49 protein-coding genes and 3 tRNA genes (1 of these 52 only partly in view) are annotated in these 56,805 nt (G+C 71.6%); 29 read left to right on the top strand and 23 right to left on the bottom strand.

Annotated elements, in window-relative coordinates; genetic code table 11:
* On the top strand, nucleotides 1-913 hold a 913-nt coding region (locus ACOJV7_RS16305; RefSeq protein WP_420191282.1), incomplete at its 5' end, for a chaplin family protein.
* Nucleotides 914-1,100: 187 nt separating this feature from the next.
* Here ACOJV7_RS16305 and cobA read toward each other — a convergent pair.
* The 5 genes from cobA to ACOJV7_RS16330 are packed head-to-tail and all read right to left on the bottom strand — an operon-like array spanning nucleotide 1,101 to nucleotide 7,024.
* Nucleotides 1,101-2,315 carry a uroporphyrinogen-III C-methyltransferase gene (cobA, locus tag ACOJV7_RS16310; protein ID WP_420191283.1) on the bottom strand — a complete coding sequence of 405 codons (1,215 nt, stop codon included), beginning with the start codon at nucleotides 2,313-2,315 and terminating at the stop codon, nucleotides 1,101-1,103.
* A complete protein-coding gene (locus ACOJV7_RS16315; protein WP_420191284.1) occupies nucleotides 2,303-3,655 on the bottom strand; it encodes a sulfate adenylyltransferase subunit 1 in 1,353 nt (450 codons plus the stop codon). The genes cobA and ACOJV7_RS16315 overlap by 13 nt, the downstream gene beginning before the upstream one ends.
* Nucleotides 3,655-4,614 carry a sulfate adenylyltransferase subunit CysD gene (gene cysD, locus ACOJV7_RS16320; RefSeq protein ID WP_420191285.1) on the bottom strand — a complete coding sequence of 320 codons (960 nt, stop codon included), beginning with the start codon at nucleotides 4,612-4,614 and terminating at the stop codon, nucleotides 3,655-3,657. The genes ACOJV7_RS16315 and cysD overlap by 1 nt, the downstream gene beginning before the upstream one ends.
* Entirely contained in the window at nucleotides 4,611-5,327 is a 717-nt protein-coding gene (locus tag ACOJV7_RS16325; RefSeq protein ID WP_420191286.1) for a phosphoadenylyl-sulfate reductase, read from the bottom strand. The genes cysD and ACOJV7_RS16325 overlap by 4 nt, the downstream gene beginning before the upstream one ends.
* Nucleotides 5,324-7,024 (bottom strand): nitrite/sulfite reductase, encoded by a 1,701-nt coding sequence (locus tag ACOJV7_RS16330; RefSeq protein ID WP_420191287.1) that lies wholly within the window; start codon nucleotides 7,022-7,024, stop codon nucleotides 5,324-5,326. Before ACOJV7_RS16330 ends, ACOJV7_RS16325 begins: the two co-directional genes overlap by 4 nt.
* A 139-nt stretch (nucleotides 7,025-7,163) precedes the next feature.
* Between ACOJV7_RS16330 and ACOJV7_RS16335 the strand changes: the two genes are divergently transcribed.
* From ACOJV7_RS16335 to dxs, 3 genes are all read left to right on the top strand, one after another.
* A complete protein-coding gene (locus ACOJV7_RS16335) occupies nucleotides 7,164-7,595 on the top strand; it encodes a hypothetical protein (RefSeq protein ID WP_420191288.1) in 432 nt (143 codons plus the stop codon).
* A gap of 129 nt (nucleotides 7,596-7,724) precedes the next feature.
* Complete coding sequence (locus ACOJV7_RS16340; protein ID WP_420191289.1) at nucleotides 7,725-9,338, top strand: M4 family metallopeptidase; 1,614 nt, start codon at nucleotides 7,725-7,727, stop codon at nucleotides 9,336-9,338.
* Nucleotides 9,339-9,507: 169 nt separating this feature from the next.
* Nucleotides 9,508-11,376, top strand: a complete 1,869-nt coding sequence (gene dxs, locus ACOJV7_RS16345) for a 1-deoxy-D-xylulose-5-phosphate synthase (RefSeq protein ID WP_420191290.1) — start codon at nucleotides 9,508-9,510, stop codon at nucleotides 11,374-11,376.
* Between the two features lie 42 nt (nucleotides 11,377-11,418).
* Here the strand turns inward: dxs and ACOJV7_RS16350 are convergent, their stop codons facing one another.
* Nucleotides 11,419-11,781, bottom strand: a complete 363-nt coding sequence (locus ACOJV7_RS16350; protein ID WP_420191291.1) for a hypothetical protein — start codon at nucleotides 11,779-11,781, stop codon at nucleotides 11,419-11,421.
* 170 nt (nucleotides 11,782-11,951) lie between these two features.
* Nucleotides 11,952-13,001, bottom strand: a complete 1,050-nt coding sequence (locus tag ACOJV7_RS16355) for a hypothetical protein (RefSeq protein WP_420191292.1) — start codon at nucleotides 12,999-13,001, stop codon at nucleotides 11,952-11,954.
* Between the two features lie 65 nt (nucleotides 13,002-13,066).
* Here ACOJV7_RS16355 and ACOJV7_RS16360 point away from each other — a divergent pair, with 65 nt between their 5' ends.
* A complete protein-coding gene (locus ACOJV7_RS16360) occupies nucleotides 13,067-13,894 on the top strand; it encodes a phytanoyl-CoA dioxygenase family protein (protein ID WP_420191293.1) in 828 nt (275 codons plus the stop codon).
* A gap of 154 nt (nucleotides 13,895-14,048) precedes the next feature.
* Nucleotides 14,049-14,975 carry an alpha/beta hydrolase gene (locus ACOJV7_RS16365; protein WP_420191294.1) on the top strand — a complete coding sequence of 309 codons (927 nt, stop codon included), beginning with the start codon at nucleotides 14,049-14,051 and terminating at the stop codon, nucleotides 14,973-14,975.
* Here the strand turns inward: ACOJV7_RS16365 and ACOJV7_RS16370 are convergent.
* Nucleotides 14,957-16,816 (bottom strand): helix-turn-helix domain-containing protein, encoded by a 1,860-nt coding sequence (locus ACOJV7_RS16370; protein ID WP_420191295.1) that lies wholly within the window; start codon nucleotides 16,814-16,816, stop codon nucleotides 14,957-14,959. The genes ACOJV7_RS16365 and ACOJV7_RS16370 overlap by 19 nt on opposite strands.
* Before the next feature lie 163 nt (nucleotides 16,817-16,979).
* On the opposite strand from ACOJV7_RS16370, the gene ACOJV7_RS16375 reads away from it, so the two are divergent.
* From ACOJV7_RS16375 to ACOJV7_RS16400, 6 genes are all read left to right on the top strand, one after another.
* Nucleotides 16,980-17,795, top strand: a complete 816-nt coding sequence (locus ACOJV7_RS16375; protein WP_474543131.1) for an ABC transporter ATP-binding protein — start codon at nucleotides 16,980-16,982, stop codon at nucleotides 17,793-17,795.
* Nucleotides 17,788-18,537, top strand: coding sequence for an ABC transporter ATP-binding protein (locus ACOJV7_RS16380; RefSeq protein ID WP_420191296.1), 750 nt, complete (start codon nucleotides 17,788-17,790; stop codon nucleotides 18,535-18,537). Before ACOJV7_RS16375 ends, ACOJV7_RS16380 begins: the two co-directional genes overlap by 8 nt.
* 125 nt (nucleotides 18,538-18,662) lie before the next feature.
* Nucleotides 18,663-19,913 (top strand): ABC transporter substrate-binding protein, encoded by a 1,251-nt coding sequence (locus ACOJV7_RS16385; protein ID WP_420191297.1) that lies wholly within the window; start codon nucleotides 18,663-18,665, stop codon nucleotides 19,911-19,913.
* 50 nt (nucleotides 19,914-19,963) lie between these two features.
* On the top strand, nucleotides 19,964-20,833 hold the full coding sequence (locus ACOJV7_RS16390; protein WP_420191298.1) for a branched-chain amino acid ABC transporter permease: 870 nt from the start codon (nucleotides 19,964-19,966) through the stop codon (nucleotides 20,831-20,833).
* Nucleotides 20,830-21,864: a branched-chain amino acid ABC transporter permease gene (locus tag ACOJV7_RS16395; protein ID WP_420191299.1), complete on the top strand. Its 1,035-nt coding sequence runs from the start codon at nucleotides 20,830-20,832 to the stop codon at nucleotides 21,862-21,864. Before ACOJV7_RS16390 ends, ACOJV7_RS16395 begins: the two co-directional genes overlap by 4 nt.
* Nucleotides 21,857-22,606 (top strand): 3-hydroxybutyrate dehydrogenase, encoded by a 750-nt coding sequence (locus ACOJV7_RS16400; RefSeq protein ID WP_420191300.1) that lies wholly within the window; start codon nucleotides 21,857-21,859, stop codon nucleotides 22,604-22,606. Before ACOJV7_RS16395 ends, ACOJV7_RS16400 begins: the two co-directional genes overlap by 8 nt.
* Before the next feature lie 162 nt (nucleotides 22,607-22,768).
* Here ACOJV7_RS16400 and ACOJV7_RS16405 read toward each other — a convergent pair whose 3' ends face one another.
* From ACOJV7_RS16405 to ACOJV7_RS16430, 6 genes are all read right to left on the bottom strand, one after another.
* Entirely contained in the window at nucleotides 22,769-23,941 is a 1,173-nt protein-coding gene (locus tag ACOJV7_RS16405; protein WP_420191301.1) for a class I SAM-dependent methyltransferase, read from the bottom strand.
* Nucleotides 23,942-23,948: 7 nt separating this feature from the next.
* The gene (locus ACOJV7_RS16410; protein ID WP_420191302.1) at nucleotides 23,949-25,484 is read right to left on the bottom strand and encodes a helix-turn-helix domain-containing protein; all 1,536 of its coding nucleotides are present in this window, start codon (nucleotides 25,482-25,484) and stop codon (nucleotides 23,949-23,951) included.
* Between the two features lie 108 nt (nucleotides 25,485-25,592).
* On the bottom strand, nucleotides 25,593-27,752 hold the full coding sequence (locus ACOJV7_RS16415; RefSeq protein WP_420191303.1) for a 3-hydroxyacyl-CoA dehydrogenase NAD-binding domain-containing protein: 2,160 nt from the start codon (nucleotides 27,750-27,752) through the stop codon (nucleotides 25,593-25,595).
* A 1-nt stretch (nucleotide 27,753) separates the two neighbouring features.
* Complete coding sequence (locus ACOJV7_RS16420) at nucleotides 27,754-28,965, bottom strand: thiolase family protein (RefSeq protein WP_420191304.1); 1,212 nt, start codon at nucleotides 28,963-28,965, stop codon at nucleotides 27,754-27,756.
* Nucleotides 28,966-29,058: 93 nt separating this feature from the next.
* Nucleotides 29,059-30,294 (bottom strand): HRDC domain-containing protein, encoded by a 1,236-nt coding sequence (locus ACOJV7_RS16425; protein ID WP_420191305.1) that lies wholly within the window; start codon nucleotides 30,292-30,294, stop codon nucleotides 29,059-29,061.
* Between the two features lies 1 nt (nucleotide 30,295).
* Nucleotides 30,296-30,880, bottom strand: a complete 585-nt coding sequence (locus ACOJV7_RS16430; RefSeq protein WP_035946679.1) for a DUF3000 domain-containing protein — start codon at nucleotides 30,878-30,880, stop codon at nucleotides 30,296-30,298.
* 69 nt (nucleotides 30,881-30,949) lie between these two features.
* Here ACOJV7_RS16430 and ACOJV7_RS16435 point away from each other — a divergent pair, with 69 nt between their 5' ends.
* On the top strand, nucleotides 30,950-31,783 hold the full coding sequence (locus ACOJV7_RS16435; RefSeq protein ID WP_420191306.1) for a DMT family transporter: 834 nt from the start codon (nucleotides 30,950-30,952) through the stop codon (nucleotides 31,781-31,783).
* 41 nt (nucleotides 31,784-31,824) lie between these two features.
* Nucleotides 31,825-32,853, top strand: a complete 1,029-nt coding sequence (gene hemE / locus ACOJV7_RS16440) for a uroporphyrinogen decarboxylase (protein ID WP_420191307.1) — start codon at nucleotides 31,825-31,827, stop codon at nucleotides 32,851-32,853.
* Here the strand turns inward: hemE and ACOJV7_RS16445 are convergent.
* Nucleotides 32,842-33,834 (bottom strand): DUF4349 domain-containing protein, encoded by a 993-nt coding sequence (locus ACOJV7_RS16445; RefSeq protein ID WP_420191308.1) that lies wholly within the window; start codon nucleotides 33,832-33,834, stop codon nucleotides 32,842-32,844. The two genes, hemE and ACOJV7_RS16445, sit on opposite strands and share 12 nt — an antisense overlap.
* Nucleotides 33,835-33,965: 131 nt before the next feature.
* Here ACOJV7_RS16445 and hemG point away from each other — a divergent pair, with 131 nt between their 5' ends.
* On the top strand, nucleotides 33,966-35,390 hold the full coding sequence (hemG, locus tag ACOJV7_RS16450; RefSeq protein WP_420191309.1) for a protoporphyrinogen oxidase: 1,425 nt from the start codon (nucleotides 33,966-33,968) through the stop codon (nucleotides 35,388-35,390).
* 4 nt (nucleotides 35,391-35,394) lie between these two features.
* Nucleotides 35,395-36,123: a hydrogen peroxide-dependent heme synthase gene (gene hemQ, locus ACOJV7_RS16455; RefSeq protein WP_420191310.1), complete on the top strand. Its 729-nt coding sequence runs from the start codon at nucleotides 35,395-35,397 to the stop codon at nucleotides 36,121-36,123.
* Between the two features lie 120 nt (nucleotides 36,124-36,243).
* On the opposite strand, the gene msrB is transcribed toward hemQ, so the two are convergent.
* Nucleotides 36,244-36,684 carry a peptide-methionine (R)-S-oxide reductase MsrB gene (gene msrB / locus ACOJV7_RS16460; protein WP_420191311.1) on the bottom strand — a complete coding sequence of 147 codons (441 nt, stop codon included), beginning with the start codon at nucleotides 36,682-36,684 and terminating at the stop codon, nucleotides 36,244-36,246.
* A gap of 237 nt (nucleotides 36,685-36,921) precedes the next feature.
* Between msrB and ACOJV7_RS16465 the strand changes: the two genes are divergently transcribed.
* The 4 genes from ACOJV7_RS16465 (at nucleotide 36,922) to ACOJV7_RS16480 (ending at nucleotide 42,863) form a co-directional block, all read left to right on the top strand.
* Nucleotides 36,922-39,063, top strand: a complete 2,142-nt coding sequence (locus ACOJV7_RS16465) for an ATP-dependent DNA ligase (protein ID WP_420191312.1) — start codon at nucleotides 36,922-36,924, stop codon at nucleotides 39,061-39,063.
* Nucleotides 39,056-40,222: an alpha/beta hydrolase family protein gene (locus ACOJV7_RS16470; RefSeq protein WP_420191313.1), complete on the top strand. Its 1,167-nt coding sequence runs from the start codon at nucleotides 39,056-39,058 to the stop codon at nucleotides 40,220-40,222. Before ACOJV7_RS16465 ends, ACOJV7_RS16470 begins: the two co-directional genes overlap by 8 nt.
* A gap of 209 nt (nucleotides 40,223-40,431) precedes the next feature.
* Complete coding sequence (locus ACOJV7_RS16475) at nucleotides 40,432-41,871, top strand: dicarboxylate/amino acid:cation symporter (RefSeq protein ID WP_420191314.1); 1,440 nt, start codon at nucleotides 40,432-40,434, stop codon at nucleotides 41,869-41,871.
* Nucleotides 41,868-42,863: an LLM class flavin-dependent oxidoreductase gene (locus ACOJV7_RS16480; RefSeq protein ID WP_420191315.1), complete on the top strand. Its 996-nt coding sequence runs from the start codon at nucleotides 41,868-41,870 to the stop codon at nucleotides 42,861-42,863. The genes ACOJV7_RS16475 and ACOJV7_RS16480 overlap by 4 nt, the downstream gene beginning before the upstream one ends.
* Before the next feature lie 136 nt (nucleotides 42,864-42,999).
* Here the strand turns inward: ACOJV7_RS16480 and ACOJV7_RS16485 are convergent, their stop codons facing one another.
* Nucleotides 43,000-43,683, bottom strand: coding sequence for a dihydrofolate reductase family protein (locus ACOJV7_RS16485; RefSeq protein WP_420191316.1), 684 nt, complete (start codon nucleotides 43,681-43,683; stop codon nucleotides 43,000-43,002).
* A gap of 59 nt (nucleotides 43,684-43,742) precedes the next feature.
* Between ACOJV7_RS16485 and ACOJV7_RS16490 the strand changes: the two genes are divergently transcribed.
* On the top strand, nucleotides 43,743-44,600 hold the full coding sequence (locus tag ACOJV7_RS16490) for a polyphosphate kinase 2 family protein (RefSeq protein WP_420191317.1): 858 nt from the start codon (nucleotides 43,743-43,745) through the stop codon (nucleotides 44,598-44,600).
* 22 nt (nucleotides 44,601-44,622) lie between these two features.
* Here the strand turns inward: ACOJV7_RS16490 and ACOJV7_RS16495 are convergent, their stop codons facing one another.
* On the bottom strand, nucleotides 44,623-46,266 hold the full coding sequence (locus tag ACOJV7_RS16495; protein ID WP_420191318.1) for an acyl-CoA dehydrogenase family protein: 1,644 nt from the start codon (nucleotides 46,264-46,266) through the stop codon (nucleotides 44,623-44,625).
* 120 nt (nucleotides 46,267-46,386) lie between these two features.
* On the opposite strand from ACOJV7_RS16495, the gene ACOJV7_RS16500 reads away from it, so the two are divergent.
* From ACOJV7_RS16500 to katG, 7 genes are all read left to right on the top strand, one after another.
* On the top strand, nucleotides 46,387-47,517 hold the full coding sequence (locus ACOJV7_RS16500; protein WP_420191319.1) for a YihY/virulence factor BrkB family protein: 1,131 nt from the start codon (nucleotides 46,387-46,389) through the stop codon (nucleotides 47,515-47,517).
* A 76-nt stretch (nucleotides 47,518-47,593) separates the two neighbouring features.
* Nucleotides 47,594-47,666: transfer RNA gene (locus ACOJV7_RS16505), tRNA-Gly, on the top strand.
* 23 nt (nucleotides 47,667-47,689) lie between these two features.
* Nucleotides 47,690-47,760: transfer RNA gene (locus tag ACOJV7_RS16510), tRNA-Cys, on the top strand.
* Between the two features lie 17 nt (nucleotides 47,761-47,777).
* Nucleotides 47,778-47,852, top strand: a tRNA-Val gene (locus tag ACOJV7_RS16515).
* Between the two features lie 176 nt (nucleotides 47,853-48,028).
* A complete protein-coding gene (locus tag ACOJV7_RS16520) occupies nucleotides 48,029-48,490 on the top strand; it encodes an SRPBCC family protein (RefSeq protein ID WP_420191320.1) in 462 nt (153 codons plus the stop codon).
* Between the two features lie 73 nt (nucleotides 48,491-48,563).
* Complete coding sequence (locus ACOJV7_RS16525; RefSeq protein WP_420191321.1) at nucleotides 48,564-48,986, top strand: Fur family transcriptional regulator; 423 nt, start codon at nucleotides 48,564-48,566, stop codon at nucleotides 48,984-48,986.
* A gap of 90 nt (nucleotides 48,987-49,076) precedes the next feature.
* Nucleotides 49,077-51,353, top strand: coding sequence for a catalase/peroxidase HPI (gene katG, locus ACOJV7_RS16530; RefSeq protein ID WP_420191322.1), 2,277 nt, complete (start codon nucleotides 49,077-49,079; stop codon nucleotides 51,351-51,353).
* A gap of 172 nt (nucleotides 51,354-51,525) precedes the next feature.
* Here the strand turns inward: katG and ACOJV7_RS16535 are convergent, their stop codons facing one another.
* Nucleotides 51,526-51,975 carry an Lrp/AsnC family transcriptional regulator gene (locus ACOJV7_RS16535; protein WP_420191323.1) on the bottom strand — a complete coding sequence of 150 codons (450 nt, stop codon included), beginning with the start codon at nucleotides 51,973-51,975 and terminating at the stop codon, nucleotides 51,526-51,528.
* Between the two features lie 122 nt (nucleotides 51,976-52,097).
* On the opposite strand from ACOJV7_RS16535, the gene ACOJV7_RS16540 reads away from it, so the two are divergent.
* Entirely contained in the window at nucleotides 52,098-52,880 is a 783-nt protein-coding gene (locus ACOJV7_RS16540; RefSeq protein WP_420191324.1) for a hypothetical protein, read from the top strand.
* A gap of 85 nt (nucleotides 52,881-52,965) precedes the next feature.
* On the opposite strand, the gene ACOJV7_RS16545 is transcribed toward ACOJV7_RS16540, so the two are convergent.
* From ACOJV7_RS16545 to ACOJV7_RS16560, 4 genes are all read right to left on the bottom strand, one after another.
* Nucleotides 52,966-54,618, bottom strand: a complete 1,653-nt coding sequence (locus ACOJV7_RS16545; protein WP_420191325.1) for a M20/M25/M40 family metallo-hydrolase — start codon at nucleotides 54,616-54,618, stop codon at nucleotides 52,966-52,968.
* A gap of 121 nt (nucleotides 54,619-54,739) precedes the next feature.
* Nucleotides 54,740-55,225: a hypothetical protein gene (locus ACOJV7_RS16550; protein ID WP_420191326.1), complete on the bottom strand. Its 486-nt coding sequence runs from the start codon at nucleotides 55,223-55,225 to the stop codon at nucleotides 54,740-54,742.
* A gap of 104 nt (nucleotides 55,226-55,329) precedes the next feature.
* On the bottom strand, nucleotides 55,330-55,899 hold the full coding sequence (locus tag ACOJV7_RS16555) for a hypothetical protein (protein WP_420191327.1): 570 nt from the start codon (nucleotides 55,897-55,899) through the stop codon (nucleotides 55,330-55,332).
* Between the two features lie 11 nt (nucleotides 55,900-55,910).
* Nucleotides 55,911-56,805, bottom strand: partial view of a zinc-dependent alcohol dehydrogenase gene (locus ACOJV7_RS16560; RefSeq protein WP_420191328.1) — the 3' portion only. The gene runs 251 nt beyond the window's last position; the window shows 895 of its 1,146 coding nt (coding positions 252-1,146); the start codon falls outside the window, past its right edge — the gene reads right to left on this strand; its stop codon occupies nucleotides 55,911-55,913.

Below are 56,805 nucleotides of genomic sequence, written 5' to 3' on the forward strand. Positions count from 1 at the left end.
GGCCGTGGGTGGCAACCAGGTCGGTCTGCCGGTCACTGCTCCGGTGACGGCTGGCGGCAACGCGGTCTCTGTCGTCGGTGACTCGTCGACGTCCGGCAGTGACGCGACCTCCGGCATCGGTGGCACGTCGGGTGGTTCGACCGCTCCGGGTGAGACCTCGGGTGAGGACTCGGCCGCGGGTGGCAACCAGGTCGGTCTGCCGGTCACTGCTCCGGTGACGGCTGGCGGCAACGCCGTCTCGGTCATCGGTGACGCGTCGAGCTCGGACTCGGACACGTCCGCACCGGCAGCCGGTGGCGGGAACTCGGGAGAGCCGGGTACCTCCGGTGACGACTCGCTCGGCGGCGGCAACCAGGTCGTCGTGCCGGTCACGGTCCCGGTCGTCGTGGGTGGCAACGCGGTGAGCGTCGTCGGTGACGCCACGACCGAGGGGTCCAGCACCCCGAACACCCCGACCGAGCCGACCACTCCGACCGACCCGGGCAACCCGACCGTGCCCGGCGAGCCGACGGACCCGTCCGACCCGACCGAGCCCACGGACCCGTCCAACCCGACCGAGCCCACGGACCCGTCCAACCCGACCGAGCCCACGGACCCGTCGAACCCGACCGAGCCCACGGACCCGTCGAACCCGACAGAACCCGCGAACCCGACGGACCCCGCGAACCCGGCGAACCCGACGGACCCGAGCAGCGATGCGAACGATCGTGACGACGTCCAGGCCGCGAGCCGGAGCAACATCCCGGCCCGAAGCTCGGTCACGGCGATGTCGGCCGACGCGGCCATGGGCGAACTCGCCCAGACCGGGACCGACGTCTCCGTCCTCGTGGGGTGTGCCCTCGCACTGCTCCTGCTCGGCGGTCTCCTCACCAGCACGTCGCGTCGTCGGCTCGCGGCGGTGGTGCAGGCCTGACCTGAGCGGTGGCTCGGCCGGGGTCGCGTCCGCACGACGCGTACCCCGGCCCAGCCGCGCCCTGCGCCCGGGTCGGACGCGAGTGTCAGACCGCCACCCAACCGGGGAGGGCAGGGGGTCCCGCATCCTCCTCCTCGAGATCGAGGCCGACGTGCGCGGACAACGCCGACGTCGCGAGCGGTGGATCTCAGCCCTTCGCGAGGTCCACGACGTCGCCAACGACGACGACCGCCGGCGACTCGACCCGTCGGAAGAGCGCCGTGTCCGCGATGTCCGCGAGGGTCCCGAAGGTCACGCGCTGGTCGGGGAGGAAGCCGCGCTCGATGATCGCCACCGGGCAGTCGGCCCGCCGACCGGCCGCCACCAGCCGCCTGGCACTGTCCCTCAGCGTCGAGACGCCCATGAGCAGCACGAGGGTGTGGTCGCTCCCCGGCGGGAGCGCCGGGATCTGCTCGTGTCCGGAGACGACCGTGAAGGCCTTGGCCACGCCCCGGTGGGTCAGGGGGATGCCCGCGGCCGCGGGCACGGCGACCGCGCTCGTCACCCCGGGAACCACCTCGACCGGTATGCCGTGTGCCTCGCACGCGAGGCGCTCCTCGCCTCCGCGTCCGAGGACGTAGGGGTCGCCACCCTTGAGCCGCACGACGCCGTGGCCACGGCTCGCCTCCTCGACGAGGATCTCGTTGATCCGGTGCTGGGGCACGGGGTGGTGGCCAGGCGTCTTGCCGACGTCGATGACGCGCACCGACTCGGGCAGCCGGGAGACGACGGTGCGTGGGGCGAGGCGGTCCACGACGACGACATCAGCGGTGGCGAGCAGCTCGTGGCCCCGGTTCGTGAGCAGGCCGTCCGAGCCGGGCCCGCCGCCGACGAGGGCGACCCAGCCGTGCTCGCGACGACGCGCGGTGCGCAGGTCCAGGGTCCCGGTGTGCAGCGCGAGGTCGATCGAGTCCCGCACCCGTGCCGAGCGGTCGTCGTCGCCCTCGGCGTGGACGGCGACGGTGACCGCACCGTCCGGCGTCGTGACCCGCGTGGCGGCCGGGAGGCTCGCCGTGCTCGCGCCGATGTCGGTCGCGTCGACGCACCACACCCGCAGCGCGTCGGCCGCAGCGCGCACCTGTGCGTCGACCTCGAGGTCGCCGGTCGCGGTGTGCACGAGCCACGCGCCGTCGAGGTCGGCCGGTCCGGCCCAGTCTCGACGCACCCAGGTGGTGCGGTCGGGATGAGCTTCGAGCAGTTCCGAGACCTCCTCGCAGACCCAAGGGGAGACGACGCGGACGAGGGCTCCCTGGTCGAGGAAGGACCGCACCCGCTCGCCGGTGACGGGACCGCCACCGAGGGCGACGACGAGCCGACCGCCGAGGTCGAGGACGACGGGGAGGGCGCCGCTCAGATGTCCCACGGCTCGTCCCCCTCCGGTCGGCTCGGGGCGTCGGCCGCGGTGGGCAGCGTGGCGCCGACCATGCCTGCGGCGACCGTCCGGCCGTCGTGGGCGTCGATGAGGAGGAAGGAGCCGCCGCGCCGTGACGTCGAGTAGTTCTCGACCGGGACCGGGCTGGCGAGGCGAAGCCGGACGAGCCCGATGTCGTTGAGCGACAACGTCTCTGCTGCGACGGAGTGCAGCCCGTCGAGGTCGAGCGCGCCTTCGATGGCGCGCACGGCGGTCTGTACGGTGCGCGACCCGTGCTTGAGCAGCAGCCGCTGACCCGAACGGAGCGGTGCGTCGCCGAGCCAGCAGACGACCGCCTCGATGTCCTGGGTGGGATCGGGGGCGTCTGCTGACGCGATGACGTCGCCGCGGGAGATGTCGATGTCGTCGGCGAGCCGCAGGGTCACCGACTGCGGGGCGAACGCCTCCGCGAGCGAGCGCTCGGCGAGGTCGATGCCGACGACCCTCGACCGCGTCCCGGACGGCAGCGCGACGACCTCGTCGCCGACCCGGACGACACCGGAGGCAACATGACCGGCATACCCCCGGTAGTCGCGGTGGGCGGCCTCGCGCGCCGCGCCCTGCGGACGGATGACGAGCTGGACGGGCAGGCGGAACGCCTCGTGCTCGGGGTCGTCAGCAGGCGGCAGGTCCTCGAGGAGCTCGAGGAGGCTGGGGCCGGCATACCAAGGGGTTCGCGTCGAGCGCTCGGCGATGTTGTCGCCGTCGAGGGCGCTCACCGGGATGGCCGTGGCGTCCTCGACGCCGAGCTCGCGCGCGACGGCCTGGACCTCGGCGTTGACGCGTTTGAAGACCTCCTGCGAGAAGTCGACGAGGTCGATCTTGTTGACCGCCACGATCACGTGCGGCACGCGCAGCAGAGCGGTGACGGCGAGGTGCCGGCGGGTCTGCTCGAGGACGCCGCGGCGGGCGTCGACGAGGAGGACGACGACGTCGGCGGTGGAGCTGCCGGTGACCGTGTTGCGCGTGTACTGGACGTGGCCGGGGCAGTCGGCGAGGACGAAGCTGCGCCGGGCGGTCGCGAAGTAGCGGTAGGCGACGTCGATGGTGATCCCCTGCTCGCGCTCGGCACGCAGGCCGTCGGTGAGCAGCGCGAGGTCGGCGGCGGTGAGCCCGCGGTCGCGCGAGACCCGCTCGACGGCGGCGAGCTGGTCGGAGAGCACCGACTTCGTGTCGTGGAGGAGGCGGCCGACGAGCGTCGACTTGCCGTCGTCGACGGAGCCCGCGGTCGCGAGGCGGAGCAGGGTGCCGGTCCGGGGAAGGACGTCGTGCTGGCTCGTCGTGGCGCTCATCAGAAATAGCCTTCCTTCTTGCGGTCCTCCATGGCGGCCTCGGAGATCCGGTCGTCCGCCCGGGTGGCGCCGCGCTCGGTGAGGGTCGAGGCGGCGACCTCGACGACGATGTCGGCGTTGGTGCGCGCAGGCGACTCGACGGCGCCGGTGCACGACATGTCGCCGACGGTGCGGTAGCGCACGACGCGGGTCTCCACCTGCTCGCCCTCCCGCGGCTGCGAGTGCGGGCCGACGGCGAGCCACATGCCGTCGCGGGCGAAGACCTCGCGCTCGTGGGCGTAGTAGAGGGAGGCGAGCGGGATGTCCTCGCGCTCGATGTAGCGCCAGACGTCGAGCTCGGTCCAGTTGCTGATGGGGAAGACGCGCACGTGCTCGCCGGGCCGGTGGCGGGGGTTGTAGAGGTTCCACAGCTCGGGCCGTTGGTTCTTCGGGTCCCACTGGCCGAACTCGTCGCGCAACGAGACGATCCGCTCCTTGGCGCGGGCCTTCTCCTCGTCGCGGCGGCCGCCGCCGAAGACGCCGTCGAAGCGGTGCTCGTTGATGGCGTCGAGGAGCGGCACGGTCTGGAGGGCGTTGCGGAGCCCGTCGGCGCGCTCGCGCAGACGCCCGTCGTCGACGTAGTCCTGGACGCGCGCGACCTCGAGGCGCAGGCCGAGTCGTTCGACGGTCTCGTCGCGGTAGTCGAGCACCTCCGGGAAGTTGTGGCCGGTGTCGACGTGGAGGACGGGGAAGGGGATCGGCGCCGGCCAGAAGGCCTTCGCGGCGAGGTGCAGCATGACGACCGAGTCCTTGCCGCCGCTGAAGAGCAGCACGGGACGCTCGAGCTCGCCGACGACCTCGCGGATGATGAGGATGGCCTCGGCCTCGAGGGCGTCGAGCTGGTCGAGGACGTGGGCGCCGGGCGCCACACCCGGGGTGTCGATGGTGTCGAGGGTGTCGGGGACGGTGGCTGCGCTCATGTGTGGATCCCGCATTCGGTCTTGGCGAGGCCGGACCAGCGTCCGGCTCGGGCGTCCTCACCCGGGGCGACCCGGCGCGTGCAGGGCTCGCACCCGATCGACGGGTAGCCGTCGAACATGAGGAGGTTGACGGGCACGGAGTGCTCGGTGGCGTATGCCGTGACGTCGTCGAGCGACCACGTCACCAGGGGGTTGACCTTGACGAGGCCGTGCTTCTCGTCGAAGGTCACGAGCGGGGTGCCGGTCCGGGTGGGTGCCTCGTCGCGACGGACGCCGGTGACCCAGGCCTCGTAGCCAGCAAGGGTCCTCGCGAGCGGCTCCATCTTGCGCATCGCGCAGCACAGCGCCGGGTCGCGGTCGTGGAGCCGCGAACCGAACTTCGCGTCCTGCTCGGCGACGGTGAGCTCGGGCAGGACGTCGACCACCGTGACGTCGAGCTCGTCGGCGACCCGCGCACGGGTGCCGATCGTGTCGGAGAAGTGGTAGCCGGTCTCGAGGAAGAGCACGTCGACACCCGGCGCATGCTGCGAGATCAGGTGCGGCAGAACGCCTTCGGCCATCGAGCAGGCCACGGCGAGCGTGCCGGGGAAGGTCTCGGCGGCCCAGCGGGCGACAGCCACCGCGTCGGTGTCGTCGAGCTGTGCCCCCTCGGCGGCGAGTGCCCGCAGCTCCTCCTCGCTGCGCTTCGTGCCCGCGGTCGTCGTGACGCTCACGTCAGCGCCTCCTCGTCGGCGCGGTGGGCCCAGGTGGCGAAGGACTCACCCTCGGTTCGCTGGTCGACGAAGCGCCGGACGAGGCGCTCGACGTAGTCGGTGAGGTCGGCCGCCGGGACCTTGAGCCCGCGGACGGTCCGCCCGAGCCCGGCTTCGTCGCGCTCGGGGGAGGCGAGGCCACCACCGAGGTGGACCTGGAACCCGGGCACGCTCTCGCCGGCGTCGTCGGTGGTGATGAGGCCCTTGAGGCCGATGTCGGCCGTCTGGATGCGGGCGCACGAGTTCGGGCACCCGTTGACGTGCAGCGCGATCGGCTGGTCGAGCTCGATGCCGGCGAGGCGCTCCTCGAGCTCGGCGATGACGGCGGTCGCGGTGTCCTTGGTGTCGACGATGGCGAGCTTGCAGTACTCGATGCCGGTGCAGGCCATGGTGGAGCGGCGGAAGGGGCTCGGCGTCGCGCTGAGTCCCAGCTCGGCGAGCCCGGAGACGAGCTCGTCGACCCCCTCGCCCGGCACGCCGAGGACGACGAGCTTCTGGTGGGCGGTGAGCCTCACGCCGTCGCCACCGACCCGCTCGACGAGGTCGCCGAGGCTCGTGAGGATGGTGCCGCTGACCCGCCCCACGGTGGGCGCGGCGCCGACGTAGAACCGGCCGTCCTTCTGGGGGTGCACGCCGACGTGGTCGCCGGGGCCCTTGGCCGGGGCCGGCGCGGGGCCATCCGGCAGAGCCCGGCCGAGGTACTCGGTCTCGAGGACCTCCCGGAACTTCACCGGGCCCCACTCCGCGAGGAGGAACTTGAGGCGGGCCTTGGTGCGCATCCGCCGGTAGCCGTAGTCACGGAAGATCGAGATGACCCCGTGCCACACGTCAGGCGCGTCGGCCTCGGAGACGAACACCCCGAGGCGCTCGGCGAGACGCGGGGCCGTCGAGAGGGCGCCACCGACCCAGAGGTCGTAGCCGGGGCCGAGCTCCGGATGGACGACGCCGACGAGCGAGACGTCGTTGATCTCGTGGACGACGTCGAGGCTCGGGTGCCCGGTGATCGCGGTCTTGAACTTGCGGGGGAGGTTCGACAGCTCGGTGTCGCCCAGCCAGCGTGAGGTGATCTCACGGATGACCGGCGTCGGGTCGATGATCTCATCGGCGGCGACGCCGGCCACCGGGCTGCCGAGGAACCCGCGAGGCGTGTCGCCGCACGCCTCGGTCGTCTGGAGCCCGACGGCCTCGAGCCGGCGCCACACCTCGGGCACGCTCTCGATCGCGATCCAGTGGTACTGGATGTTCTGGCGGTCGCTGATGTCGGCGCTCTCGCGGGCGAAGTCGGTGGAGATGCCGCCGAGGACGCGCAGCTGCGTGGGGGAGAGAACCTGGCCGTCGGTGCGGACGCGGAGCATGAAGAACCTGTCCTCGAGCTCGTGCGGCTCGAGCTGCGCGGTGCGCCCGCCGTCGATGCCGGGCTTGCGCTGGGTGTAGAGGCCCCACCAGCGGAAGCGGCCGCGGAGGTCGTCGCCGGGGATGGAGTCGAACCCCTCGCGCGCGTAGGTCGTCTCGATCCGCTCGCGGACGTTGAGTCCGTTGTCCTCGGCCTTGAACGCCTCGTTGGGGTTGAGCGGCTCCCGACCGTCGACGGCCCACTGGCCGTTGGACCGGCCGGTGCGCGGCGGCCGCAGGGTGCGGCCGGAGGCGACGCTCGTCATGGGGTCCTCGATCCGTGATAGGTGCCAAATGCTGATCGAAAGCATAAGAGCGAGTTATGACACTCCGAGAGGGCGGTCCACGATGTGGCCGCGTCGAGACGGGCGCCCGCCGCCGTCGGCGAGAGGTACCATCGAACACATGTTCGACCCCTCGACGCCGCCCCCGTTGCGGCGTTCGGCGAGCCCCGGGGCGCCCGGGGGCTCGCGCCGGCCGGGGCCGCCGGGCTGGCCCGACCGCGTGCCGCCGCCCGAGGCGCCGGGGTGGCAGGTCCCGGCCGTCGGCTGGCTGCTCGACCACTGCCCGTCGGACTACCGCATGTATGCCGTGTGGCGCCGCCACCCGGTCGCGCTCGCCTGGGTGACCACGCACCATCTCGACGCGCAGCTGGGAGCGATGAGGACGGCATACAGGGGGCTTCGGGTCGACCTCGCGGACCATGTCGAGCCCGAGGGGATCGCGGCCTCGCTCGCCGCGCTCGAGGCCGAGGGGGCTCGCCTCCTCGCGGCCCGCCGGGCTGCCGGGCTGCTCCTCGAGGCGATGCAGGGGCACACGTTCGTGCCACGTCTCTGAGGGCGCTTGACCGAGGTATACGTTGAGTAAGAAGTTCCCCAAGTCCCTTCCGTGGCGACATCGGGAGCGGTTGTGATGAAGGACGTCGCGCCGACCGCGCGACATCTCTCGACACGACAAGGAAGTCCCATGCGTCGATCGCTCTCCGCCCTCGCCTGCCTCGCCGCGGGCTCGGCAGTCCTGGCCACCGCCGTCCCGGCGACGGCCCGGCCCGCCGATCCCGTCGGTCCGCTCCGTCAGCTCGACGTCGCCTCGGTCGGCGCGACCGCCGAGCAGGCCCTGCGCGCCGCTCCGGGCCTCGTGCGGCTCGCGGCCGGTGAGGACCTCGTCGCGACGTCGGCGCTGGGTGAGGCGTCCGGTGAGCGGCACGTCCGGATGAACCGCACCTACCGCGGTCTGCCGGTCCTCGGCGGCGACCTCGTCGCGCACCTCGGCGCCGACGGTGCCGTCGACTCTGTGAGCCAGACGCTCACTGCCCCGGTGAGCGTCGGCACGACGCCCTCCGTCTCGGCGGCGAAGGCCCGGTCGGCGGTGCGCCCGACCCTGCCGGCCGGGGTCTCGCTCGACAAGGCCGCGCCCACCCTCGCCGTCGACGCCGTCGAGGGCACGCCCCGGCTCGTCTGGGACGTGCGGGCCAGTGGTGTCCGCGAGAGCGGCACCCCGAGCCGGCTGCACACATGGGTCGACGCGACCACCGGTGCGGTCGTCGGGTCGGCCGACGAGATCCACGAGGCCGACGGCAGCGGTGCGTCGCTCTACAGCGGCAGCGTGACGATCCAGACGACGCTGTCCGGATCGACCTACCAGCTCAAGGACGCGACCCGAGGCAGCTCGCAGGTCACCGACATGGGCAACAAGACCGACAGCGCCTTCTGCACGATCTTCGGTGTCGGCTGCTCCACCGGGACGCTCTTCACCGACGCCGACAACGTCTGGGGCAACGGCACCAACGCCAACCGGCAGAGCGCAGCCGTCGACGCGGCATACGGGCAGGCCCGCACGTGGGACTACTTCAAGAACACGCACGGCCGCAACGGCATCTGGAACACCGGTCAGGGTTCGCCGAGCCGGGTCCACTACGGCTCGAACTACGTCAACGCCTTCTGGGACGGCAAGCAGATGACCTACGGCGACGGCGACGGCACCTCGTTCGGCCCGCTCGTCTCGCTCGACGTCGCCGGGCACGAGATGAGCCACGGCGTCACCGAGAACTCGGCCAACCTCACCTACTCCGGTGAGTCCGGTGGCCTCAACGAGTCCACGAGCGACATCTTCGGCACGATGGTGGAGTTCAGCGCCGACAACCCGAGCGACCCGGGCGACTACCTCATCGGTGAGGAGTTCGACCTCGCAGAGGGCCTCGGCTTCCGCCGCATGGACAACCCGAGCAGCGACGGCAAGTCGGTCAACTGCTGGAGCTCGTCGGTGGGCAACCTCGACGTCCACTACTCCTCGGGCGTCGGCAACCACTTCTTCTACCTGCTCGCCGAGGGCTCGGGCAGCAAGACCTTCGGCGGCAAGGCGCACAGCTCGACGACGTGCAACGGCTCGACGCTCACCGGCATCGGGCGGGACGCCGCCGCGAAGATCTGGTACCGCGCGCTCACCGTCTACATGACCTCCTCGACGAACTACGCCGGGGCGCGCACCGCCACGATCCTGGCGGCCGGTGACCTCTACGGCGCCGCGTCGTCGCAGGCCACTGCGGTCGCCCAGACCTGGGACGCCGTCTCGGTGAAGTAGGACCGGCGGGGCGATCACGGGCTCCACACCCTTCCCGCACGTCGGGGAGAGGTGTGGGGCCCGTGAACGTTTCGTGCAGGGGTGGGCGCGAGCCCGGTGGGGGAGCAGTGCCGTGCCCGGGAGCACCTAGACTTCAGCGGATGGACATCGGCACCGAGAGGGAGAGCGCGTGAGCGTGTTGGAGCGCATCCAGGGACCTGACGACCTCAAGGCCCTGACCCGACCCGAGCTGGAGACGCTGGCCGGCGAGATCCGGACCTTCCTCGTCGACGAGGTCTCCCGCACCGGCGGCCACCTCGGTCCCAACCTCGGCGTCGTCGAGCTGACGATCGCGATCCACCGGGTCTTCGACAGCCCGCGTGATGCTGTCGTCTTCGACACCGGCCACCAGTCCTACGTCCACAAGCTCCTCACCGGTCGCCACGACTTCTCGGGCCTGCGCAAGCAGGGTGGGCTGTCGGGCTACCCGAGCCGGTCCGAGTCCGAGCACGACGTCGTCGAGAGCTCGCACGCGTCGAGCTCGCTGTCGTGGGCGCACGGCATCGCGGCCGGCCGCGTCGTCAGGGGCGAGCGTGACCGGCATACGGTCGCGGTCATCGGCGACGGCGCACTCACCGGCGGCATGGCCTGGGAGGCGATCAACAACATCGCCGCCGAGCGCGACCTGCCGCTCGTCATCGTCGTCAACGACAACGAGCGCTCCTACGCGCCGACCCGTGGCGGCCTGGCCGACCACCTGGCGACGCTGCGCACGACTCGCGGCTACGAGCGGTTCCTCGACTGGGGCAAGTCGACGCTGCACCGCACGCCCATCGTCGGTGGCGCGATGTACGAGACGCTTCACGGCGTCAAGAAGGGGCTCAAGGACATCGTCGCGCCGCAGGGTCTCTTCGAGGACCTCGGCCTCAAGTACATCGGCCCGGTCGATGGCCACGACGAGGCCGCGCTCGAGCAGGCGCTGCGTCGCGCCCGGGCGTTCGACGGGCCGGTGCTCGTCCATGTCATCACCCAGAAGGGCAAGGGCTACGACCCGGCCGTCAACGACGAGAGCGACCAGTTCCACGCCGTCGGCGTCATCAACCCCGAGACCGGCCTGCCGCTCGAGATCTCCGGTCGCAGCTGGACCGACGAGTTCAGCGACGCCCTCGTCGAGCTGGGGGAGGAGCGCGAGGACGTCGTCGCGATCACGGCGGCGATGATGATCCCGGTCGGGCTCGACGCCTTCGCGAAGCGCTTCCCCGAGCGAACGTTCGACGTCGGCATCGCCGAGCAGCACGCGACGACGATGGCCGCCGGACTCTCGTATGCCGGCCTCCACCCTGTCGTGGCGATCTATGCCACGTTCCTCAACCGAGCCTTCGACCAGCTGCTCATGGACTGCGCCCTGCATCGCGCGGGGGTGACGTTCGTCCTCGACCGCTCGGGCATCACCGGTCCCGACGGGGCGTCGCACCACGGCATGTGGGACATGTCCATCGTCGGTGTCGTCCCCGGCCTGCACCTGGCCGCGCCGCGTGACGGCGAGCAGATCCCCAAGGCGCTTCGCACGGCGGTCGACATCTCCGACGCCCCGTCGGTCATCCGCTTCCCCAAGGGGTCGGCGGGTGACTCGATCGAGGCGGTGCGGTCGGTCTCGGGTGTGGACGTGCTGGCCGAGCCCGACGAGCACTCGGTCGACCTGCTGCTCGTCGGTGTCGGGTCGATGGCCGCGACCGCGCTCACAGTCGCCGACAAGCTCACGGCCGAAGGGCTGCGGGTCCGGGTCGTGGACCCGGTGTGGGCGCTGCCGGTGAACCCGGGGCTCGGCGAGCTGGCCGGTTCGGCCGGTCGCTTGGCGGTCGTCGAGGACAACTCCGTGTCCGGTGGAGTCGGCTCACACGTCGTACAGGCCTTGCGGGACAACGGTTGCGACGTCCCGGTCGAGCTCTTCGGCCTGCCCCGCGAGTTCCTCGACCACGGGTCGCGCGGTCAGGTCCTCGACCGCGTCGGCCTCACGCCCGAAGCGATCTCGACCAGGCTCCTCGACGCGCTGCGCTGACCCGATCCCGCGGCCGTGGTGCGGACCAGACGGGTCTGCCGCCTAGTCCAACCAGAGCCGTAGGGCGCTGGCGTTCGCGACGTAGGCCACGAGCAGGACCACGGACATCGTGACCGTGCTGCGGTGCAACCACCGGGCCCGACGCGTGAGGTCCGGTCCCCCGGTCCACAGCGCCACCCCGCTGGCGTACGCCGCCAGGCCGGCGCCCACCGGGCCGAGGAACGCACCGACGAGGAACCCGACGTGCCAGAGCCACTCGAGCGCGACGGGGACCTCGAGCGCCCCCACCCGGACAGGCACCGCGACGAAGATGAGGAAGGCGAGGCCGCAGGTGACGGCCACGGCGCAGCCCAGGACCGCGTCGTGCTCCGCCTGTCGCGACGTCGCCGCCCGAGCGCTCGCCATGCTGCCAGCGTGGCAGCCCCGACCTCACCTGACCAGCCCCAGGGATGCACCGTGGAGTGCCAACCGCTGACTCGGGAGTGGATCGACGTGGCCGGACCTGGCGACCGTGCGGGAGTTCCTGCAGGCGAAGGCCGCGCTGCCCGCAACGCCGGACGCAGAGCCGGCTGAGATCAGGGGTGGTCGCCGGAGATGCTCACGGCCTCACGTCCGTGGGGACCGGCCTCCTGCTCGGACAGCTGGACCCGCAGCGCACGGGCGAGGCCGATGAGCGCCAGGTTGACGAGCACGGCCAGGTACCCGAGGAACTGTGCGTCGAGGAGCTGGAAGAACTGCACGACCAAGAGGTCGAGGAGCAGCGCCACCTCGAAGATGCGCAGGGACTCCTGGCGCCGGCTCCGTGCCCATGTGGTCAGCCCCAGGAGGCCGACGACCACGGCGACTCCGGCGCACGCCAGGTAGACGACGTTGCGTGCCGAGGGATCGGCGAGCACGAGCCGCACCGGATGCGCCAGCGACCCGGCGAGGAACACAGCGAAGAGGGCCACGGACGCCCGGCGAACCGCCCGGGCCCGGGGAAGGTTGACGATGACCGAGCGACCCGCGAGGTAGGTGCGGGCGGGCCACGAACGCCGGACGGGGTGCGGAGGGACGTCCTCGAGCACGTCGGTGAGGAGCCGCACCGTGTGGTCGGTCTGGTCCGCCTTGCGGAGCAGGGAGAGCGCGCGGTCCCGCTCGAGCTCGTCCATGTCGTGGGCCGCCGCCTCCTTGAGCAGGTCCACGGCGTTGACGACGAGCTCGACGTGGCTCAGGGGCTTGCGGTGCACGAGCAGCTCGACGACGAGGCCGAGCGTCACGAACGTGCCGTAGATGATGGCGGGGACCGGCTCGAAGAAGTAGTTGTTGTCGCCGGTGACGAACTTGCCGACCTCGTCGATGAACAGGCCGAAGCCGATCCCACCAAGAGTCGCCGCGACCGTGTGCGCCGTCCTGCTGATGAAGAGCAGCAGGACGAGGATGGCCGCGAGCATGCCGAGCCCGCCCCACAGCAGGTGCGCCAGGTGGAGTCCGCCGCCGCCGAGCTGCGGGTAGCCGGCCAGCTCGAGGTAGATCCGGGTGACGGCGATCGAGAGCACGGCGCTGACGACGAACAGCTCGAACCGGTCGCCGCCGTCCGCGTCACGCAGTGGGAGCCGCGAATGACCGGGCGGAAGACCACTCATCCGGCCCATCCTAGGTCGCCCACGTATCCGCCCACGGCGTGCTCGTGGGCGTAGCGTCCTGTGACATGGACGGTGAGAGTGGCTCGACCCAGTTCGACGTCGACGAGATCCGGCACGGCTTGCAGACCGACGGGATCATCGCCCGCAGGGGTGCGTTCGCCCCGGCCTGGGTGCAGCAGGTGCGTGAGGACATCGACGCCGCATTCGAGGAGGCGAGGTCCCGTGAGGGAGGCGCCGTCGGCCGTGGCCCGAACCGGTGGTACGTCGAGATCCACCCGGAGGCGCTGCGTGGCTTCGTCGACCTCGTCGACCATCCGTGGGTGCGCACCGTCTGCGAGACCGTCCTCGGCCCCGAGTACCGCATCGTCGAGGTCGGGTTCGACACCCCGTTCCCGGGTGCGACGTTGCAGCCCTGGCACCGTGACTTCCCGAGCCCGACGGAGACCAAGGACGGCGGCCGGCTCACCTCGCTGGCGTTCAACCTCACCACGGTGGACACGACCGACGAGATGGGACCGTTCGAGATCGCGCCCGGGACGCAGTGGGACCGGGGGGACGACTTCGACCACGAGCAGTTCCCGCCCACCTCCGCGTACGAGCGCTACGAGCGCTTGGCCCAACGGAAGTACCCGAAGGTGGGCGACATCTCCGCCCGCTCGGCCCTGACGGTCCATCGAGGGACGCCCAACACCTCGACGGTCGCCCGCCCGGTCCTCGTCCTCGGGGTCGATGCGCCGGGCGCCGGCAACGACGCCCACCACGATCTCGCCGTGACGACCGGCTACTGGGAGAGCCTGCCGCAGCGGGTGCGGGACCACCTCGCGTGCCCGGTCGTCGACGAGCTGTCGCCCATCACCCAGAAGCACGACATCGAAGGGCTCGTGATGGGCTGACGCCGGTCCGTGCCCCCCGCCGGTCGGACATGCCCGGTGTGCACACAGGTCGGTTGCGGATGTGGGTCCGGAACCCATGAGCGGGGGTGGGCGGACGGCATACGGTGCTCGTCCGGGGGCGGCGACCAGCGGCCCGCAGCGCGGAGGTGAGCCAGTGAGAGTCGTCCCGGCCTTCACGGTGGAGGTGGACACCGGCACGCTCGCGGTCCACGACCTCACGCCCGGCGCCTACCGTGTCGACGTCCCGGTCGTCCTCGCGCTCCACGGCATCACTGCGAACGGCCTCGCCTGGCAGGCCCTCGCCGACGAGCTCGTCCGCCGCCACGGGGTCGGGGGAGTGCGGGTCCTCGCGCCGGACCTGCGCGGCCGGGCCGCGAGCAGCGGTGTGCCGGGCCCCTATGGCATCGCCGCGCACGCCGCCGACACCTCAGCGATCGCATCGGCCTTCGGTGGCCACCCCGTCCTCGTCGGCCACTCGATGGGCGCGTTCGTCGCCGCGTCGGCCGCGGCCAAGGACCCCGACCGCTACCGCGCGCTCGTCCTCGTCGACGGCGGACTGGGCTTCCCCGTGCCGGGCGGACGCGACGTCGACGAGGCCCTGTCGGCCGTCATCGGGCCGGCGATGACCCGGCTGTCGATGGTCTTCGACTCACCCGACGACCACCTCGCCTTCTGGCGGCGGCACCCCGCCGTCGGCCCGCTCCTCGCGGGTGCGGGGGGCCTGTGGCTGCGCCGCTACCTCGACCACGACCTCGTCGAGGCGCCGGACGGCTGGCGGTCCAGCTGTGTGCTCGAGGCGGTGCGTGCCGACGGGCGTGACGTCCTCGTCGACCCAGACACCCTGGCCGCCGCCGGTCGCGCCGTCGACTCCGGCGTCCCCACCGAGCTGCTCTGGGCGCGCCGCGGCCTGCTCGACGAGCCGCAGGGCCTCTACGACGAGGACCGGTTGCGCGCCCTCGCGCTGCCACCGGCCCTGCGCACGACCCAGGTCCCGGACTCGAACCACTACTCGGTCATCCTCGAACCTGCCGCGATCCAGCGGCTCGCGGACGTCGTCGACGCTCAGCTCGCGACGAGGTGACGCAGCCTCAGCGCGAGCTGCAGCTCGAGCGCGCGGTCCGGTGACTGCCAGCCATCGCCGACGAGCCGGGTGATCCGCTCGAGCCTCTGGGCGACGGTGTTGGTGTGCACGTGCAGGCTCGTCGCCGCGTGCCGCGGGCTGGCACCCGCGAGGAAGTAGGCCTCGAGCGTGCCCACGAGGTCGGTGCCCCTCGCCTCGTCGTAGTCGACGAGCGACCCGAGGACGGAGTCGACGTATGCCGTGACCTCCGGTCGTGTGCCCACGATGAGTCCCGCAAAGCCCAGCTCCGCGGCAGAAGCGCCGTCGCCACGCCGACCGAGCGCGACCAGGGCCTCGGCCGTCCGCAGCGCCTCGGTGTGGGCGGAGGCCAAGTCGGCCGTGAGCGTCGAGCGAGACTCGTCCACCGGGCCGGCGGCCCCGACCGTGACGCAGTGGCTCCGCGAGAGGCGGGCGGCGAGATCCGCTGCGAGAGAGCCGGGTTCGCCGCCGGGAATGAGGGTGACGACGTGGCCGTCGACCTCACCGACGAGCGCCTGACCACCGAGTGCGGCGTTGACGGCGAGGACGAGCGAGCGCGTGCTCCCGCCGTCGTCGCGACGGACCGCGAGCAGGCAGGTGGGCTCGCGCAGGTCGAGGCCCAGGGAGCGCGCCGCGGGCACGAGCACGGCCGCGTCGCCGTGGCCCCCGACGAGCCCGGCCACGAGGTCGGTGCGCTGCTGCTGGCGGGCCTCGGCGCGGTTGCGCTCACCGAGCAGCACGAGGGCCGTGACGACGGCCGCGCGCTCGACCGTGCGCTCGTCGGACTCGTCCATCGTCGAGACGTCGCCGATGACGAGATAGCCGATGGCCTCGCCTGTCGCGGTGATGCCGATCGCCCACACGTCGTCGTCGAGGCGGGAGAGACGCACACCATCGGCCCGCTCGACGACGTCGGCGGCGAGCCTGTGCAGGGCATCGCCGCTCGGCGGGTCGTCGCCCGCGACGCTGCGGGGCACCCCCTCGTCGTCGAGCAGGATCGCCCAGCCGCCGAGGAGCCGGGTGAGCGACTCGGTGAGGTCGTCGACGCCACCACCCTCCAGGACGATCTCGGCGAACCGGTCGTGCGCGGCGGCGGCCCGCTCGATGCCGGCGGCGTAGCGGCTCACGCTCTCGGTCGCCTCGGACAGGGCCGCGAGTGTGCGCGCTGACTCCTCCGCCGCGCGGACCTGGACGATGGTCACGGCCGCGAGCGCGGCGAGCGAGCCGAGCAGGGCCACCTCGTCGTGGGTGAAGGGACGCGGGGTGCGGTTCGAGGCGAAGAGGACGCCGACGAACTCGTCCTTGACGATGAGGGGAGTGCCGCAGATGGCGACAAGGCCCTCGTCGCCGACGGCGCCGTCGATCGAGCTCGTGTGCTTGAAGCGGGCGTCCTCGAAGTAGTCGGCCGTCCAGTAGGGCTTGCGCGACTGGGCGACGAGGCCGCCGAGCCCGGCACCGAAGTCGAGACGGACGACCTGGAACTGTGCCGACACCGAGCCGGCTGTGGCCCGCATGAAGGTGTCCTCGTGCACCGGGTCGTAGAGCGTGAGGTAGGCGACGTCGGTCCCCATGAGGGCCCGGGCGCGGCGGACGATCGCGTCGAGGACGACGGAGGGGTCGCTCATCGACGCGAGCTCACCCGCGGTGTCGACGAGGGCGGCGAGCTGCTGCTCGCGACGGCGCTGCACGTCGAAGGCGCCGGCGATGCGCAACGCGAGGTCGCGGGCGTGAGGGTCCACGTCGAGCGCGGCGAGGTCGGCCGCCGAGGCGCCGGAGGCGAGCAGCTCGAGCAGGCGCGTCCCTGCATCCACGTCGTCGTGCATGTCGCCGATCCTAGGGGGCCGATGAGCACGTTGCATGGTGCGGCGAACCACGACCGCGGCGAGACAGTGGTGGGGGACCCCATGAGGCCCGCGAAGGCCCCGTCCTAGGGTGATGCCTCACCGCCTGCAGAACCTCTGCGGTGCGGAGCACAAGGAGGTGCAGGTGAGTCCGAGCGCATCGACGTCCACGTCCCCGACGACGGCGTCCGCGTCCAGCCCCGGGACGGTCATGCTGCAGACGGTCGGCCTGACGAAGAACTTCCGCGGGTTCACTGCCGTCAACTCGGTCGACCTCGACGTCGCCGAAGGCACGATCCACGCCCTCGTCGGCCCCAACGGTGCCGGCAAGACCACCCTCTTCAACCTCCTCACCGGATTCCTGGCGCCGACGTCCGGCCAGATCCTCCTGCGCGGGAACGACATCGCGGGCAAGCAGCCGGAGCAGATCGCCCACATGGGTGTCGCCCGCTCCTTCCAGATCACGAGCCTCTTCGAGCAGATGACTCTGCTCGAGCACCTCGAGCTCGCCCTCGCCTCGCCGACCGGCCTGGGCTACCGCTTCTGGTCCTCGCGCAAGCAGCTGAGCCGCTTCAAGGCCCGCGGCATGGAGCTCCTGGACGAGGTCGGCCTGGCCGACCGCAGCGGCGTCACCGCCGGCTCCCTCGCCTACGGCCAGAAGCGGGCGCTCGAGATCTCGCTGGCCCTGGCCAACGACCCGGCGCTGCTCCTGCTCGACGAGCCGACCGCCGGCATGGGCCTCGAGGACGTCGACCGGACCATCGCCCTCGTCAAGAAGGCGTCGAAGGGCCGCACGGTCGTCTTCGTCGACCACAACATGCACGTCGTCGGGTCGCTCGCCGACCGCGTCACGGTGCTCCAGTCCGGCGAGGTCCTCGCCGAGGGAACCTACGACGACGTGAGGAACGACGAGCGCGTCATCACCGCATACCTCGGAGACACGGGAGGCGAGCATGGCTGAGCCGGCCACGACCACCAGGGCAGAGGAGGACCGGACCACGACGCCACTGCTCACCGTCGAGAAGCTCTCCGCCTTCCACGGCGAGGCACAGGCGCTGCGTGAGGTCTCGCTCGACGTCTCACCCGGTGAGGTCGTCACGCTCGTCGGACGCAACGGCGCCGGCAAGACGACGCTGCTCCGCTCGATCATGGGCCTGCACCGCAACGTCCGCGGCACGGTGACCCTCGACGGCCAGACCCTCGACGGCCGGTCCGCGGACAAGCGGGCCCGCGCCGGTCTCGGCTGGGTGCCCGACGACCGCGGCATCTACGCGACGCTCACCGTCGCCGAGAACCTCAGCCTCCCGCCCGTCGTCGACAAGGGGGCGGCCTGGAGCCTCGACCGGATCTACGAGCACTTCCCGGTGCTGCGCGAGCGCCGCGACTTCCCCGGGACCAAGCTCTCCGGTGGTGAGCAGCAGATGCTCGCCATGGCGCGACCGTTGCGCGCCGGGTCGCGGCTCCTGCTCCTCGACGAGCCGAGCGAGGGGCTCGCCCCCGTCATCGTCGACAAGATCGGCGAGATCATCCGCGACATCAAGAGCCAGGGCGTCGCGGTCCTGCTCGTCGAGCAGAACGTGAGGTTCGCGGGCACGGTGGCCGACCGCCACAACCTGCTCGCCCAGGGGGAGATCGTCGAGAGCCTCCCCAACGAGGAGTTCCGCTCCCGCACCACGGAGCTGCTCGAGCACCTCGGCATGTAGCTCCGAGTCCGCGCTCCCTGCGCACACCCGGACCGTCGCACTCCTCGCGGCGGACGGCACCCCACGACAACCGCACGACTCACAGTTGACCGCCGGGCACGGCATACACACCCCAGGAGGGGCACATGCGACACACCAAGAAGACGACGCTCGCGGCGATGGTGGCCGGTTCCGGCCTCCTGCTCTCCGCCTGTGGCAGCGCCGGCGGCGGCCCGTCCTCGGGCGGCGGCAAGATCTCCGACGACAAGATCGTGCTCGCGGTCCTCAACGACCAGTCGGGTGTCTACAAGGACCTGTCCGGCCCCAACTCCGTCGAGGCCGTGAAGATGGCCGTCGAGGACTGGAAGGCCAAGCACAAGGACGACGCCGTCTCCAAGAACATCGAGGTCGTCACGGCCGACCACCAGAACAAGCCGGACATCGCCAACACCAAGGCGCAGGAGCTCTACGACCGGCAGAAGGCCGACATCATCCTCGACGTCCCGACCTCGTCGGCGGCCCTCGCCGTCGCGACGCAGGCCAAGACGAAGAAGAAGGTCTACATCAACATCGGCGCCGGCACGACCGCGCTCACCGGTGCGCAGTGCAACAAGTACACGTTCCACTGGGCCTACGACACCTACATGCTCGCCAAGGGCACCGGTGGCACGCTCACGAAGAACGGCGGCAAGAGCTGGAACGTCGTCTACCCCGACTACGCCTTCGGCCAGGACATGACGAAGTCGTTCGAGGCGCAGGTCTCCGGCGCCGGCGGCTCGGTCGCCCAGAAGGTGCCGACGCCGTTCCCCAACGACAACTTCGCGACCTACATCACCAAGGCCGCGGCCGACAAGCCCGACGTCATCGGCACCATGCACGCCGGTGGTGACCTCATCAACTTCGTCAAGCAGTACAACCAGGCGGGCATCAGCGACCAGATCAAACTCGCCGTGGGCCTGATGTTCATCACCGACATCCACAGCCTCGGCGCCGACCAGTTCAAGGGCGTCACCTTCACCGACGCGTGGTACTGGAACTTCGACGAGCAGAACCGCGAGTGGGCCGACAAGTTCCAGGCGAAGACCAAGACCCGCCCGTCGTTCGCGCACGCCGCGAACTACTCCGCGGCCTTCAACTACCTCGAGGCCGTCCAGGAGGCCGGCAGCGACACCGGTGACGACGTGGTCGCCAAGCTCGAGGGCAAGAAGATCAACGACGTCTTCCTGCGCAACGGTGAGGTCCGCAAGGGCGACCACCGCGTCATCCACGACGTCTACCTCGCCGAGGTCAAGCCGCAGGCCGAGGTCAAGGAGGAGTGGGACTACGAGAAGATCGTCGCCACCATCCCCGCCGCCGAGGCCTTCAAGCCGGAAGCCGAGTCCGGCTGCTCCATGTGAGCCGCTGACTCCACCGAACCGGAACTCCTAGAGGTCACCAGAGGTAGGCGATGAGCGCATTCATCCAGTACACCCTGCAGGGTCTGGCGACGGGCGGTTTCTACGCCCTCGCCGCCCTCGGGCTGGCCGTCATCTTCGGCGTCATGGGGGTGGTCAACTTCAGCCACGGCGCCATGTACATGCTCGGGGCCGTCGGCTCGGCCGTCCTGCTCGACGTGCTCGACGTGCCGTTCTGGGGTGCGCTCGTGATCGTGCCGGTCCTGCTGTTCCTCTTCGGCATCGCCGTCGAGCGCCTGCTCGTCCGGTGGCTCCTCGGGCTCGACCCGCTCTACAACTTCCTCCTCACGTTCGGTCTCACGCTGCTCATCGTCGACCTCGTCAAGCGCCGCTACGGCGTCTCGGGGCTGCCGTACGAACTGCCGGCCGGGCTCGAGGGGCGGGTGAGCGTGGGCGGGTTGAGCCTGTCGAGCTACCAGCTCTTCGCGGCGTTCTTCTCGGTGGCGCTCTGCCTCGCCGTGTGGCTGCTGCTCACGAAGACGCGCATCGGCATGATCGTGCGCGCCTCGACCGAGGACGCCGAGCGCACCCGCGCCCTCGGCATCAACGTCGGGCGCTGGGTGACGCCGGTCTTCGGCTTCGGCATCGCCCTGGCCGGTGTGGCGGGGGTCCTCGCGGCCCCGTTCCGCGCCATCACCGCCGACATGGGCAGCAACTTCATCATCATCCTGTTCGCCGTCGTCGTCATCGGCGGGCTCGGCTCGATCCTCGGCGCGGTCGTCGCCGGGTTCCTCGTCGGGCTCGTCGAGGCGTACGGCCAGGCCTACGCGCCGTCGTTCGCGCAGGTCCTCATCTTCGTCCTCATGGCAGCGGTCGTCCTCGTCCGCCCGGCGGGACTCTTCGGTCGCGAGGAGGCCTCATGAGCGCCCAGCTCACCGAGACGACGCGGGTCGAGACCGCGGCGTCCGCAGCACCCGAGCGCAAGGTGAACCCGTTCCTGCGGGCCGGCCTGCTCCTGCTCGCGCTGCTCGTCGTGCTCGCCCTGCCCTGGTACATCTACCCGCCGGTGGCGATGGACATCCTCGCGTGGGGACTCTTCGCCATCTCGATCGACCTGCTCCTCGGCTTCACCGGCCTGCTGAGCTTCGGCCACGCCGCCTTCTGGGGCACGTCGGCCTACGTCACCGGCATCATCGCCATCCGCAGCGGGCTGCCGTTCCCGGTCGCCGTGCTCGGTGGGGCGCTCGTCGCCATGCTCCTCGCGATCCCGACCGGCTACCTCGCCGTGCGTCGCACCGGCATCTACTTCGCGATGGTGACGCTCGCCTTCGCACAGATGCTCTTCTTCATCGCCAACCAGGCCCGCGACCTCACCGGTGGCGAGAACGGCCTCCAGGGCATCCCGAAGTCGTTCTTCGGGATCGAGCTCGTCGAGACCGACCCGTTCTACTTCTACTACGCCGCACTACCGCTCATCCTCATCGGCGCCTTCGCGGCCTGGCGCACGGTGTCGTCGCCCTTCGGTCGCGTCCTGCTCGCCATCCGCGACAACCCCGCCCGGGCGCGGGCGCTCGGCTACGACGTCGAGCGCTACAAGATCATGGTCTTCGTCATCTCGGCCGGCATCGCCGGTCTCGCCGGTGGCGTCTTCTCGGTGAGCCACGGCTTCGCCTCGCTCCAGGAGCTCATCTGGACGACGTCGGGCAAGGTCGTCCTCATCACCGTCCTCGGCGGCATCGGGACGCTGTGGGGTGGGCCGCTGGGTGCCGCCGTCGTCGTCATCCTCGAGGACCAGCTCGCCTCCTCGGGCTTCAACGGCATCGGCATCATCACCGGCACGATCTTCGTCCTCATCGTCCTGCTCTTCCGCAAGGGCATCTGGGGCACCGGAGCCGACCTCATCGCCAAGGTGCGCAACCGCGGCCGCTCCACCGGCGGGCGGCGCGATGCTTGACGGCCGCACCGCGCTCGTCACGGGCGCCGGCAGCGGCATCGGCGCGGCCGTGGTCGAGCGGCTGGCGTCCTCCGGGGCGTCAGTCCACGCCGTCGACATCGACGGGGACGGCCTCGACAAGCTCGTCGCCCGCGTCGGTGACGGCCGGGTCACGCCCTGGGTCATCGACCTCTCGGACCTCGACGCCCACGACATGCTGCCCACCGACATCGACGTCCTCGTCAACAACGCCGGCGTCCAGCACGTCGCCCCCGTCCACGAGTTCCCGGTCGACGAGTTCGAGCGGATCCACCGGATCATGCTGCTCTCGCCCTTCCGGCTCGTGCGGGCCTGCCTCCCACACATGTATGCCGGTGGGTGGGGTCGTGTCGTCAACGTCTCGTCCGTCCACGGGTTGAGGGCGAGTGCCTTCAAGTCCGCCTACGTCGCGGCGAAGCACGGGCTCGAGGGGCTGAGCAAGGTCGTGGCGCTGGAGTCCGGGGACAAGGGCGTGACGAGCAACTGCATCAACCCGGCCTACGTCCGGACCCCGCTCGTCGAGAAGCAGGTCGCCGACCAGGCCGCCGCCCACGGCATCCCCGAGTCCGACGTCCTCGAGAAGATCATGCTCACGCCCGTCGCCGTGAAGCGGCTCATCGAGCCGGGCGAGGTCGCCGATCTCGTGGCGTTCCTCTGCGGGCCCTCGTCGGACTCCATCTCGGGCAGCTCGTTCACCATGGACGGCGGGTGGACGGCTCACTGAGCACGTCGTCCACCTTCCACGTCGCGTGGACAAGCGTGTTCGCCGCATCCATCCGCAGCTCGCGCGCTGCGCGCACTCGCCGCTCCCGCCAGTCCCAGCCAGCGGCGAACACACACGTCCGCGCTCCAGATCCGCTCACCTTCGGCGTCCTGCGCCCGCTTTTCAGCGCTTGGTGGAGACGGTGACAGTGAACTTGGGGGTTCGGGTCGCTTGCCGGGTCGGGCCGACAACGCGTTCGAGCGTTGGCCGGTAGGCGAGGTGGGAGTTCCAGACGCACCAGAGCTCGCCGCCGGGCTCGAGGACGCGTCCGGCGTCGGTGAAGAGGCGCTCGGCGAGGCCGGTGTGGAGGGTGGCTCCGACGTGGAACGGCGGGTTGAGGACGACGAGCTTGGCCGAACCGTCGGCAGCTGTCTCGAGGCCGTCGGCACGGACGACCTCGACGCGGTCGGCGACGCCGTTGGCGTCGGCGGTGGCGGCGGCCGAGTCCACGGCGGCGGCCGACTGGTCGGTCGCGAGGACCTGTAGGTCGGGGCGGGCGAGAGCGAGCGCGGCGGCGACGACGCCGCTGCCGCAGGCGAGGTCGACGGCTCGGGAGGTGGGGTCGACGGCTCGCATCGACGGGATGGCATCGAGGAGCAGGCGGGTGCCGATGTCGATGGAGGTGCCCGCGAAGACGCCACCGTGCGCCACGACGGTGAGCCCGACGTCGTCGTGACGCTCGCGTCTCGGCCACGCCGGCACGACGCCATCTCGCGGTGACGACGCGTGCAGCACACGTGACTTCTGACGCGCGAGACTGGCGTGGACGTGCGAGAACGACTGTGCGAGAACGTCGTTCATCGAGCGGGACATGTGCTTGACCCGGCCACCAGCGACGACCCGAACGTCGGGGCGGGCGTGGACGGCCACGAGCGTGGCCACCTCGTCGAGCGTGTCCAGGGACCGCGGCAGCTGGATCAGGACGAGTCGGGCACCTTCGAGGAGGGACGCGCCGAGACCGTGGTGGGAGAACGGCATACGGGAGCCGTCGCGTCCGAGACCACGACGGGTGGCGTTCGCGACGAGCGCACGCTCACCGAGGACGCCGTCCTGGTGCACGCGCACGCCCGACGCGCCCCGCGAGACCGCACCGAGCGTGAGGGCGCCGTGGCGGTCGCCGATGACGACGACGTCACCGTCATCGGTCGGCAACGGACCGGCCTCGTCGAGGACGAGCCGGTCCGTCGCGTCCCACGCCTGGAGGTTCGGCGCGTCGACGTCGGGCCAGCGGCGCAGGTCGGACCAGTCGGGCGCGGACTGGTCGGCCGGGCCGGACGGGTCGGGCAGGTCGGTCACCGCCCCGTCAGATGTCGCGGAAGATCTCGATGGTCGCGCCGAGGGCGTTGAGGCGCTCGGCGAGGTCCTCGTAGCCACGGTTGATGACATAGACGTTGCGCAGCACCGACGTGCCGTTGGCGGCGAGCATCGCGAGCAGCACGACGACGCCGGGGCGCAGCGCCGGCGGGCACATGACCTCGGCGGGACGCCACTTCGCGGTGCGACCGGTGATCATGACGCGGTGCGGGTCGAGGAGCTGGACCTGCGCGCCGACCTTGGTGAGCTCGGTGAGGTAGATCGCGCGGTTCTCGTAGACCCAGTCGTGGATCATGGTCGTGCCCTCGGCGCACGCCGCGATGAGCGCGAAGAACGGCAGGTTGTCGATGTTGAGGCCGGGGAACGGCATCGGCGCGATCTTGTCGATCGGCGCGGTGAGCGAGCTCGGTAGGATCGTGAGGTCGGCGAGGCGCGTGTGGCCGTTCTTGGCGAGGTACTCCTCGGACATCTCGTACTGCAGGCCCATCTGCTCGAGCGTCGCGAGCTCGATCTCGAGGAACTCGATCGGCGCGCGCTCGATGGTGATCGACGACTCGGTGACGACCGCGGCGGCGATGAGGCTCATGGCCTCGATCGGGTCCTCGCTGGGGGAGTAGTCGACATCGACGTCGATCGACTCCCGGCCGGTGACGGTGAGGGTCGTCGTGCCGACGCCCTGGACGTCGACGCCGAGGCGCTGGAGGAAGAAGCAGACGTCCTGCACCATGTAGTTGGACGACGCGTTGCGGATGACCGTCGTGCCCGGGTTGAGGGCGGCGGCGAAGAGCGCGTTCTCGGTGACGGTGTCGCCGCGCTCGGTGAGGACGATTGCGCGCTCGGGGCGCACGGACCGGTCGACCTTGGCCTCGTAGAAGCCGTGCGTCGCCGTGACGTCGAGGCCGAACGACTGGAGCGCGGTGAGGTGCGGCTCGACGGTGCGGGTGCCGAGGTCGCAGCCGCCGGCGTAGGGCAGCGAGAACGTGTCGAACTGGTGGAGCAGCGGGCCGAGGAACATGATGACGGTGCGGGTGCGGCGGGCCGCGGCGATGTCGATCGAGGCGAGGTCGAGCGTCGCCGGCGGGATGATCTCGAGGTCGCTCGTGCCCTCGAGCCAGCGGACCTTGACGCCCATCGAGGTGAGCACCTCGATGATCCGGTTGACCTCCTCGATGCGCGCGAGGTTGCGCAGCGTCGTGCGGCCCTTGTTGAGCAGGGCGGCGCAGAGGAGGCCGACGGCGGCGTTCTTGCTCGTCTTGACGGGGATGGATCCGGAGAGCTTGGCGCCGCCGACGATCCGCAGGTGCTGGGGGCCGCTGTGGCCGAGGGAGACGAACTCGCTGCCGAGCGTCTCGCCCACGCGGGCGAGCATCTCGAGGCTGAGGTTCTGCCGCCCCTGTTCGATGCGCGCGACGGCGCTCTGGCTCGTGCCGAGCTTCTCGGCGAGCTCGTTCTGGGTCAGGCCCTGGTGGCGCCGGGCGTCCCGGATGAGGGTCCCGATCCGGGTGAGGTAGCTGGACTCAGTCATGCGTTCCAGCGTATATCGGATATGAGATAACGCAAGCCTGAGGGTCGACGCGAAAGCGGGCGGACGGCATACCTGCAGACCAGGTATGCCGTCCGCCCACTCGTGCGCTCAGGCTGGGACGCTCGCCGCGCCCGGGGGGAGGAAGCGACGGCCGAGGACCTTCTCGGAGACGCCTTCGCGGTCGAGCAGCGGGCTGAGGCCGCCGTTCCAGAACTGGAAGCCGGCGCCCGTGATGAGCGCGAGGTCGATGTCCATCGGCGCCTGCGCGACGCCCTCCTCGAGCATGAGACCGACCTCCTCGGCGAGCACCGACAGCACCCGCTCGCGGACCTCGGCGACATCGAGCTCGACCGGGTTCTCGGGGGCGATGTGGGCCGCCTCGACCTCCGGGTCGACGACGGGGCGGCCGTCGACGAGCTGGTAGTAGCCGGGCTTCCTCATCTCGACGATCTTGCGCAGGTTCGGCGAGACGTGGAAGCGGTCGCCGAACGCCCGGTGGAGCGTCTCGCTGTTGTGCAGCGCGATCGCCGGGCCGACGAGCCCGAGCAGGACGAAGGGCGGCATCGGGGCGAGGCCGGCGACCGCCTTCTCTGCGACGAGGACGGGCGTGCCCTCGTCGACGATCCTGCTGAACTCGCCCATGAAGCGGCCGAGGAGACGGTTGACGATGAACGACGCCGAGTCCTTGACGAGGATCGTCGTCTTCTTGAGGCCCTTGCCGGTGGCGAACGCCGTGGCGAGCGCCGCGTCGTCGGTCCGCTCGCCCGAGATGATCTCGAGCAGCGGCATGACGGCGACGGGGTTGAAGAAGTGCAGCCCGACGACGCGCTCCGGGTGCGTGAGGTCGGCAGTCATCTCGGTGATCGACAGCGAGCTCGTGTTCGAGGCGAGGACGCACTCGGGCGAGACGACGGCCTCGACCTCGGCCCAGACCTGCTTCTTGACCGACATCTCCTCGAAGACCGCCTCGATGACGAGGTCGGCGTCGGCGAAGCCGTCCTTGGAGGTGGAGCCGGTGACGAGGCCCGCGAGGTGGTTGGCCCGGTCGCGGCCGATCTTCCCCGCCTCGAACGACTTCGTGATCTCTCCGTGCACCCACGCGACGCCCTTGTCGACGCGCTCCTGGTCGAGGTCGGTCATGACGACCGGCACCTTGAGGTTGCGGGCGAAGAGCAGGGCGAGCTGGCTGGCCATGAGACCGGCTCCGACGACGCCGACCTTGGTGACCTTGCGCGCCAGTGCCTTGTCGGGCGCGCCGGCGGGACGCTTGGCCCGCTTCTGGACGAGGTCGAACGCATAGAGGCCGGCGCGGAGCTCGTCGGCCATGAGGAGGTCGGCCAGCGCCTGGTCCTCGGCGGCGAAGGCCTCGTCTCGGGTGGCGGTGCGCGCGGCCTCGACGAGTGCGAGGGCACGCAGCGGGCCGGGGGAGCGGCCCGCCGTCTTGGCGAGGACGAGGCCCTTGGCGGCCTTGAGCGCCGCGGCCCACTCGCTCTCGTCGCGCGAGACCTCGGGGCGCTCGACCGTGGTCTCGCCGGAGAGGACGCGGGCGGCCCAGGCGATCGACTCCTCGAGGAAGTCGGCCGGCTCGAGGAGCACGTCGCCGAGGCCCAGCTTCGCCGCGGCGGGGCCGGAGAGCATGCGGTTGGTGTTCATCGGGTTCTCGATGATGACCTTGAGGGCGTTGGCGGGGCCGACGAGGTTGGGGAGGAGGAAGCAGCCGCCCCAGCCCGGCACGAGGCCGAGGAAGGTCTCCGGCAGGGCGATCGCGGGCACGCCGGCGCTGATCGTGCGGTAGTCGCACGACAGGGCCACCTCGACGCCGCCACCCATCGCCGCGCCGTTGACGAACGCGAAGGTCGGCACCGGCAGGTCCATGATCGCGGCGAACGCGGCGTGGCCGGCCCGGGCGATCCCGAGGGCCTGCTCGCGGCTGCTCACCGTCGGTACGCCCGAGAGGTCGGCGCCGACGGCGAAGATGAACGGCTTGCCGGTGATGGCGACGGCTTGCACCTCGCCGGCCTCGGCGCGGTCCCGCAGGGTGTCGACGGCCCGGTGGAGCTCGGCGATCCCCTCGGGCCCGAACGTGTTGGGCTTCGTGTGGTCGAAGCCGTTGTCGAGCGTGATGAGCGCAAGGGTGCCGCCGTCGCCGGGGAGGGCCACGTCCTGGACGAGGGCGTGGGTGACGACCTCGCCGCGCGGCGCGCGCTCGGCGGGCGCCGCGGCCTGCGTCCCGGTGGGGGCGTCGGCGGTCGTGGTGGTGGCGGCCATGTCAGGCGTCCTTCCCGTAGTCGGCGTGGTGCGGGTTCTCCCAGATGACCGAGCCGCCCATCCCAATGCCGATGCACATCGCCGTGAGGCCGAAACGGACCTCAGGGTGCTCCTCGAACTGGCGGGCGAGCTGGGTCATGAGCCGCACGCCGGAGGAGGCGAGCGGGTGGCCGGTGGCGATGGCGCCGCCGTACTCGTTGACGCGGGGGTCGTCGTCGGCGATGCCGAAGTGGTCGAGGAAGGCGAGCACCTGCACGGCGAACGCCTCGTTGAGCTCGAAGAGCCCGATGTCCTCGATGGTCAGCCCGGCCTTGGCGAGGGCCTTCTCGGTCGCGGGGACCGGACCGATGCCCATGACCTCGGGCTCGACACCGACGAAGCCGAACGACACGAGCCGCATCTTCACCGGGAGGCCGAGCTCCTCGGCCGCGGTCTCGGACGCAAGGATGCAGGCCGTCGCGCCGTCGTTGAGGCCCGCGGCGTTGCCCGCGGTCACCGAGCCGTGGGGGCGGAACGGCGTCTTGAGCCCGGCGAGCTCCGCGACGGTCGTGCCGGGGCGCGGCGGCTCGTCCTTCGTGGCGAGGCCGGAGCCGCGCTCGGAGTGGCGGGTGGCCATCGGCACGAGGTCGGGCTGGATCTTGCCGTCCTCGTAAGCCTTGGCGAGCTTGGTCTGGCTGCCCACCGCATACGCGTCCGAGCGCTCCTTGGTGAGCTGCGGGAAGCGGTCGTGGAGGTTCTCGGCGGTGTTGCCCATCGACAGTGCCGACTGGTCGACGAGCTTCTCGGCGAGCAGGCGCGGGTTGGGGTCGATGCCCTCGCCCATGGGGTGGCGGCCCATGTGCTCGACGCCGCCGGCGATGGCGATGTCGTAGGCACCGAAGCCGATCGAGCTCGCGACGTTGGTCACGGCGGTCATCGCGCCCGCGCACATGCGGTCGACGGAGTAGCCGGGGGTCGTGTTGGGCAGGCCCGACAGCAGGGCGGCGAGGCGGCCGAGCGTGAGGCCCTGGTCGCCGGTCTGGGTGGTCGCGGCGATGGCGACCTCCTCGACGCGGTCCTTGGGGAGCTGGGGGTTGCGCTTGAGCAGCTCGCGGATGCAGCGGATGACGAGGTCGTCGGCACGGGTCTGGGCATACATGCCCTTCTCGCCGGCCTTGCCGAACGGGGTGCGCACGCCGTCGACGAAGACGACCTCATTCAGGGTGCGGGGCACGGTGGAGCCTCTCTGGTCGGAGTGTGGTGCTCCGCTCAGGCTACTAAGCGCCCGCTTAGTCGGGTATGCCGGTCGGCCGTGAGAGCCGTCACCTCACCCGGCGTCCGGGTGGGCCTCGAAGGCCCGGGCGAGCATCGGCGCGACGATGTCGGCCTGCCACTGACGGACGCCAAGATCGCGCAGCTCGGCGGTGAACCCCTCGACGTCACGCGTCGACGGGGGCCGCCACACGACTCGACGCAGCGGGTCGGGGGAGCAGACGTTCTCGACCGGGATCTCGTGCTGCTCGGCGAAGGCGGTGAGCTCGGCCCGCACGTCCGTCAGCCGGGCCGCGGCCACCGGGTCCTTGTCGGCCCATGAGCGTGCAGGCGGAGGACCGTCGGAGCGCAGGGTCCGCTGCGGCAGGTCGGCCTCGTCGATGGCGTTGGCCCGCTTGACGGCTGCGACCCACTGCCGGCCGTAGCGGGCGATCGCCCGATGGCCGCTCGGCAGGTCGGACGTCGAGGTCGGTGCGGCGGTCGCGATGGAGACGAGGCCGGCGTCCGGGAGGATGCGCCCGGGTGAGGTGTCGCGGTCCTGGGCGATGTCGTCGCGGGTGAGCCAGAGCTCACGGACGACGGCGATGCCGCGACGGCTGCGGATCGTGTTCATGCCGCTCGTGCGCCGCCACGGGTCGACCTTCTCGGCCGGCGCCCACGACAGCAGGGCCTCGAACTCCTGACGTGCCCACTCGGACTTGTCCTGCCGGGCGAGGTCGACGCCCATAAGGTTGCGCAGCTCGGTGAGCACCTCGACGTCGAGCGCGGCGTAGCGCAGCCACGGCTCGGGCAGGGGACGCGTCGACCAGTCGACGGCCGAGTGCTCCTTGGCGAGTGCGAGCCCGAGGTAGTGCTCGACGACGGCGGCGAGGCCGACCCGGGGGAGCCCCAGCAGCCGGGCCGCGAGCTCGGTGTCGAAGAGCTGGCGCGGGCGCAGCCCGACCTCGGCGAGGCAGGCGAGGTCCTGGGTGGCGGCGTGCAGGATCCACTCCGCGCGCCCGATGGCGTCGTCGAGAGGACCGAGGTCGGGGCAGGCGATGGGGTCGATGAGCCACGTGCCCGAGCCCTCGCGGCGGACCTGGACGAGGTAGGCGCGCTGGCCGTAGCGGTAGCCGGAGGCGCGCTCGGCGTCCACGGCGACCGGCCCCTCGCCGGCGGCGATGGCGTCGGCGGCCTCGGTGAGACCGCGCTCGGAGTCGACCACGTGGGGCACTCCCTCGGAGGGCTCGTCGAGGGGGATGGGCGCCGGAGCCTGCTCGGCGTCGGGGGTGTCGATGGTGTCGGAGCTCATCTCAGCGACGCGGCCCCGGGAGGGCGACGACGCCCTCAGGCAGCGGGGGCAGCCCCGCGATCGTGCAGAGGAGGTCGGACCAGGCGAGCAGGTGGGTGCCCGCGTCGGGTCCGATGGGGGTCCACGACGCACGCACCTCCATCTCGACGCTCGCGGGGCGGTCGGCGAGCCCGGCGAAGCTCTGGCTCACGACGCGGGTCACGGTTCCCGCCTCGGCCGTGGCTGAGACGCCCCGACCGGCGAGGGCGTCGACGAGCCAGGTCCAGCCCACCTCACCCAGCAGGGGGTCGGCGGCGAGCTCCGGCTCGAGCTCGGCGCGCGCGAAGGTCACCGCGCGCCACTCGCCACCCCACGGCTCGGGTGCGGACGGGTCGTGCAGGAGGACGAACCGGCCGGAGGCCAGCTCCTCGTCGTCGCCCGCGGAGCCGAGGACGTCGGCGGTGAGCGCGACGGCATACGGAGCAATGCGCTGGGGCGCGGGCACCTCGGTGATCCGCACCTCGGGACGCAACCGGACGTGCCTCAGGGCCTCGAGCGCCGCGGTGAACTCCGGGGACTCGCGGCCGGGAAGGGAGCGTGTTGCCACCCGACGAGGGTATGCCGGGACGCGCGTTTCGGGGGGATTCGCCGCGCCGGAGGGCCTTAGGCTGCGGGCGTGCTCTCCCTCCTCGCGCTGGCCTCGTCGGCGGTGTGGGGGACCTCGGACTTCTTCGGAGGGGTCGTCGCCAAGCGGCTGCCGGCGATCGCCGTCGTCGGCGTGACGCAGGGCCTCGCCTTCGTGCTGCTCAGCACCATCGTCCTCGTGCGGCTGGGGCTCGGGCACCCGCCCGAGTGGGGGCCGTGGGTCGGATGGGCGATGCTCGCCGGGATCGCCGGGGCGAGCGGGCTCGTCGCGTTCTACACCGCGCTGGCGAGCGGGACGATGGGCGTCGTCGCCCCCATCGCGTCGATGGGGGTCGTCGTGCCCGTCGCGCTCGGCGTCGCCAGCGGCGAGACCCCGAGCACCTGGGTGTGGGTCGGCATCCTCGTCGCCGTCGTCGGCATCGTGCTCGCATCGGGGCCGGAGCTCTCCGGTGCGGTGTCGCCGCGACCGGTCCTTCTCGCAGGGTGCGCGGCGCTGTGCTTCGGGACCGCGCTCTTCTCCCTCGACCGGGCCGCACGCGACTCGCTGATCATGGCGCTGTGGGGCATGCGGGCGACGTCGGTAACGCTCTTCGTCATCGTCGCGCTCGTGCTGCGGTCCGTCGGTGGGACGCGGCGCGGCGACCTGGTGCAGCTCGCGCTCATCGGCTGGGCCGACCTGCTCGCCAACGCGCTCTTCGCGACCGCGTCCTCCTGTGGTCAGGTGAGCATCGCGGCGGTGCTCGGCTCGCTCTACCCGGTGGCGACGATCCTGCTCGCCCGGCTCGTGCTGGGAGAGCGGTTGCGTGGGATCCAGCAGGTGGGGGTCCTCTGCGCGCTCGCCGGGGCGGCGGTCATCTCGCTCTGACGGGGTGCGGGCGGCGCCGCGCCGAATGAGAGGATTCGGCGGTGATCGCCGACAGCCCGCTCGTCCTCGCCGCCACCCGTCGACCCGTGCCGCACACGCCCGCGTGGTTCATGCGCCAGGCCGGTCGCTCGCTGCCCGAGTACCGCGAGCTGCGCGAGGGCACGGACATGCTCGACGCCTGCCGCACGCCCGACCTCGTCACCGAGATCACCCTCCAGCCCGTCCGTCGCCACAAGGTCGACGCCGCGATCTTCTTCAGCGACATCGTCGTGCCGGTCGCAGCCGTGGGCGTCGACCTCAGCATCGTCCCCGGCACCGGACCCGTCGTCGCCGCGCCCTTCCGGACGCGCGCCGACCTCGACCGGCTGCCCGACCTCACTCCGGACGCCATCCCGGACATCACCGAGTCGGTGCAACGCCTCGTCGCCGAGCTCGGCTCGACGCCGCTCATCGGGTTCGCCGGCGCCCCCTTCACCCTCGCGTCCTACCTCGTCGAGGGCGGCCCCTCCAAGACGCACGAGCGGACCAAGGCGCTCATGCACGGCGACCCCCAGCTCTGGAACGACCTGTGCGAGCGGCTCGCCCAGATCTCCGGCGCCTTCCTCCGGGCGCAGGTCGAGGCCGGCGCCAGCGCCATCCAGCTCTTCGACTCGTGGGTGGGCGCGCTTCCGCGGGCCGACTACACGGCATACGTGCAGAAGCACTCGACCGCAGCGCTCGCGGCGGTGGCCGACCTCGGGGTGCCACGAATCCACTTCGGCGTCGGCACCGGCGAGCTCCTCGACCTCATGGGCGAGGCCGGTGCGGACGTCGTGGGCGTGGACTACCGCGTCTCGCTCACGGATGCGGTCGCGCGCCTCGGAGACTCGTATGCCGTGCAGGGCAACCTCGACCCGGCTCTCCTCGGTGCCCCGTGGGAGGTGCTCGAGGCGCGCGTGCGGGCGATCGTCGACGAGGGCCGCAACGCGCCCGGGCACATCTTCAACCTCGGTCACGGCGTCCCGCCGCACGCCGACCCCGACGTCCTCACGAGGATCGTCGAGGTCGTGCACGAGCACTCAGCCCGCTGACGGGGGCGGTGGTCCGACGGGCCCGCCGGGCCCGGCCGGTCCCGCGGGCACGGCCTGCGGGATGAGGGGCGCGCCGCCGTGGCGACGCCGGCGGAGCCACCACACGACCGGCGCGAGGACGAGGCCGATCGCGACCGCGAAGGGCAGCACGGCCCCCACGACCGTGGCGAGGACGGCGGCCGAGGTGACGAACGCCTTCCACCCGGACGTGAGGCCCGAGAGGAACCCGCCCGCGGCGACCGGCTCGTAGTCGTCGGTCGAGAGCGTGACCGAGACCGGCGACATCGAGACCGAGTCCTTGAGGCTGTCGAGCTGGGCGGTGAGCGCGTCGAGCTCGGCCTGACGCTGGGACAGCTCGTTCTCGAGCGCGACGAGGTCGTTGACGTTGGACGCGCGCGAGAGGAGGTCGCGGATGCGCGCCACGCTCGCGGTCATCGACGTCACGCGTGCCTGGGTGTCGACGTAGGTCCCGGTGACGTCCTCGCTCGAGCTGTTGCGGAACTGGACCTCGCCCACCTTGGCGATGAGCTCGATCGTCGCGTCGAGCTGGGCGGCGGGGACGCTGATCGTCACCGTGCCCGAGGTGTCGCGACCGCGCTCACCGGAGTAGAGCTCCTCGCTGACGACGACGCCACCCTGCCGCGCCGCGATCGAGCGGATCCGCGAGGCCGCGTCGGGCAGCTCCTCGACCTTGAGCTGGAGGTTGGCGCGGCGCACGAGCTTCTGGCCGGCGCTGGCCCGGGCGGACTCGGGGGAGACCGCCCCGACCGCCCGGTCGCCGTCCGCCCCGCCCTTGGCCTGCGGCCCGGCGACCGAGTCCTGCTGCGACGACCCACCGGACGCGGCGCCCGAGTCGGCCCCCGACTCGTCGCCGCCACCACCGCAGGCGGCGAGCGAGCCGGTGACGAGGAGGCCGGCGAGCGCCGCCGTGGCGAGGCGGCGTCCGTGCCGCCGGGTGGGACGCAGGCCGTGGGTGCTCATGACGCTCTCCATCTCTCCGGGCGCGCCCACCCCCTGCGGTGGGCCTGTCGATGGTGAGACTCCTCCGACGGGGTCACCGGTTCCACACACTCGGGTCACGATGCGGTGACGGCCTCTGAGAGAGTGGCGAGGTGACCGCCGAGCGCCGAGACCCCTCGTCCCGCACCGTCGTCGTCATCGGAGGGGGAGTCGCCGGGCTCACCGCGGCGCGCGACGTCCTCGTGGCCCGGCCGGGAACCCGGGTGGTCGTCCTCGACGCCTCCGACCGCGTCGGGGGCAAGCTCCGCCGCGAGTCGATCGGGGGCCACCTCGTCGACGTCGGCGCCGAGTCGATGCTCGCCGTCCGGCCCGAGGCCGTGGCGCTCCTCGACGAGGTGGCGGACCCCGCCGACGTCGTCGCACCCGCGACCACCTCGGCTCGTGTCTGGTCGCGTGGCGAGCTGCACCCGTTGCCGCGAACCCGGATCGGCATCCCCTTCGCCGACTCCGACGTGAAGGGGCTCCTCACCGAGGCCGAGGCGGCGAGGATGCACGCGGAGTCGCCGGCACCCGAGGTGGGCAGCGACGTGTCGGTGGGCGACTACGTCGCGGCACGGCTCGGTGACGCCGTCGTCGACCGCCTCGTGGAGCCGCTCCTCGGCGGTGTGTATGCCGGCCGGTCCCGTGAGCTGTCCCTGCGCGCGACGATGCCGGCCGTCTGGACCACCGCGCGGGAGCGCGGGTCGCTGCTGGCGTCGCCACCGGTCGACCCGCAGGTGGGGCAGGCCCGCCCGGCGTTCGTCGGGCTGCGCGGCGGCGTGGGGAGGCTGCCCGAGCTGCTCGCCGACGACGTCGTCGGTCGCGGGGGACTCGTCGAGACGGGGGTCATCGCCCGCGGTGTCGAGCGGACGTCGTCGAGGTGGTCGGTGCTCACCGGCCCGACGACCGAGCCCCGCCTCGTCGAGGCCGACGCGGTGGTCGTCGCCGTGCCGCCGGTCGCCGCCGCGCGGCTCCTGCGACCGCACGCGCCGGGTGCGGCCGACGAGCTCGGCGCGGTCGAGGTGGCGTCGGTCGGTGTCATCACGCTCGCGGTGCCTGCCGAGCAGGTCGCGTCGTGGGCGGGGTCGGGCTTCCTCGTGCCACCCGTCGACGGCCGCGGCATCAAGGCCAGCACCTTCAGCTCCGCCAAGTGGGGGTGGCTGGCCGCGGAAGGGGCCGACACGGCATACGTGCGGGCGTCCGTGGGGCGAGCGGGCGAGAACGCGACGCTGCAGCGGGACGACGCCGACCTCGTCGCGCTCGCCGCACTCGAGATCGCCGAGGCGGTCGGGTCGGGGCCCCTGCGCATCCTCGACAGCCACGTCCAGCGCTGGGGCGGCGGGCTGCCGCAGTACGCCGTCGGGCATGTCGACCGCATCGAGCAGGTGCGCGCTGACGTGGCGCGGGTGCCCGGTCTCGCCGTGGCGGGAGCGGCCTACGACGGCGTCGGCATCCCGGCGGTCGTCGGGTCGGCGCACCTCGCGGCCGACGTCGTCCTGACCCACCTCCGGGCGCTCGGGGACCGCGCGGGAGAATGAGCGCATGAGCACCCCGTCCGGCCGTCCCGCCCCGAGCAAGCCCACCCCCGCGCGCATGCGCGAGATCAACGAGACGATCCGCTACACGATGTGGTCGGTCTTCGAGGTCACCGAGCGGCTGGGCGACGGGGACCGCGCGGCGATGGCCGCCGAGGTCGAGGAGCTCGTGGCCGAGCTCGAGTCGCGCGACGTCGTCGTGCGCGGCTTCTACGACGTCGCCGGTCTGCGCGGCGACGCGGACCTCATGGTGTGGTGGCACGCCGAGCGGATCGAGGACCTCCAGGACGCCTACCACCGGCTGCTGCAGACGTCGTTCGGCGCGCACCTGTCGTCGGTGTGGTCCAACGCTGCCCTGCACCGGCCGGCGGAGTTCAACAAGAGCCACATCCCGGCGTTCCTCGCGGGCGAGGAGCCGCGCGACTACGTCTGCGTCTACCCGTTCGTGCGGTCCTACGAGTGGTACCTCCTCGAGGACGCCGAGCGCCGCGACATGCTGCGCGAGCACGGGCAGATGGCACGCGACTACCCCGACGTGCGGGCCAACACCATCGCCTCGTTCGCCCTCGGCGACTACGAGTGGGTGCTGGCCTTCGAGGCCGACGAGCTGCACCGCATCGTCGACCTCATGCGCGAGCTGCGTGCGTCGCGGGCCCGGTTGCACGTGCGCGAGGAGGTGCCGTTCTTCACCGGCCCGCGCGTCGAGGTCGCCGACCTCATCTCCCGCCAGCGCTGACACCTGGTGTGGGCGCGCCGGCCTGCGCGTCGGACCGAGCGGCGCAGAACGTGACGAGGGGCGCACCCATGGGTGCGCCCCTCGTCAGTTCGTGCGCCGCTGGCCGCGGCGACCTGTGGGTCAGGCCTTGTCGCCCTCGCCGCCGGCGGGGCGGAGGTTGAGGGCGATGCTGTTCATGCAGAACCGCTGGTCGGTCGGGGTGTCGTAGCCCTCGCCCTCGAAGACGTGCCCGAGGTGGCTGCCGCAGGAGGCGCAGCGGACCTCGGTGCGCGGGCGACCCGGCAGCGAGCTGTCCTCGAGGTACTCGACCGAGTCGCCGGCGAGCGGGGAGTAGAAGGACGGCCAGCCGCAGTGGCTGTCGAACTTGGTCTCGGAGGTGAAGAGCTCGGCACCGCAGGCGCGACAGGAGTAGACGCCCTCGGTCTTGGCGTCGGTGTACTCACCCGTGTAGGGACGCTCGGTGCCCGCCTGGCGCAGCACGGCGTACTCCTCGGGGCTCAGCTCGGAGCGCCACTCCTCATCGGTCTTGGTGACGGCATACGTGCGGTTCGAAGGCTCCATGTCATGAGCCAACCACGAGACCCTCGGGAACGTTCCCGGGGGCCTCGTGCGGTCGCGGACGCGGCCGAGGCCGGTGCTGCGGTGAGCAGCGGGTGGCGCCGACGAGCGTGCGGGCGACGAACGGTGCGGCGGCGGTGGCGCACGTTCGGGGGGTGGCCGGGGACATGGACGGCCCCGGTCAGCCCGGGTCGCCGCGGCTTCCGCTGCGCTGTCGTGCGGCGTCACTAGGGTGTGCCCATGACGGGTGCCACGACGCTGGAGATCGACGGACCGGACGGGGCGCGCGAGGTGCGGCTCTCCAGCCCGGACCGCCTCATGTGGCCCGGCGAGGGGATCACCAAGGGCGACCTTGCGGCATACGTCGTCGCGGTGGGGGAGCCGCTCGTCCGGGCGATCGGTGACCGGCCGGTGACGCTCCAGCGCTTCCCCGAGGGGATCGAGGGCGAGGAGTTCTACCAGAAGAACCCGCCCAAGGGCATGCCCGACTGGATCCGCACCGTCTCCTGTCGCTACCCGTCGGGGCGGCGTCACGACCAGCTCGTCGTCGACGAGGTCGCGGCGGCCGCCTGGGCGGTGCAGATGAACACCGTGACCTTCCACCCGTGGCCGGTCCGCACCGCCGACAACGACAACCCCGACGAGCTGCGGATCGACCTCGACCCGCAGCCGGGTCGCTCGTTCGAGGACGCCGTCGAGGCGGCGTTCGCGCTGCGCGAGGTGCTCAGCGAGCTGGGACTCACCGGCTGGGCCAAGACCTCCGGCAACCGCGGCGTCCACGTCTTCGCCCGGGTGAGGCCGACCCACGAGTTCCTCGACGTACGCCACGGCGTCATCGGCATCGCGCGCGAGCTCGAGCGCCGCCTGCCCGACCTCGTGACGACGAGCTGGTGGAAGGAGGAGCGCGGCGAGCGCGTCTTCGTCGACTTCAACCAGGCCTGCCGCGACCGCACCATCGCCTCCGCCTACAGCCCGCGCCCGCTGCCCGGCGCCCCCGTGTCGATGCCGGTGACGTGGGAGGAGCTGTCCTCGGTCACGCCCTCCGACTTCACGGTCCGGACGGTGCCGGGGGTCCTCGCCGACCGCGGCGACGCCTGGGAGCGGATGGGGGAGTCGGTCGGCGACATCACCCCGGCGCTCGCGCTCTGGGACGCCGACGTCGAGCGCGGGCTCGGCGAGCTCAACTTCCCGCCGGACTACCCCAAGATGCCCGGCGAGCCGCCGCGGGTGCAGCCGAGCAAGCGGCGCACCGACCGCGCCGACGAGGACTACATGAAGCCCAAGGCCGAGCGTGACGCCGAACTGCGCGAGCAGTGGGGGATGCCGGTCGTCCCGCCGATCCCGCCCATGCTCGCCAAGCCGTCGAAGAAGCTCGTCGAGGGCGACGTGAGCTACGAGCCCAAGTGGGACGGCTTCCGGTCGATCATCTACCGCTCCGGCGACCGGGTCGAGATCGGCAGCCGCAACGAGAAGCCGATGACCCGTTACTTCCCCGACGTCGTCGAGGCGGTGCTCGCCAACTTCCCCGACAGGTGCGTCGTCGACGGCGAGATCATCCTCGTCCGGCCGGGCGAGGACCGGCTCGACTTCGACCTGCTCCAGCAGCGCATCCACCCGGCGGCGAGCCGCGTCAAGAAGCTCGCGGCCGAGACGCCCGCGCGCTTCGTGGCGTTCGACCTGCTCGCGCTGGGGGAGCGCGACCTCATGGGCGAGCCCTTCTCGGTGCGGCGGGCCGAGCTCGAGAAGGCGTTCGCCTCGGTCGAGGCGCCCATCCACCTCACCCGGGCCACCCGCGACCCCGACGAGGCACGGAAGTGGTTCGAGCAGTTCGAAGGCGCCGGGCTCGACGGCGTCATGGTCAAGCCGCTCGACGGCACCTACGAGCCCGACAAGCGCACGATGCACAAGTTCAAGCACGAGCGCACCGCCGACTGTGTCGTCGCCGGCTACCGCACCCACAAGAGCGGCGACGACCTCATCGGCTCACTGCTGCTCGGGCTCTACGACGACGAGGGCACGCTCGCGAGCGTCGGGGTCATCGGGGCGTTCCCCATGGCCCGGCGCAAGGAGCTCTTCAAGGAGCTCCAGCCGCTCGTCACCGACTTCGACGACCACCCCTGGGCGTGGGCCAAGCAGGAGGAGGGCACGCGCACCCCGCAGAACGCGGCGCAGTCGCGGTGGGCCGCAGGCAAGGACCTGTCCTTCACGCCGCTCCGGCCCGAGCGCGTCGTCGAGGTCCGCTACGACCACATGGAAGGCGTGCGGTTCCGGCATACCGCGCAGTTCGTCCGGTGGCGCGAGGACCGCGAGCCGGAGTCGTGCACCTACGCCCAGCTCGAGGAGCCGGTGTCCTACGACCTCGCCGACGTGCTCGATGGCTGAGTCCCGCGGTGTGCGTCGCGCGGCAGTGGCGGCAGCAGCGGTGGGGGCGACGACGACGCTCGCGAGCGCGGCCGGCTCGCTGGCCGCGGCGGCATACTTCGCCCGTCGCGTGCTCACCCCCGAGCGGCAGCGACCGGACGACACCGAGATCCTCGAGCTCCGCGACGGGCGGGTCCTGCTGACCGCGACCGACGAGACCGTCGTGCCGGGTCGCTACGGTCTCTGGCTCGACGGCGGCGCGGGGCACGTGCGCATGGGCGACATCACCGCAACCGACCCGGCGGCCGGCACCGTCGAGCGTGAGGTCCACGGCACCGACCACGGCGAGCTGCGGACCGGAGGTGCCCGCTTCGACGGCTACTACTACGCCGGCACACCCGAGCAGGCGCTCGGCCTGCGCACCGAGTCGGTCGACTTCCCCGGTGAGCTCGGCCGGATGCCGGCGTGGCTCGTCCCGTCCCCCGAGGGGCGGGGGAGCAGGTGGGCGGTGTGCGTCCATGGCCGCGGCGCCCAGCGCCAGGAGACGTTGCGCGCACTGCCGGCGCTGCACGCCGCCGGGTGGACCTCGCTCGTCCCGACCTACCGCAACGACGAGGACGTTCCCGCCGGACCCGACGGCCGCTACAACCTCGGGCTCTCGGAGTGGCGCGACCTCGAGGCGGCGGTCGAGTATGCCGTCCGGTCCGGTGCCGAGGAGGTCGTCCTCGTGGGCTGGTCGATGGGTGGGGCGATCGTGCTCCAGTTCCTCGACCGCTCGCCGATGGCCGACGTCGTCTCGAGAGTCGTGCTCGACGGCCCGGTCATCGACTGGGGCGACGTCCTCGACCACCACGCCCGCCTGCACCGGCTGCCCAAGGGGGTGGGAACCCTGTCGCGCTCGATGATGGGGCGCGGCTGGGGCAAGCGGTTCGTCGGGGTGCACGAGTCGGTCGACGTGGCTCGCACCGACTGGGTGAGCCGCGCGGGCGAGCTGCGCCACCCGATGCTGCTCATCCACTCGGCCGAGGACGAGTTCGTGCCCGTGGGTCCGTCGCGCGCGCTCGCACAGCACCGGCCCGACCTCGTGACCTTCGAGGAGTGGCAGGTCGCCCGGCACTGCAAGGAGTGGAACACCGACCCGCAGCGGTGGGAGCGCGTCGTCGGCGACTTCGTGCGCTGACTCACGGTGGGTTCGCGTGGGTTCACGCGCACTCTCGGCGTGTCGGGAATAGCCCCGGCGCCTACCCGGTTGCCGCCCCTGTGTGCACCCCGACGATGACTCCTGCCCTGTGGCGGCGTCTGCACGTGGACCTGAGGCTGGACGCCAGCGACCGCTGTCGCGGCTGACCGCCTCCGCCCTCCACGTCCCCTTCTCCTCAGGAGTCCGTCATGTCCAGCACCACCCCTGACCCCGTCGCGCCCGCGGCCGGTTCCTCCGCGCGCGGCGCCGCCCCGCGACGACGCATCCCCTTCTGGGCCCAGGTCTTCGTCGGCCTCGTGGCCGGTGTCGTCCTCGGGTTGATCGCCCGTTCGTTCGACCAGCCCTGGCTCGCCGAGACGCTCAAGACCGTCGGCGGCATCTTCGTCCAGCTGCTCAAGGTCATCGTCGTCCCGCTCGTGCTCACCGCGATCATCGTCTCGATCGCCAACCTGCGTCAGGTGACCAACGCCGCGCGGCTCGCCGGCGAGACCCTCGTCTGGTTCGCCGTCACCGCGGCCGCGTCCGTCGTCGTCGGCATCACCCTCGGGCTCGTGACGAACCCGGGCGCCAACGCCACCCTCGACACCGCCGCCGGTGAGGCGCCGAGCAAGACCGGCAGCTGGCTCGACTTCCTCACCTCGATCGTGCCGGGGAACTTCCTCGGGCTCGAGGTCTCGACCTCGGCCGAGGAGGGTGGCGCGCTCAGCTCGAGCCCGTCGTTCAACATCCTTCAGCTCGTCATCCTCGGCATCGCCATCGGCGCCGCGGCCCTCGCCGTCGGCGCCAAGGCCGACCCCTTCGTCGAGCTGACCCGCAGCGCGCTCGAGATCTTCAGCAAGCTCGTCTGGTGGGTCATCAAGCTGTCGCCCGTCGGCACCGCCGCGCTCATCGGCTCGGCTGTCGCCAACTACGGGTGGGACCTGCTCGGTCCGCTCGCGATCTTCACGGCCGACGTCTACCTCGGCTGCGCCATCGTGCTGCTCGTCATCTATCCGGTCGTGGCGCGCGCCAACGGACTCAACCCGGTGCGGTTCTTCGCCGGTGCATGGCCCGCGATCCAGTTCGGCTTCGTCTCGCGCAGCTCGATCGGCACCCTGCCGCTGACCCAGCGCGTCGTCACCCACAACCTCGGCGTCTCGCGGGACTACGCCTCGTTCGCCGTGCCGATCGGCGCGACGACGAAGATGGACGGCTGCGCCGCGATCTACCCTGCGCTGGCCGCGATCACCGTCGCCCAGCTCTTCGGCGTCGACCTCGGCATCACCGACTACCTGCTCATCGCCTTCGTCTCGATCGTCGGCTCCGCGGCCACGGCCGGTCTCACCGGTGCGGTCGTCATGCTCACGCTCACGCTGTCGACGCTCGGGCTCCCGCTCGAGGGCGTCGGGCTGCTGCTCGCGATCGACCCGATCATCGACATGATCCGCACCGCGACCAACGTCGCCGGCCAGGCCCTCGTGCCGACGATCGTCGCCAAGCGCAACGGCCTGCTCGACCAGTCCGTCTACGACGCCAACACCTTCGGTGGGGCCGACCGGCGGCTCGAGCTCGACGAGGACGAGGCCGCCCCGCTGGCCGCGCACTCCACGACGGCCACCGAGGACAGCCGCGTGGCGGTCTCCGCGTGAGCCCCGCAGGACCGCGGCTGTCGTTGCTCGACCTCGCCACCGTCGGGCGCGACCAGCCCATCGGTGAGGCGCTCGAGGCGAGCACGGTGCTGGCGCAGAAGGCGGACTCACTCGGCACCTTCGAGCGGCTCTGGTTCGCCGAGCACCACAACATGCCCTCGATCGCGTCGGCGGCGACCGCGGTCCTGCTCGCGCATGTCGCTGCCCGGACCGAGCGGATCCGCGTCGGTTCGGGCGGCGTCATGCTGCCCAACCACTCACCGCTCGTCATCGCCCAACAGTTCGGCACGCTCGCCGAGCTGCACCCGGGCCGGATCGACCTCGGTCTCGGACGGGCTCCCGGCACGGACCAGGTGACGATGCGTGCCCTGCGGGCCGACCCGCGGGCCTCGGAGCATTTCCCCGACGACGTGCTCGAGCTCCAGGGCTACCTCTCCGACGAGAGCCTCGTCCCGAGCATCAACGCCATTCCCGGGCGCGGGACCAAGGTGCCCCTCTACATCCTGGGCAGCTCGCTCTTCGGTGCACAGCTCGCGGCGCGCCTCGGCCTGCCCTACGCCTTCGCGAGCCACTTCGCCCCGGACGCGCTCGTCCAGGCCGTCGAGGTCTACCGGCGCGAGTTCCGCCCCTCGGAGCAGCTCGCCGAGCCCTATGCCATCGCCGCGCTCAACGTCGTCGTCGCCGACGAGCAGGAGCACGCCGAGGCCCTGGCCGCCTCGGCGCTCCGCTCGCGCGTGCGTTCGCTCGCCTCGCGCGTGCCGGCGTATGCCGGTCGGCTCGACGACGCTGCCGTCGACGAGCTCATCGACTCGCCCGTGGGGATGCAGGCCCGGCACATGATGACCTACTCGGCCGTCGGTGACCTCGCCTCGGTGCGCGACTACCTTGGCCGCTTCGCCGAGCACGCCCACGCCGACGAGCTCATGGTCACCAACGCCGCCCCCGGCCTCGACAACCGCCTCCGCGCTCTGGAGCTCCTCGCCTCCGACTGACCCGCCAACCGCCCTGCAGAGTCCGCAGGGTTCTCAAGGTAGGCAGGGTCCTTCAGCCTGCAGGTCCCGTGCACAACTCACCAATTCCTCCCGTTCGGCACACAAAGCACCGTGCGGAACGGGAGGAATTGGTGAGTTAGGCACGGGGGAGGTGCCAGAGGCCGAGGAGGGTGCCATCCTCCTCGACGAGGTGGCGCAGCTCGGCGTCCAGCCCCGACGGACCGCCGAGCCCGGCACCGGCGACGATCCGGGTGTGGTCACCTCCGACGATGCGTGGCGCGAACGTCAGCGCCACCTCGTCGACGAGCCCTGCGTCGAGCAGGTCGTGGAAGAGGCTCGGACCGCCCTCGGTGAGGACGGACGGCATACCGGTGTCTCGGAGGCGGCCGACGAGGGCGGCGAGGTCGACGCTCTCCTCGCCGAGCACCCACACGTCGTCGGCCGCGTCGCGGCCTGAAGCGGCGCAGGTGACGAGAACGACCTCGCCGTCGCCGGAGGCGAGCGACTCGGGGAGCCGGCCGTGTCCGCTCACGACGAAGATCGGGGTCGCACCGGGCCGGTAGCCCTCCGCACGTGCCGTACCCGCGCCGACGAGGACGCAGTCGGCGAGCTCGCGCTGGAGGTGGAAGACACGGCCGTCGGCCTCGGTGTTGATCGAGCCGCTGCGGCCGTCACCGCCGACGCCGGAGCCGTCGAGCGTCGACACGAAGTTGGCGCGGACCCCTCCGTCGTCGGGCCACGCGTAGAGCCGCGCGAGGGCGTCGTCGTCGACCGGACCGGGCACGTCACCGGTGGAGCCGGTCTCGAGGAGGAGGCGCACGCCGGAAGTCTGTCACCTCGCGCCGCCCCCACGAGGTCGGCGGCTGACAGGATGCGGGGATGGCGAAGAGCGCGACCACGTCCACGGCATACCGCGACGCCCTCAGGGCAGGGGAGGGCTTCGACCTCGCAGCGATCGACCCGCGGTCGACACCCGGGTTCGACGGCGACAAGGCCGCCGGTGAGGAGGCGCTCGCCGGTCTCGGGGACCGGCTGGCAAACCTCCAGGAGCGGCTCTACGCGGAGTCGCGCGGCGGCGGCACCCGCTCGGTCCTCCTGCTCATCCAAGGCATGGACACGTCGGGCAAGGGCGGGATCATGCGCCACGTCGTCGGGGCGTTCGACCCGCAGGGCGTCGAGATCACGTCGTTCAAGGCACCGACGGACGAGGAGAAGAAGCACCCGTTCCTCTGGCGCATCCGCAAGGCGCTGCCCGTCCCCGGCGACATCGGGGTCTTCGACCGCTCGCACTACGAGGACGTGCTCATCGTGAGGGTCCACGACCTCGTGCCGCAGAGCCAGTGGTCGCGCCGCTATGCGCAGATCAACGACTTCGAGGCCACGGTCGCCGAGTCCGGGACGACGATCATCAAGGTCCTGCTCCACATCTCGAGTGACGAGCAGAAGGAGCGGCTCACCGAGCGGCTGGAGCGACCGGACAAGCACTGGAAGTTCAACCCGGGCGACCTCGACGAGCGGGCTCACTGGGCGGACTACCAGGAGGCCTACCAGGCCGCGATCGAGAAGTGCTCGACCGACGTGGCGCCGTGGTTCGTGGTGCCCGCCGACCGCAAGTGGTACGCCCGGCTCGCCGTGACGAACCTCGTCCTCGAGCACCTGGAGACACTTGACCCGCAGTGGCCGAAGGCCGACTTCGACGTCGAGGCGGAGAAGCGGCGGCTCTCGCTCATGCCCTGAGCGGGGAGGCTCGCGCCCGACGTCAGGCGAAGGCGCGTTCGAGGATGCTCGTCACGTCCGCCGCGCCGACGTCGTCAAGCGAGCCGAACGTCGTGCCATGACCACCCGGCTCCAGCCGGGACGCGACGAACGTCTCGGACACGGAGGCGGGCGAGTGCTGGGTCAGCAGTGCCGCCTGGAGGGTCACGGCCAGGTGCCCGACGATGCGGCGCGCATGCCACGGCCCGGCCTCGCTCGCGGCGGCCGCAACGAGTGCGGGCACCCCGTCGATGGCGCGGTCGAGCCGGCGGTCGTGCCCGCGGGCCCCGGACAGCTCCTTGTCGAGGGCGGCGACCGTCGCGGGCTCGCGCGTCATCGCCCGGAGGACGTCGAGCGCGCCGACGTTGCCCGACCCCTCCCAGATGGAGTTGAGCGGCGCCTCGCGGTAGAGGCGGGCGAGGCCGTTCTCCTCGACGTAGCCGGCGCCGCCGAGGCACTCGAGCGCCTCGGCGACGACGGCGGGGGTCCGCTTGCACACCCAGAACTTGCCCAAGGCCACGCCGAGCCGCGCCAGCTCGGTCTCGCCGGTGTCCACGGCGTGCGCCATCCGCAGCCCGAGCACCTCGGCCGCCTCCACCTCGAGCGCGAGGTCGGCGAGCACGTTGCGCATGAGTGGCTGGTCGACGAGGAGCGCGCCGAACGCCGAGCGGTGCCGGGCGTGGTGGACGGCGCGCACGACCGACTCGCGCATCGTCGCGGTGGAGCCGAGGACGCAGTCGAGCCGGGTCGACGACACCATGTCGAGGATGGTCCGGATCCCGCGGCCCTCGTCGCCGACGCGCACCGCCAAGGCCTCGTCGAGCTCCACCTCGGACGACGCGTTGGAGCGGTTGCCGAGCTTGTCCTTGAGCCGCTGCAGCCGCAGTGGGTTGCGGGTGCCGTCGTCGAGCACGCAAGGCACGAGGAAGCACGTGACGCCCGCCGGCGTCGTGGCCAGCACGAGGAACACGTCACTCATCGGCGCCGAGAAGAACCACTTGTGGCCGGTGAGGCGGTAGGTTTCGCCACCCTCGACGGGACCGTCCGGCACGGGGACGGCCCGAGTGACGTTGGCGCGCACGTCGGAGCCGCCCTGCTTCTCGGTCATCCCCATCCCGGCGATGGCGCTGCGCCGCTCGGCGACCGGCCGCAGCACCGGGTCGTAGTCACGCGACGCGAGCAGCGGGACCCACCGGTCCGCGAGGGTGGGTGCCGCACGCAGGGCCGGCGCCGCGGCATACGTCATCGACACGGGGCAGAGGTGACCCGCCTCGGCGCGGGACCACGTGACGAAGCCCACGGCCCGGCGCAGGTGTGCGCCGCTGCCCTCCGGCCGGGTCCACGCCTCGGCAGTGAGCCCGTGGCCGACGGCGACGCGCATGAGGTCGTGGTACCTGCGGGTGTAGTCGACCTCGTCGACGCGGCGCCCGGTGCGGTCGTGGGTCCGCAGGCGCGGGGTGTCGCGGTGCGCGTCGTCGGCCCAGCGCTGGACCTCGGCGCTGCCGGCGAGCACACCGAGCTCGGTGAGCCCGGCGACGTCGTCCGGGTCGCCCCACCGCTGCACCGCCTCGACGGCGACGGCATCGGTCGTGAAGAGGTCGTGCCCGGTGAAGTCCGGCACTTGGTTGACGACGTCGGAGGTGCGCACGGCCCGAACGCTAGCCGCCCCAGGCGCTACCGGTGGGCTCGGCTCGTCGTGATCGGCTCGTGTCCGCCGCCGCACCGTGTCAGGGCCCGGGCGTGCACCGTGGGCGGCTAGCGTGATCGGGTGACCGACGCGAAGCGACGCCTACGGCGCTGGCTGGCGCGGTTCCCTGCCCTGGAGGCGCTGGCGCGGCTCACGGTGGAGACGATCCGGATCTGCCTGCGCTACCGCGTCACCGGGCTGGCCTCCGAGGCCGGCTTCTTCGCCCTGCTCTCGCTGCCGCCGCTCGTCCTCGGGCTCTTCGGCGGGGTCGGCTACGTCGGCCGCTGGCTCGGCACCGACACGGTCGAGACGGTGCGCAACGGCATCACCGAGTTCGCCGGCAGGTTCCTCACGACCGACGTCATCTCCACGACGTTGACGCCGACGGTGGACGACGTCTTCACGTCGGGCCGCTTCGACCTCATCTCGGTCGGATTCGTGCTGTCGCTGTGGTCGGGGTCGCGCGCCCTCAACGTCCTCGTCGACACCGTCTCGATCATGTACGGGCAGTCGGGGGTGCGCGGCATCGTGCCGACCCGGGTGCTGAGCTTCTCCCTCTACGTCGTGGCCCTCGTCGTGGGGATCGTCACCATCCCGCTGGTCCTCATCGGCCCGACGCTGCTCGGGCAGTTCCTGCCGGAGCGCCTGGACGCCCTCACCCTGCTCTACTGGCCGGTCGTCTCGCTGCTCGTCATCGCGACGTTCACGAGCCTGTACCACGTGTCCACGCCCGTCCGGAGCCCGTGGACGCACGACGTGCCCGGAGCCGTGCTCACGCTCCTCATCTGGGTCGTCGCGTCGTTCGTCGTGCGCGGGTCGATCGCGGCCTCGCTCGACGGCACCTCGATCTACGGCCCGCTCAGCGCTCCGATCGTCCTGCTCATCTGGCTCTACATGCTCGCCATCGCGGTGCTCATCGGGGCCGCCCTCAATGCCGCCATCCGCAACCTCTGGCCGTCGGCGGACGAGCGGGGGCTGCGCGAGCGGGTCGTGGGCCGGCTCCGTCGCCGCGAGCGCCGAGCCACGTCCGTCCGCACCGCCGACGGCGGTGCGGGGGAGGGCCTCGACGAGGACGGTCGGACCGGCGAGGGGGAGGTCGACGACGACCTGGAGCTGGACGGCATACGGGAGGCCGCGAGGCGTCCGCTCACCCCGATCAACGACGACGAGACCCTCGTCATCCCGCGGATCAGGGTCGGCTCCGGGCGCTGACCGAGCCGGTTTGGAGTTCGCGCTCGGAATCAGTTAAGTTTCTCTCCGCACGCAGGAAGGAAACTTCGGGCGTCGCGCGGATGTAGCTCAGTTGGTAGAGCGCAACCTTGCCAAGGTTGAGGTCGCCGGTTCGAACCCGGTCATCCGCTCGGAGGGTTAGCCACCCCTCAATGGTGGAGTGGCCGAGAGGCGAGGCAGCGGCCTGCAAAGCCGTTTACACGGGTTCAAATCCCGTCTCCACCTCGAGTAGTACCCCTCACGGGCGATTGGCGCAGTGGTAGCGCGCTTCCTTGACACGGAAGAGGTCACTGGTTCAAACCCAGTATCGCCCACCAGAGAGACGAAGGCCCCGGACCGCACAGCGGACCGGGGCCTTCGTCGTCACCCTGTGTCGCCGAGCGGAGAGCCGGCGGGTCGAGCGCCGTCGGCGCCACGCGGCCGACAGCCCGCCTCGGGCCGCCCGGCCTGACCGCGCGACCCGGCGACAGGGCACGCACGTAGCCTGTGCGCCATGACGAACCGCGACCGAGTGAGCGTCGAACGCCTCGTGCCCGCACCGGCCGACCAGATCTTCGACCTCCTCGTCGACCCGGCGCGCCACCTCGACATCGACGGGTCGGGGACCGTCCGGCGGGCGCGCTCCGGCGGGCGCCGGCTGCGCCTGGGCGACTCCTTCGGCATGGACATGAAGCTCGGCGCGAGGTACTCGACCCGCAACGAGGTCGTCGAGCTCGTCGAGAACGAGCGCATCGCATGGCGCACGCTCGCGCCCTTCCCGCTGACGCTGCTCTTCACCGGGCGCACCTGGCGCTACGAGCTCGAGCCGGTCGAGGGGGGAACCCTCGTGCGCGAGACCTGGGACCTCGGCACCGAGGCGTGGCCGGGCCGCCCGGTGGTCCGGCGCATGGCGGGGACGACGCGGCGCAACATGGAGCGCACCCTCGCCCGGATCGAGGAGCTCGTCAGCGCCTGAGCGGTCTGACGGCTCGCCTGTCCGGCCACAGGCCAATCTTGACTTGTTCCAGAAAGTGCGTGATGCTGCAGGCGTGACGACGGACCCGAGGATCGAGCTGCAGCAGGCCTCGCTGCGCGTGACCCGGCCCCGTCTCGCGGTCCTCGAGGTGCTCGGCGACGAACCGCACCTCGACACCGACACGATCATCGGTCGCGTCCGCGAGAAGCACGGCTCGGTCTCGCACCAGGCCGTCTACGACGTCCTCAGGGCGCTCACCTCCGCCGGCCTCGTCCGCCGCATCCAGCCGGCCGGCTCGAACGCCCGCTACGAGGCGCGCGTCGGCGACAACCACCACCACGCCGTATGCCGTTCGTGTGGTGACATCGTCGACGTCGAGTGCGCCGTCGGTCACGCCCCCTGCCTCACCGCCCCGGGCGGCCACGGTTTCGTGGTCGACGAGGCCGAGGTCGTCTACTGGGGCACGTGCAGCGCCTGCGCCGCCCTAGCCACCTGACGCTCGTGCCGGCCACCCACCGGACCGGCGAACCCACCCGTTCCACCGACCGACCAGACCCACCGAAGTGACAAGCCGGAAGGAAGCACGATGACCGACAGCCAGGCCGACCCGACCCCCGCGAGCCCCCAGGGGGTGGACCGGAAGGCCGAGGGTGGATGCCCCGTGATGCACGACTCCGTCACGGCTCAGGGCAGTGAGAGCGAGAACCCGGCGATCGACTCGCCGACCCCGAAGACCGGCGGACGTCCGCACGGCATCAAGGACTGGTGGCCCAACCAGCTCGACCTCTCCGTGCTGCACGCCCACTCGTCCAAGGGCAACCCGCTCGCCCCCGACTTCGACTACGCCAAGGCGGTCTCGACCCTCGACGTCGAGGCGGTCAAGCGCGACATCACCGAGGTCCTGCACACCTCGCAGGACTGGTGGCCCGCCGACTTCGGCCACTACGGCGGCCTCATGATCCGCATGAGCTGGCACGCCGCGGGCACCTACCGCATCTACGACGGCCGCGGCGGCGCGGGTGACGGCGGGCAGCGCTTCGCCCCGCTCAACAGCTGGCCCGACAACGCGAACCTCGACAAGGCCCGCCGCCTGCTGTGGCCGGTCAAGCAGAAGTACGGCCAGCAGATCTCGTGGGCCGACCTGCTCGTCCTCGCCGGCAACGTCGCGCTCGAGGACATGGGCTTCGAGACCTTCGGCTTCGCCTTCGGTCGCGAGGACGTCTGGGAGCCCGAGGAGATCTTTTGGGGCCCCGAGGACACCTGGCTCGGGGACGAGCGCTACGCCGGAGAGCGTGAGCTCAACGAGCAGCTCGGTGCCGTCCAGATGGGTCTCATCTACGTCAACCCCGAGGGTCCGAACGGCAACCCGGACCCGGTGGCGTCGGCGCGCGACATCCGCGACACCTTCGCCCGCATGGCGATGAACGACGAGGAGACCGTCGCGCTCATCGCCGGTGGCCACACCTTCGGCAAGACCCACGGCAAGGGCGACCCGGACCTCATCGGTCCCGAGCCCGAGGGCGCCCCGCTCGAGGAGCAGGGCCTGGGCTGGCGCAGCAGCGCCGGCAGCGGCAAGGGCACGGACGCCATGACCTCGGGCCTCGAGGTGACGTGGACCGACCGCCCGACGCAGTGGAGCAACCGCTTCTTCGAGATCCTCTTCGGATACGAGTGGGAGCTCAGCGAGAGCCCGGCCGGCGCCAAGCAGTGGGTCGCCAAGACGGAGGACCGGATCATCCCGGACGCCTTCGACGCCGACACCAAGCACCGCCCGACGATGCTCACCTCCGACCTCGCGCTGCGCATGGACCCGGAGTACGAGAAGATCTCGCGCCGCTTCCTCGAGAACCCCGAGGAGTTCCGCCTCGCCTTCGCCAAGGCCTGGTACAAGCTGCTCCACCGTGACATGGGTCCGGTCTCCCGCTACCTCGGCCCGTGGGTCGCGGAGCCGCAGCTGTGGCAGGACCCCGTGCCCGCCGTCGAGGGCGACCTCATCGGTGACGCGGACGTCGCCGCGCTCAAGGAGGCCGTGCTCGGCGCCGGCATCGACACCGCCGACCTCGTCTGGACTGCGTGGGCCTCGGCCGCGAGCTTCCGCACCACCGACAAGCGCGGTGGCGCCAACGGTGCGCGGATCAACCTCGAGCCGCAGCGCGGCTGGGCTGCCAACGACCCGGAACGGATCGCGCCGGTCCTCGAGGCGCTCGAGGGCGTGCGGTCCGAGTTCAACGGCCGCGGCGGCGCGCAGGTGTCGCTCGCCGATCTCATCGTGCTCGCCGGCTCCGCTGCCGTCGAGAAGGCAGCGAAGGACGCCGGTGTCGAGGTCACCGTCCCGTTCCACGCCGGACGCACCGACGCGACGCAGGAGCAGACCGACGTCGAGTCCTTCCGGGTGCTCGAGCCGCGGGCCGACGGCTTCCGCAACTACATCCGCGAGGGGGAGAAGCTCCAGCCCGAGGTGCTCCTCCTCGACCGCGCCTACATGCTCGGCCTCACCGCGCCCGAGATGACGGTGCTCGTCGGCGGACTGCGGGCCCTTGGCAACAACCACGGTGGCGTCGCTCACGGCGTGCTCACCGACAAGCCGGGCGTCCTCACCAACGACTTCTTCCGCAACCTGCTCGCCCCGGGTACGCAGTGGAAGGCGTCGCAGGATGCCGAGAACGTCTACGAGATCCGCGACCTCGCCAGCGGCGACGTGCGCTGGACGGCGACCGCCGTCGACCTCGTCTTCGGCTCGAACTCGCAGCTGCGGGCTCTCTGCGAGGTCTACGCCAGCGAGGACGCGCGCGAGAAGTTCGTGCACGACTTCGTCGCCGCGTGGGTCAAGGTCATGGACGCCGACCGCTTCGACCTGGTCTGAGCGGCTCGCTCACCCGTCCTGACGGGTGAGGCACAGAGGGGGACGGTCCTTCGGGACCGTCCCCCTCGCCGTGTCCGGGACGGTCCGTCAGGCCGGGAGGTCGCGATCGCACCGGGTCGCGGGTCGGGGCGTCAGGGGAAAAGGTCCCCCACGGGTGGACGGAAAATGACGGTCAGAGGTCGAGCAGCCGGCTCTCGTCGAGCGCGAGGTCGTGGAGCACGAGCCGGCTGCGGCACTCGCGCACCCCGTGGTTGCGCTTGAGGGTGTCGACGACGCCCTCGAACTCGGTCGCGTCGATGCAGACGACCCGCAGCTGGAAGTCGTACTCGCCGGTGAGCCGGCTGCCGGCGACGACCTGGGGGATGGCGTCCAGCCCGCTCTCGAAGGCATGGCGGTCGATGCCCTCGCTGAGCCGCACGTCGGTGACCATGACGAGCTGTCGGCCGAGCGCGGCCGGGTCGAGCTCGGCGCGGTAGCCCCGCACGACACCACTCGTCCGCAGCCGGCGGACCCTCTCGGAGACCGTGTTGGCCGAGAGCCGGACCGCCTTGCCGAGGTCGTGGTACGTCGCGCGGGCGTCGGTGTGGAGCAGGCGGAGGAGCGAGCGGTCGATGGCGTCCATGGGGCCAGTCTCGCAGGATCCTCGGGCGAACATGCTGTCCGCCGCAGAATGCGCGACGCAGTTGCCCGACGCCTGACGAAGTACGAGCCAACCGTGGCGCGCATCGTGGAAACGTCCAGAGCATGGAAAGTCTCGTCGTCCGGCTCGTCCTCCCACCCCTCACGGTCCTCCTCGCCGGCTGGCTCCAGGCCCGTCTCGGCCCGGGCCTCTCCGGTCGCCTTGTCGGGCTCCCGCTGACGTCCGGCCCCTTCCTCGCCGTCCTCCTGCTCGCCGACGGTGTGCCGACCGCCGTCACCGCGGCGCAGGGCGTCACCGCGGGCCAGCTCATGGTCGTCGGCTTCACCGCCCTGTATGCCGTCTGCTCCCTTCGTCTCTCGCGCGCCGGCTCGCTGCTGCTCGCCGTCGCGTTCGTCACCGTGCTGGCCGGGACCGTCGCGGCCGTGGCCGAACGGCTGCCGTGGCCGGCGCCGGCAGTCGTCGGGATCGTCGCGCTGGGGGTCCTGCTTGCCTGGCGCCCCGAGGTCGTGACGTTTGCCCCCGGCACGTCGGGTGAGACGCCGAATACGGGCGCCCTCGCCGGGCGGGCGGTGCTCACCGGCGCACTCGTCGCCCTGCTCGCCGCGTGCGCACCGGTGCTCGGTGCCTCGCTCGCCGGCGTGCTCGCGTCGCTTCCCCTCGTCATCTGCATCGTGACGCCGGCGACCCACCGCGGGGGAGGGGCGCGAGCGGCGCGGGCGCTGCTGCGGGGGACGCTCGCCGTCGTGCCGGGCACGGTGACCTTCGCGGCGGTCGTCGCCTCGACCCTCGCCCTGCTCGACGCATGGCAGGCCTTCGGGCTCGCCACGGCGGCGATGGCGGCGACGAACGCTGCTGTCGCTGCGGCGGACTCGCGGCGGGGCCGCTGACGACGGGATCGTGACGTGGACGGCCCCCGGCGCGCGTGTCGCCGGGGGCCGTCGTGACGACTGGGTTCAGCCGTCGTGGAGGGGTTCAGCCGCCGTGACTGTGGCCGAGGCCTCCGTCCTCACCGGCGAAGGTGCCCTCCGGTCCGGCGGGCGCCGGCAGGGTGAAGGCCGGTCCGGGGACCTTCTTGCCGGGCACACCGTTGACCGACTCGGTGGAGTAGGTGAACGTCAGCATCGCGAACGCGATGAGGTCGCTGTTGACCTCGAGCGCGTGCATGTCCAAGTTCGCGATCGTGTCGCAGGACTCGTGGTAGCACGGGTCGTACTGCTCGCCCGCCGTGCCACCCCAGATGGCCTCCTGCTCCTCGGTCTTGATGCCCTCGGCGCCGGTGAAGAGACCGCTCGAGGGGATCCCGGCGAGGATGAACGCCTCGTAGTCGCTGCGACCCGAGAACTCAGTGTCCTCATAGGGCTCGCCCACCTTCGTGTAGTACGACTCGTAGACGTCCTCGATGGCCTCCGACCCGGCCGGCACGGGGACCGGCGCCTCGAACGTCGACTCGTCGGCGTCGTAGACCATGAAGATGTAGTTGGGCGAGCCGACCATGTCGTAGTTCATGTAGAGGGCGATCCGGTCGCGTTCGGCGGCCGAGAGACCGGCGACGTAGTCGGCCGACCCGACGAGGCCCTGCTCCTCGGCGGCCCACCAGGCGAAGCGGATCGTGTTCTCCGGGGTCAGGTTGGCCATCATGAGCGCGGTCTCGAGCAGTGCGGCGGAGCCGGAGCCGTTGTCGTTGATGCCGGGTCCCTCGATGACGCTGTCGAGGTGGGCGCCGGCCATGACGACGTTGTTCGTGTTCTTGCCCGGCAGCTCGGCGATGACGTTGTAGTCACTGCGCGTCTCCGAGGGAAGCACCTGCACGTATGCCGTCGAGCCGGGTGCCGAGAGGGCGACGCCGTCCGCGAAGCTCGCGCCCACGACCGGAATGCCGTGCGTGATGGGCCCGGGCGCGCCAGGAATGGGCTCGTCGATGCTCGTCCCGTCGGCGACGATGAGTGCCTCGCGGCCGGGCGTGTTGCCCTGGTTCATGATGATGACGGCCTCGGCGCCGGCCTGCTCCGCGTAGTACGCCTTGGTGCCGAAGAAGCAGGTGCCACGCTGGACGAGGGCGATGTCGTCGTCACCGCTCCAGTCGAGGCCCGCGAAGTCAGCCGCCTCGCAGCCGCTCGTGGACACGGCGTCCTCACCCTTGTCGAGGTTGAAGTCGATGGCGTGGACCGTGCCCTGCTCCACGGTGCCGGAGCCGCTGCCGGTGAAGACGCCGGTCTCGTACTCGGCCTGGACCGGGGTGAGCTGGCGCAGCACGGCGGGGAAGTTGAAGGTGATGTCGACCGGGTCGAGGGTGACCTCGTAGCCGGCGTCGCGCAGCAGCCCCGCGACATAGTCGACGCTGTCGTCGTAGCCGTCGGTGCCCGCCGCCCGCGTCCCGGGATAGACCGGGTCGGTGCTGTTGTCGGCGATCTTCTGCAGCGCCTCCAGGTGGTCGTGCACACCCTCGACGGTGACGCACTCGAGAAGCTTCTGGTAGGTGTTGTTGGCCCGGTCGGTGCAGGCGTCGGCGGACGGTGCCGCGGTCGCGATCTGCGGGACGAGGGCGGTCGTGAGTGCGACGGCGGCTGCCAGGGCGGTCAGCCGCAGGGCGCTGGTGCGTGCGCGAGGGGTCTGCGTTCTCGTCATGATCATCCACTCCGTTGTGGGTCGGCGACGCCGATGCTGATCCCCTTGACGCTAGGGCAGGCCCGAGTGCCCGGGCAATGGTCAGTCGGGCCACCCGGTCGGGGGCGGCAGCACGTGCCGGTCAGGTGCTGAACCCGCCCTCGGCGCGGCCCTGGACGATGTCGTAGTGGCGGACCGTGTCGAAGCCCGAGCGATAGCCACTGTCGGCCTCCTCGGCCACCACCGGGTCGGCGCCGTCCCACTCGTCGTAGCCCTCGAGCAGCCCCGACCTCTCGCTCGCGCGCACGACCGAGGTCGCGAGCCGGTCGAGGACGTCGGCGGGCAGGTGGGCGATGACCGACCCGGCCCGGCGCCGCTCACCGAGGAGCGCCAGCCGTGAGATCTCGTCGGCGCGGTCCACTCCGAGGCGCGCCCCGGACATGAGCTGGGTCTGGATCGTCGTCAGCAGGACCTGCCGGTCCCCGTCGTCGAGCGCGGTGACTCCGGCGCGGTGGACGTCTCGCACGACGTCATCGCCGGTCATCCTCAGCACGAAGCGGTAGCGGCGCGCGATCGGACTCTCCTCGGGGGAGGCCGGCGCCACGTGGGAATGCCGACGGGTCCACATACGCGGAGGCTAGACCCGATCCGGACAGTCCCGGAACGGCCCGAGCGGGCCTGCCCGTGGGGTTCTCGGGCCATGGGCCGTTCAGGGGGCGAGCGCCGGGGTCGTCAGCCCCTCACCCGTCGCCAGGTCCGCACGGCCGCCCACCCGGCGAGGATGGCAGGGAGACTCACGATGACCGGGTCGAGGACCTGGTGACGGTCGACGCGTCCGTGACCGCGACGCGAAGCAATCCCGTGGCCCGTGAGCTCGGACCGGATCCCGGTCTCCTCGACAGGGTTGTCGGGACGACGGCTGAACATGGACCGCACGAGGTGTTGCTTCGACTCGATCCGGTCCGCGCCGAGCAGCAGCAGCCAGTGCGCGGCGCGCGCCTCGCTGTAGCGGGAGTAGGCACGCCTTCGCACGGCGCCGGGCAGTCCGGTGAGCGGGGCCACCGTGCCGAAGACCGGAGTCAACCTCGCGTGCTCGATGGAGCGCTCGCGTGCACTCGTCGTTACCTGCTCCTCCGGGAAGTCCCACGCCACCCCGTCGGGCCTCCCGTCGTCGAGCTCCTGCGGCACGGACGGCCGGTCGGCCGGGTCGAGATCGGCTCCCCATCCGGGGATGCGGGCCCGCAGCTCGTCCGGTGACGGGATTCCCGCCCGCGGTCCGCTGACATACGGAACCTTGGTCATGGCCTTGCTCCTCACGATGTCGGGACGAGGACGGGCTTGATGCATCCGTCGAGCTTGCTCGAGAACAGGTGGTAGGCCTCGGCCACCTCGTCCAGCGGCACGCGGTGGGTGATGATCTCTCGCGGGCTGAGGTGGCCGTTGCGAATGTGCTCGAAGAGCCTCGGCCACTGTCGTTTCACCGGGCACTGGTTCATCCGGAGGGTCAGCCCCTTGTTGAGCGCGTCCCCGAACTTCACGGCGCTGAACATGGGGCCGTACGCGCCCATGACCGAGACAGTGCCGCCCTTGCGGACCGAGTCGATCGCCCAGTTGAGGGCGACCGGCGACCCGCCCTGCAGCTTGAGCTTGGCCGAGGTCAGGTGCTGGGTGAGGTTGCCGTCGGCCTCGGCGCCCACGGCGTCGATGACGACGTCCGCGCCGATGTCGTCGGTGGCCTTCTTGAGGTGGACGACGACGTCGTCGACCTGGCCGAAGTTCACCGTCTCGGCATGGGCGAAGGACGCTGCGAGCTGCAGGCGCTCCGGGATGTGGTCCACGACGATGACCTGTCCGGCGCCCATGAGCCATGCGGACTTCGCCGCGAACAGCCCGACCGGCCCGGCACCGAGGACCACGACCACCTCTCCCTGCGTGATGCCACCGAGCTGGGCGCCGAAGTAGCCGGTCGGCAGTGCGTCGGTGCACATGAGCGCGTCCTCCTCGTGCATCCAGTCCGGGACGACCGTCGGGCCGACGTCGGCGAAGGGCACGCGGACGTACTCGGCCTGGCCTCCGTCGTAGCCGCCGCTGGTGTGCGAATAGCCGTAGATCCCGCCGACAGCCGTCGCGTTGGGGTTGACGTTGTGGCAGTTCGAGTACAGGCCCTTCGCGCAGAACCAGCACGAGCCACAGAAGACGTTGAACGGC

The organism is Knoellia tibetensis, assembly GCF_048606415.1.
In the GTDB taxonomy this organism is placed as follows: Bacteria; Actinomycetota; Actinomycetes; order Actinomycetales; family Dermatophilaceae; genus Knoellia; species Knoellia tibetensis.

Excerpts from the sequence above, each read along its gene's own strand:
- ACOJV7_RS16315 (WP_420191284.1), bottom strand. The coding sequence starts at position 3,655 with ATGAGCGCCACGACGAGCCAGCACGACGTCCTTCCCCGGACCGGCACC.
- cysD (WP_420191285.1), bottom strand. The coding sequence starts at position 4,614 with ATGAGCGCAGCCACCGTCCCCGACACCCTCGACACCATCGACACCCCG.
- ACOJV7_RS16330 (WP_420191287.1), bottom strand. The coding sequence starts at position 7,024 with ATGACGAGCGTCGCCTCCGGCCGCACCCTGCGGCCGCCGCGCACCGGC.
- ACOJV7_RS16335 (WP_420191288.1), top strand. The coding sequence starts at position 7,164 with ATGTTCGACCCCTCGACGCCGCCCCCGTTGCGGCGTTCGGCGAGCCCC.
- ACOJV7_RS16340 (WP_420191289.1), top strand. The coding sequence starts at position 7,725 with ATGCGTCGATCGCTCTCCGCCCTCGCCTGCCTCGCCGCGGGCTCGGCA.
- ACOJV7_RS16350 (WP_420191291.1), bottom strand. The coding sequence starts at position 11,781 with ATGGCGAGCGCTCGGGCGGCGACGTCGCGACAGGCGGAGCACGACGCG.
- ACOJV7_RS16355 (WP_420191292.1), bottom strand. The coding sequence starts at position 13,001 with ATGAGTGGTCTTCCGCCCGGTCATTCGCGGCTCCCACTGCGTGACGCG.
- ACOJV7_RS16360 (WP_420191293.1), top strand. The coding sequence starts at position 13,067 with ATGGACGGTGAGAGTGGCTCGACCCAGTTCGACGTCGACGAGATCCGG.
- ACOJV7_RS16370 (WP_420191295.1), bottom strand. The coding sequence starts at position 16,816 with ATGCACGACGACGTGGATGCAGGGACGCGCCTGCTCGAGCTGCTCGCC.
- ACOJV7_RS16380 (WP_420191296.1), top strand. The coding sequence starts at position 17,788 with ATGGCTGAGCCGGCCACGACCACCAGGGCAGAGGAGGACCGGACCACG.
- ACOJV7_RS16385 (WP_420191297.1), top strand. The coding sequence starts at position 18,663 with ATGCGACACACCAAGAAGACGACGCTCGCGGCGATGGTGGCCGGTTCC.
- ACOJV7_RS16390 (WP_420191298.1), top strand. The coding sequence starts at position 19,964 with ATGAGCGCATTCATCCAGTACACCCTGCAGGGTCTGGCGACGGGCGGT.
- ACOJV7_RS16395 (WP_420191299.1), top strand. The coding sequence starts at position 20,830 with ATGAGCGCCCAGCTCACCGAGACGACGCGGGTCGAGACCGCGGCGTCC.
- ACOJV7_RS16400 (WP_420191300.1), top strand. The coding sequence starts at position 21,857 with ATGCTTGACGGCCGCACCGCGCTCGTCACGGGCGCCGGCAGCGGCATC.
- ACOJV7_RS16410 (WP_420191302.1), bottom strand. The coding sequence starts at position 25,484 with ATGACTGAGTCCAGCTACCTCACCCGGATCGGGACCCTCATCCGGGAC.
- ACOJV7_RS16415 (WP_420191303.1), bottom strand. The coding sequence starts at position 27,752 with ATGGCCGCCACCACCACGACCGCCGACGCCCCCACCGGGACGCAGGCC.
- ACOJV7_RS16425 (WP_420191305.1), bottom strand. The coding sequence starts at position 30,294 with ATGAGCTCCGACACCATCGACACCCCCGACGCCGAGCAGGCTCCGGCG.
- ACOJV7_RS16445 (WP_420191308.1), bottom strand. The coding sequence starts at position 33,834 with ATGAGCACCCACGGCCTGCGTCCCACCCGGCGGCACGGACGCCGCCTC.
- hemQ (WP_420191310.1), top strand. The coding sequence starts at position 35,395 with ATGAGCACCCCGTCCGGCCGTCCCGCCCCGAGCAAGCCCACCCCCGCG.
- msrB (WP_420191311.1), bottom strand. The coding sequence starts at position 36,684 with ATGGAGCCTTCGAACCGCACGTATGCCGTCACCAAGACCGATGAGGAG.
- ACOJV7_RS16465 (WP_420191312.1), top strand. The coding sequence starts at position 36,922 with ATGACGGGTGCCACGACGCTGGAGATCGACGGACCGGACGGGGCGCGC.
- ACOJV7_RS16470 (WP_420191313.1), top strand. The coding sequence starts at position 39,056 with ATGGCTGAGTCCCGCGGTGTGCGTCGCGCGGCAGTGGCGGCAGCAGCG.
- ACOJV7_RS16475 (WP_420191314.1), top strand. The coding sequence starts at position 40,432 with ATGTCCAGCACCACCCCTGACCCCGTCGCGCCCGCGGCCGGTTCCTCC.
- ACOJV7_RS16490 (WP_420191317.1), top strand. The coding sequence starts at position 43,743 with ATGGCGAAGAGCGCGACCACGTCCACGGCATACCGCGACGCCCTCAGG.
- ACOJV7_RS16520 (WP_420191320.1), top strand. The coding sequence starts at position 48,029 with ATGACGAACCGCGACCGAGTGAGCGTCGAACGCCTCGTGCCCGCACCG.
- katG (WP_420191322.1), top strand. The coding sequence starts at position 49,077 with ATGACCGACAGCCAGGCCGACCCGACCCCCGCGAGCCCCCAGGGGGTG.
- ACOJV7_RS16535 (WP_420191323.1), bottom strand. The coding sequence starts at position 51,975 with ATGGACGCCATCGACCGCTCGCTCCTCCGCCTGCTCCACACCGACGCC.
- ACOJV7_RS16540 (WP_420191324.1), top strand. The coding sequence starts at position 52,098 with ATGGAAAGTCTCGTCGTCCGGCTCGTCCTCCCACCCCTCACGGTCCTC.
- ACOJV7_RS16545 (WP_420191325.1), bottom strand. The coding sequence starts at position 54,618 with ATGACGAGAACGCAGACCCCTCGCGCACGCACCAGCGCCCTGCGGCTG.
- ACOJV7_RS16550 (WP_420191326.1), bottom strand. The coding sequence starts at position 55,225 with ATGTGGACCCGTCGGCATTCCCACGTGGCGCCGGCCTCCCCCGAGGAG.
- ACOJV7_RS16555 (WP_420191327.1), bottom strand. The coding sequence starts at position 55,899 with ATGACCAAGGTTCCGTATGTCAGCGGACCGCGGGCGGGAATCCCGTCA.